At 35.0% G+C, this 57,671-nt stretch carries 35 protein-coding genes, 1 pseudogene and 1 riboswitch (1 of these 37 only partly in view); of the genes and pseudogenes, 15 read left to right on the forward strand and 21 right to left on the reverse strand.

The features are described 5' to 3' along the window. On the reverse strand, window positions 1-350 hold the 5' portion of the coding sequence (locus AC3Y25_RS19310; protein WP_489903863.1) for an AraC family transcriptional regulator. The gene continues 463 nt to the left of window position 1, outside the view; 350 of the gene's 813 nt are visible here — the first part of the coding sequence; it begins with the start codon at window positions 348-350; its stop codon lies beyond the left edge, outside the window. A gap of 136 nt (window positions 351-486) precedes the next feature. Next, window positions 487-1,041, reverse strand: a complete 555-nt coding sequence (locus tag AC3Y25_RS19315) for an NAD(P)-binding domain-containing protein (protein WP_489903864.1) — start codon at window positions 1,039-1,041, stop codon at window positions 487-489. 163 nt (window positions 1,042-1,204) lie between these two features. Between AC3Y25_RS19315 and AC3Y25_RS19320 the strand changes: the two genes are divergently transcribed. Beyond that, window positions 1,205-4,219, forward strand: a complete 3,015-nt coding sequence (locus AC3Y25_RS19320; protein WP_489903865.1) for a sensor histidine kinase — start codon at window positions 1,205-1,207, stop codon at window positions 4,217-4,219. On the opposite strand, the gene AC3Y25_RS19325 is transcribed toward AC3Y25_RS19320, so the two are convergent. The 6 genes from AC3Y25_RS19325 to AC3Y25_RS19350 form a co-directional block, all read right to left on the reverse strand. Continuing rightward, window positions 4,216-4,845 carry a response regulator gene (locus AC3Y25_RS19325; protein WP_489903866.1) on the reverse strand — a complete coding sequence of 210 codons (630 nt, stop codon included), beginning with the start codon at window positions 4,843-4,845 and terminating at the stop codon, window positions 4,216-4,218. The two genes, AC3Y25_RS19320 and AC3Y25_RS19325, sit on opposite strands and share 4 nt — an antisense overlap. Before the next feature lie 5 nt (window positions 4,846-4,850). Further along, window positions 4,851-6,281: a glycosyltransferase family 2 protein gene (locus AC3Y25_RS19330; RefSeq protein WP_489903867.1), complete on the reverse strand. Its 1,431-nt coding sequence runs from the start codon at window positions 6,279-6,281 to the stop codon at window positions 4,851-4,853. 12 nt (window positions 6,282-6,293) lie between these two features. Further along, the gene (locus tag AC3Y25_RS19335) at window positions 6,294-7,115 is read right to left on the reverse strand and encodes a hypothetical protein (protein ID WP_489903868.1); all 822 of its coding nucleotides are present in this window, start codon (window positions 7,113-7,115) and stop codon (window positions 6,294-6,296) included. Between the two features lie 2 nt (window positions 7,116-7,117). Beyond that, window positions 7,118-8,332: a tetratricopeptide repeat protein gene (locus tag AC3Y25_RS19340; RefSeq protein ID WP_489903869.1), complete on the reverse strand. Its 1,215-nt coding sequence runs from the start codon at window positions 8,330-8,332 to the stop codon at window positions 7,118-7,120. After that, window positions 8,332-8,697 (reverse strand): response regulator transcription factor, encoded by a 366-nt coding sequence (locus AC3Y25_RS19345; protein WP_095927525.1) that lies wholly within the window; start codon window positions 8,695-8,697, stop codon window positions 8,332-8,334. The genes AC3Y25_RS19340 and AC3Y25_RS19345 overlap by 1 nt, the downstream gene beginning before the upstream one ends. Before the next feature lie 74 nt (window positions 8,698-8,771). Continuing rightward, a complete protein-coding gene (locus AC3Y25_RS19350; RefSeq protein ID WP_427873430.1) occupies window positions 8,772-10,757 on the reverse strand; it encodes a GAF domain-containing hybrid sensor histidine kinase/response regulator in 1,986 nt (661 codons plus the stop codon). Window positions 10,758-11,057: 300 nt separating this feature from the next. Here AC3Y25_RS19350 and AC3Y25_RS19355 point away from each other — a divergent pair, with 300 nt between their 5' ends. Both AC3Y25_RS19355 and AC3Y25_RS19360 read left to right on the forward strand, forming a co-directional pair. Next, window positions 11,058-13,340: a cation:proton antiporter domain-containing protein gene (locus AC3Y25_RS19355; RefSeq protein WP_489903870.1), complete on the forward strand. Its 2,283-nt coding sequence runs from the start codon at window positions 11,058-11,060 to the stop codon at window positions 13,338-13,340. A gap of 134 nt (window positions 13,341-13,474) precedes the next feature. Beyond that, window positions 13,475-14,338, forward strand: coding sequence for a leucine-rich repeat domain-containing protein (locus AC3Y25_RS19360; protein WP_489903871.1), 864 nt, complete (start codon window positions 13,475-13,477; stop codon window positions 14,336-14,338). On the opposite strand, the gene AC3Y25_RS19365 is transcribed toward AC3Y25_RS19360, so the two are convergent. The 10 genes from AC3Y25_RS19365 to AC3Y25_RS19410 all read right to left on the reverse strand — a co-directional run bounded on the left by AC3Y25_RS19365 (window position 14,335) and on the right by AC3Y25_RS19410 (window position 33,863). Continuing rightward, entirely contained in the window at window positions 14,335-14,973 is a 639-nt protein-coding gene (locus tag AC3Y25_RS19365) for an NAD(P)H-binding protein (RefSeq protein WP_489903872.1), read from the reverse strand. The genes AC3Y25_RS19360 and AC3Y25_RS19365 overlap by 4 nt on opposite strands. A gap of 300 nt (window positions 14,974-15,273) precedes the next feature. After that, the gene (locus AC3Y25_RS19370) at window positions 15,274-17,553 is read right to left on the reverse strand and encodes a T9SS type A sorting domain-containing protein (protein WP_489903873.1); all 2,280 of its coding nucleotides are present in this window, start codon (window positions 17,551-17,553) and stop codon (window positions 15,274-15,276) included. A gap of 162 nt (window positions 17,554-17,715) precedes the next feature. Beyond that, window positions 17,716-18,912: a cell surface protein gene (locus tag AC3Y25_RS19375; RefSeq protein WP_489903874.1), complete on the reverse strand. Its 1,197-nt coding sequence runs from the start codon at window positions 18,910-18,912 to the stop codon at window positions 17,716-17,718. A gap of 3 nt (window positions 18,913-18,915) precedes the next feature. Beyond that, complete coding sequence (locus AC3Y25_RS19380) at window positions 18,916-20,061, reverse strand: YncE family protein (RefSeq protein WP_489903875.1); 1,146 nt, start codon at window positions 20,059-20,061, stop codon at window positions 18,916-18,918. Further along, window positions 20,058-22,106, reverse strand: a complete 2,049-nt coding sequence (locus tag AC3Y25_RS19385; protein ID WP_489903876.1) for a TonB-dependent receptor — start codon at window positions 22,104-22,106, stop codon at window positions 20,058-20,060. Before AC3Y25_RS19385 ends, AC3Y25_RS19380 begins: the two co-directional genes overlap by 4 nt. Before the next feature lie 115 nt (window positions 22,107-22,221). Beyond that, window positions 22,222-22,424, reverse strand: a riboswitch (cobalamin riboswitch). A 45-nt stretch (window positions 22,425-22,469) separates the two neighbouring features. Next, entirely contained in the window at window positions 22,470-23,666 is a 1,197-nt protein-coding gene (locus tag AC3Y25_RS19390; protein WP_489903877.1) for an alginate export family protein, read from the reverse strand. 322 nt (window positions 23,667-23,988) lie between these two features. After that, window positions 23,989-24,636: a porin family protein gene (locus AC3Y25_RS19395; protein ID WP_427873419.1), complete on the reverse strand. Its 648-nt coding sequence runs from the start codon at window positions 24,634-24,636 to the stop codon at window positions 23,989-23,991. A 65-nt stretch (window positions 24,637-24,701) separates the two neighbouring features. Then, the gene (locus AC3Y25_RS19400; RefSeq protein WP_489903878.1) at window positions 24,702-30,839 is read right to left on the reverse strand and encodes a M4 family metallopeptidase; all 6,138 of its coding nucleotides are present in this window, start codon (window positions 30,837-30,839) and stop codon (window positions 24,702-24,704) included. A gap of 386 nt (window positions 30,840-31,225) precedes the next feature. Then, window positions 31,226-32,851, reverse strand: a complete 1,626-nt coding sequence (locus AC3Y25_RS19405; RefSeq protein ID WP_489903879.1) for a tetratricopeptide repeat protein — start codon at window positions 32,849-32,851, stop codon at window positions 31,226-31,228. A 100-nt stretch (window positions 32,852-32,951) separates the two neighbouring features. Continuing rightward, window positions 32,952-33,863 carry a YybH family protein gene (locus AC3Y25_RS19410; RefSeq protein ID WP_489903880.1) on the reverse strand — a complete coding sequence of 304 codons (912 nt, stop codon included), beginning with the start codon at window positions 33,861-33,863 and terminating at the stop codon, window positions 32,952-32,954. 323 nt (window positions 33,864-34,186) lie between these two features. Here AC3Y25_RS19410 and AC3Y25_RS19415 point away from each other — a divergent pair, with 323 nt between their 5' ends. From AC3Y25_RS19415 to AC3Y25_RS19425, 3 genes are all read left to right on the forward strand, one after another. Next, window positions 34,187-34,780 (forward strand): hypothetical protein, encoded by a 594-nt coding sequence (locus tag AC3Y25_RS19415; RefSeq protein WP_379800420.1) that lies wholly within the window; start codon window positions 34,187-34,189, stop codon window positions 34,778-34,780. 125 nt (window positions 34,781-34,905) lie between these two features. Then, the gene (locus AC3Y25_RS19420) at window positions 34,906-35,391 is read left to right on the forward strand and encodes a GNAT family N-acetyltransferase (protein ID WP_379800418.1); all 486 of its coding nucleotides are present in this window, start codon (window positions 34,906-34,908) and stop codon (window positions 35,389-35,391) included. Between the two features lie 3 nt (window positions 35,392-35,394). Further along, entirely contained in the window at window positions 35,395-35,868 is a 474-nt protein-coding gene (locus AC3Y25_RS19425) for a MarR family winged helix-turn-helix transcriptional regulator (RefSeq protein WP_489903881.1), read from the forward strand. A gap of 1 nt (window position 35,869) precedes the next feature. Here the strand turns inward: AC3Y25_RS19425 and AC3Y25_RS19430 are convergent, their stop codons facing one another. Further along, on the reverse strand, window positions 35,870-36,226 hold the full coding sequence (locus AC3Y25_RS19430; protein ID WP_427873402.1) for a winged helix-turn-helix transcriptional regulator: 357 nt from the start codon (window positions 36,224-36,226) through the stop codon (window positions 35,870-35,872). A gap of 107 nt (window positions 36,227-36,333) precedes the next feature. Here AC3Y25_RS19430 and AC3Y25_RS19435 point away from each other — a divergent pair, with 107 nt between their 5' ends. The 3 genes and pseudogenes from AC3Y25_RS19435 to AC3Y25_RS19445 all read left to right on the forward strand — a co-directional run. After that, window positions 36,334-36,966, forward strand: coding sequence for a nitroreductase family protein (locus AC3Y25_RS19435; RefSeq protein WP_250835827.1), 633 nt, complete (start codon window positions 36,334-36,336; stop codon window positions 36,964-36,966). A 258-nt stretch (window positions 36,967-37,224) separates the two neighbouring features. Continuing rightward, on the forward strand, window positions 37,225-37,602 hold the full coding sequence (locus AC3Y25_RS19440; RefSeq protein ID WP_095927542.1) for a hypothetical protein: 378 nt from the start codon (window positions 37,225-37,227) through the stop codon (window positions 37,600-37,602). Window positions 37,603-38,163: 561 nt separating this feature from the next. Further along, window positions 38,164-38,607 (forward strand): annotated as a pseudogene (locus tag AC3Y25_RS19445) (transposase); the annotation flags it as partial. A gap of 397 nt (window positions 38,608-39,004) precedes the next feature. On the opposite strand, the gene AC3Y25_RS19450 reads toward AC3Y25_RS19445, so the two are convergent. Beyond that, window positions 39,005-39,517 (reverse strand): hypothetical protein, encoded by a 513-nt coding sequence (locus AC3Y25_RS19450; protein WP_489903882.1) that lies wholly within the window; start codon window positions 39,515-39,517, stop codon window positions 39,005-39,007. A gap of 311 nt (window positions 39,518-39,828) precedes the next feature. Here AC3Y25_RS19450 and AC3Y25_RS19455 point away from each other — a divergent pair, with 311 nt between their 5' ends. The 6 genes from AC3Y25_RS19455 (at window position 39,829) to AC3Y25_RS19480 (ending at window position 56,620) form a co-directional block, all read left to right on the forward strand. Next, window positions 39,829-40,587, forward strand: a complete 759-nt coding sequence (locus tag AC3Y25_RS19455; RefSeq protein ID WP_427873398.1) for a helix-turn-helix domain-containing protein — start codon at window positions 39,829-39,831, stop codon at window positions 40,585-40,587. Window positions 40,588-40,616: 29 nt separating this feature from the next. Continuing rightward, window positions 40,617-41,819: an FAD-dependent oxidoreductase gene (locus tag AC3Y25_RS19460; RefSeq protein WP_489903883.1), complete on the forward strand. Its 1,203-nt coding sequence runs from the start codon at window positions 40,617-40,619 to the stop codon at window positions 41,817-41,819. 109 nt (window positions 41,820-41,928) lie between these two features. Beyond that, window positions 41,929-42,996: a BamA/TamA family outer membrane protein gene (locus AC3Y25_RS19465; protein WP_489903884.1), complete on the forward strand. Its 1,068-nt coding sequence runs from the start codon at window positions 41,929-41,931 to the stop codon at window positions 42,994-42,996. A gap of 264 nt (window positions 42,997-43,260) precedes the next feature. Further along, window positions 43,261-53,700: a PKD domain-containing protein gene (locus AC3Y25_RS19470; protein ID WP_489903885.1), complete on the forward strand. Its 10,440-nt coding sequence runs from the start codon at window positions 43,261-43,263 to the stop codon at window positions 53,698-53,700. A gap of 13 nt (window positions 53,701-53,713) precedes the next feature. Further along, window positions 53,714-54,679 carry a PorP/SprF family type IX secretion system membrane protein gene (locus tag AC3Y25_RS19475; RefSeq protein ID WP_427873380.1) on the forward strand — a complete coding sequence of 322 codons (966 nt, stop codon included), beginning with the start codon at window positions 53,714-53,716 and terminating at the stop codon, window positions 54,677-54,679. Window positions 54,680-54,691: 12 nt separating this feature from the next. Beyond that, window positions 54,692-56,620 (forward strand): OmpA family protein, encoded by a 1,929-nt coding sequence (locus AC3Y25_RS19480; protein WP_489903886.1) that lies wholly within the window; start codon window positions 54,692-54,694, stop codon window positions 56,618-56,620. A 285-nt stretch (window positions 56,621-56,905) separates the two neighbouring features. Here the strand turns inward: AC3Y25_RS19480 and AC3Y25_RS19485 are convergent, their stop codons facing one another. Further along, entirely contained in the window at window positions 56,906-57,319 is a 414-nt protein-coding gene (locus AC3Y25_RS19485) for a 3-hydroxyacyl-ACP dehydratase FabZ family protein (RefSeq protein ID WP_095927837.1), read from the reverse strand. Between the last annotated feature and the right edge of the window lie 352 nt (window positions 57,320-57,671).

The raw sequence follows: 57,671 nt of genomic DNA on the forward strand, positions 1-57,671 counted from the left end.
TTCATTCTTTCCATAATGCTCGCGATTTCTTCGTAAATAAAATCGGAAACCGTCACAAAAGGTTCGCTATAAATATCATTGAATAAAATTCCGTTGCAGGCCACTTCTTTTTTATGGTATTCAATACAATAAAAATCGCCATGAAAACTGAGAACATTTATGAAAGATGCAGTTGAACTTTTCCATTGCAATAACTGATATGGCGTTAAAAACAAAAGACATTTCCCTTGGCATTCGTAATCGGTTAAATCAACAGAAAAAGCCGCTTCTCCATCAAACATTAAAATGTTGTAATACGGCTCGTTGATTCCCTTTTCAAGAAAAGAAGATTGTTTCAGTTCGATTTTCATTTTACTAAATTAACGCAAAGCCAACTATTGCGCAATTTAAACCAAAAAAAATGTCCCAGAAAGTTAGCTTTTCTGGGAACATTTGAGGTTGAACAATTCTAATTTATTCAAAGCTGGTTTCGTAATATATTCCTCTTTAATTCAGGAAACAAGAATGCACTGGAAGTTGGTACAATTCTTCAAAATCTACTCCTACGAGATTTAGGCTTTTAAAAAATGGTTTTGCTTTATTTTTTGCCTGTTTATTCAATCCTGTATAAAATATTTCATCGCCATTCAGCTTTTGGCTTATTATAGAAAATACTTCTGGATTAACTATATTAAGCACCTTTATAACATGAGCTTCCGGCAAAAGAGAAGCAATAATTTCAGATGATGATTTTGAATTTGGCTTCAAGCATTCTAAACTAAAAATCGGATTGCTCTCGTATATAATTACTTTTTCGCTCATATCTGGCAAGTCAGTAAGGAATAATCCAACATCTTCACGCGGAATAAACACTATTAAAATACTGGCTTTTGCAGCTTCGTCTTTGCTAACCAATTTTACATTCTCTCCCAAAGTCTCCGCCATATCTTTAAACTGACGATTTTCGCGTGTAGAACTTAATAATACCTGATACCCAGCCTTGACCGCACGGTTCACAAAATCCATTGTAAAACTACATAAACCAATTACCCCAACCTTCATACGTTTTGCATTTTGCTTTTAACCTTATAACGCAAATATAGCGGTACAAAGTACTACACGACTTATTTTTGCTGTGCCAATAAATCTACAACGTTGTAGATTTAAAACTACAAACGGCAAATTGTGATTTATGTTTGCTAAGTTTGTTCTATAATTTAGTCAGATGCCAAAAATAGCGGTTCATATTTTGCGTTACTGTTGTTTTCTGCTTTTGCTCATTACAACCCAAATGGTCTGTCAAGAGAACTACACAGCCAGATGGTACACTGCGGATAATAACGAGCTGCAGCAGAATAGCGTAAAGGCAATTGTTCAGGGCAAACACAATTTTATATGGATGACGACTGAAAATGGCATTGTTCGCTATGACGGAAATAATTTTCTTACTTTCAATTCTTCCAATACCACTTTAGAACATACCCGCTTTACCGATATTTTCGGAAGCATCGAAAAAGACAGCCTAACCAGTTTCAACGAAAGCAAAAAAGAGCTTGTCTTTATCCGAAATGGAAAAGTCCAGATACTCAAAAAAAACGCTCTCAATTCTAGTTTAGTGCGAAACGGCAGACGTTTCTTTTTTCATGATGGTCTTCCTTCCAACTATACGATCAATAAGCATGAACCTTATTATATTAAATTAGCTACTGGAAATATATTTTTTATAGATAACCAAACTGTTGAATTATGTGATTCTAAAATGAAAAGTATTTCTAAAACTGCCTTTAAAAACGATAATGTCTTTAATTTTTTTGCAATCGACAATTCTCTTTTCTATCTCGCAGATAATGGCAATTACCACTGTTTTTCTAAAAAGGGCAAATCTTCTGGAAAGCTAAATGCATTACTTTCAAAAAACAATCGTAAACTATATTGGAATATCACAACAGGACAGGTTTTTCTTTCTATAAAAAACAAAATCTATCAGCTAAAAAATCAAAATGACCAATTAACAGCCCAATTAATTGTCGAATACAGAGATTTTGAAACCAGTAATATTATCGCTGTTTATTTTGACCAGAAAAACCAAAAACTGTATTTAGGAAGCGGCACAAACGGATTGTGTATTATTTCTTTTCCTGCGTTTAAAACAATAACGAAGAACAAAGGAAAAGCTGAAGTTTACTATGCTGCACAAGCTTTTAGCGACAGTACCGTCATCACTTCTGAAGGGCTGATTATTAGCAATAAGGGAGTTCTTAACAGTATTCCTTTTCCTAAGAGCGTTTATCTGGATGAAAGAATAAACATCGCTCTCGATGACGAAAAAAATATCTGGATCAGCCGGGGAATGAAAATGCTTTGTTATCTGAAAAAATCAGCATACAAAGAATCCCTAACCTACCCTTTTGATCAAAACCCGAAAACAATATTTAAAGATAACAGCAATACCATCTGGGTTGCTTTGAGTCTGGACGAGTTTCACAAGCCCAAATTATATTCCATAAAAAATGGAGTTGCGAAGCTTGAAGCCGTTTTGAAAAACAACATAAATTATATTGTCCAGCAAAACAATATTCTGTACTTGGCTGGAGATAACGGCTTGTTTCTTTATAATCTAAAAACCAAAAAGTTAGATTTTGCAAAAAATACCGGAAAAATAAATATTCGAAGTGTCTTTATAGACAGTCAACAAAAAATTTGGCTGACTACATATGAAAAAGGCTTTTTTCTGTATGAAAACCAAATGCTGCATTCTTTTCCAACAGACGAAGAGCATTATCTTAACACGACACACTGCATCATTGAAGATAAAAATAATTTTTTCTGGATATCTACCAACAAAGGACTTTTTCAAGTTTCTAGAAAAGCGCTGCTTCAATATATTAAAAATAAAAATACGGTTATTTACTACCATCAATACACTAAATCGGATGGTTTCCTGATTAACGAATTTAACGGCGGATGCCAGCCCTGCGGGAATTTTCTAAAAAATAATGATATCGTTTTTCCGTCTATGAATGGTATCGTATTTTTCAATCCTTATAAAGTTGCTCCTTTACTGCCTGGCAAAGAACTTTTTATTGACAGAATTGTTCTGGACCAAAAAACAATTGATCCAAAAGACACCATTGTTTTAAAAAACAACTTTCAAAGGGTTAGTTTTTTGCTTTCTTATCCTTATTATGGCAATCCTAAAAATCTGTCTATAGAGGCAAAAATGGACAAAATTGGCAGTGATCGCTGGGAAAGATTAAAAGCCGACAAATCGATATCTTTTACCACGCTTCCTCCTGGAACTTATAAACTTACCTTTAGAAGTTTATCTGGTTTTAACGCCAATTATGCCTACAAAACTGTAATTCTTGTTGTTCCTGCCAAATTTTACCAGACGATCTGGTTTGCCATTCTCTGCGGTATTCTGGCCATTGGTTTTGTAATTTCGATCTGGCATATCAGATTGTATTATCAAAGAATGAAAAGACGACAACTGGAAGAAGTAATTGCGAAAAAAACCAAAAAATTAGCGTCTACCGTTAAAAAACTTGAAAGAACAGAAAACAATTTAAAACAAGAAATTAAACAACACGAAATGCTGGTTAAAAGTGTCAGCCATGACATAAAAAGTCCGTTAAAATTCCTGTCTTCTTCTATAAAACATCTTTCAGAAAACAGCAGTATTCAAGACGACCAACGCCTCAAACAGCAATTAACGACATTACAGACTTCGACATCTCAGCTTTATGAATATGTAGAAAATCTAATAAAATATTCTTCTATTTTTATTGAAGGAAAAAAACTGGAAGACGAAAGTTATTCTTTGCATGAATTGATCGAAGAACGAATACAGATTTTTGAAAAGATTGCAGAAGCAGAAAACGTATCGATTGTCAATAATGTAGAAAAAGGTTTTTGTGTGAGAACCAACAAGAAAGCGCTTTCTATTATCATTCATAATCTGATTGATAATGCCATAAAAAATACCAAAAACGGAAGAATTGAGCTTTTATGCACGACTCAAGAAAATATTATGACTTTAAAAATTATAGATAATGGTAAAGGAATGAGCAAAGAGCTTATTGATTATTACCATAATTTTTATAAAAACCCGATTTCAAAAAATTACCATCTGGGACTTCATATGATTATCGAACTTCTTATTCTTATTGAAGGGAATATTAACATTATTAGTGACCTTGATAAAGGCACTACAATCGAAATTATGGTAGAATACAACTAACTCTGAAACGTATTATATAAATTAATGAGTTCTACCAGATTATTGACTTTTAATTTTTCAAAAACCCTCGCTTTGTAAGTACTCACGGTCGACATGTGAATATTGAGTTTGTTGGAGATTTCTAAATTACCATTTCCTTGAACCAGCAAATCTGTAATTTGAAGTTCTCTTTTAGACAAACCTTCCAACGGATTTAAAGTCTTTTTGCTCGTCTGAATATTCACTAGTTTACTAACTAATTCAGATGAAATATACGTTCCCGATTCGAAAATTGAAGTAATGGCAAACATGATTTTTTCTTCGCTGCACAGTTTGTCTACATAACCGTTGGCACCAGAAGAAAGATATTTTAAAGCATATTGTTCTTCTTCGTGCGCTGAGAAAATCAATATTTTCACCTCAGGCTGAATGACTCTGATATCGGTTATCATATCAGTATTTTTTCCTCCTGGAATATTGATATCTAAAATCACTAAGTCAAAAGGAAGATTTTTTAAAAGTGTAATCGCTTCAAAGAAATTTTCGGCATTCGAAATGGCAACATCATCAAATTGTCGCTCCAAAATCATGGCCACTCCGTTTCGCACTACCAAATGATCATCTACTATTAAAATCCTCTTTTTCATTTTCATTATTTCTTGGTAAATCCTTTTCTGGTCATTTCTCCCCAGCCTTTGGTTCCCATCATTTTTTCTTTATAACCAATTAAAGCTGCATAAACTGTAAGTGGATGAAAGTAAAACGGCTCGATAAAAGCGGCCATTAATAATTTAAAAAAATCGGCTTGTTTTGGGTATTTATGATAGGTTTTCTCTTCGCTGTACAAAGCAATCACCGAAAAGAACACCGCAAAGGTATACACAAAAAGCAGCAGTAAAAAGAAAAAATGCCAGTTTAGCAAACCGAACACTATAAATACAGCGGTTATGACCAAACCGATGAATTCTATTGCAGGAGCCAGAAATTCAAATAAAGTCCAATATGGCACACTCAGCATTCCGAGTAATTTATATTTTGGATTTAAGAACATTCCGCGGTGAATGCTTAATGTTTCTATGGTTCCTCTCATCCAGCGAGAGCGCTGTTTTTTGAATATGTTGAAATCCTCAGGCGCTTCGGTCCAACAAAGTGGATCTGGAATATAACTCACGGAATAAGGCAGTTTATTATCGAGCATGTAACGGCGCATTCTAACAATGAGTTCCATGTCTTCTCCAACCGTTTTGGTGCTGTAACCACCCGAAAGTATGGCAATTTCTTTGTCAAAAGCTCCAAAAGCACCGCTTATAAGTAATAAACCATCTAGTTTTCCCCATGCCATTCTTCCTAAAAGAAAAGCTCTTAGATATTCTAAAACCTGAATTCTCGACAACATTACATCTGGAACATTTACTTCGACCAAGCGTCCGTTTTTAATTACACATTGATTGGCTATTCGTACTACGCCTCCTGTTGCGATAATTCGTTTTCCGTACGATTCTAAAAATGGTTTTGCGAGTTTTAAAAGCGAATCTTTATCTAAGATGCAATCAACATCAATACAAACTACGTAAGGATTTTGAGCAATATTAAGTCCGACATTTAAGGCATCGGCTTTACCACCATTTTCTTTGTCAACGACAATCAGTTTTTTGAAAGCGGCATTTTTGGAAGTGTAAATTCCTCTAATTTTTTTGGTTTCAATCTGCGGATGAAAATCCAAATCAGTCAAAACCAAATCGTAGGTTTTGGTTAAGATTTCCATCGAATTGTCTTTACTTCCGTCGTTTACCACAATAACCTGATAATTATTGTAATTCAGCGAAAGCAGCGATTTTACATTTTCTTCAATAGTCAAACCTTCGTTATAAGCAGGCGCAATAAGCGAAAGTTTTGGTGCAAACTCGCTGGTTAACAAAACATCATAATCTACAAAACTGTTTCTTTTAAGATATTTTCTAAGTTCTTTTGTAGAAAGATAAGCCAACATTAAATAAGAAGACATGATTAGTATGGCGTAACCTAATATAAGGAGTATATATACATCCAAAAACCACGTTATTTCAGTATTAAAAAAAGTCATTTTCTTATAATATTATGGTGTTAAGGTCTGTAAAAGACTCTGTGCTTTGTATTTAATTATAGTATTTGATGTATTGTCTGCCAAATGAACAACATAAGGAAGCTTTTGTGTTAGTTTAAGTTCTTTTATCAGTTTTAAACCAAGTGCAATTACAGTCGTATTTTGCGATTCTAACAAATGTTCAATTCCTTCTCTATCACCAATATCGTGTTTTTTAAAAGCACCAATGATATTCAACTGCATCCAATCGTCAATAGGATCTGAATGTTCTACAAGATATTTTATGCTTTCAGTCCCTTCAAGTTTAATAGCTGCATTGAGTGCTACAATTTTTAATGTTTTCTTTCTGGCTTTAGAATAAACAATAATCTGATCAAAAGCTTCATTGATATTAAACTCTGCCAGTTCGGTGATTCCTTTACATTTTACCTCCCATTTCAGGCTTTTCATTTTTTTGAATGAATCTTTTATCAGTCCAGAATCTTTATAAAAATGTTCTAATTTTTGAGCATAAACACCTTCATAGTTTTTATGCAGATTGATAAGAGATTCTGTCAAAACTTCTCTGAAAAAAGAAGTGTCAAAAAGAACTAGGAAATTTTTGTCCTTCTTTACTTCGGCAAACGGAATATCTTCAAAAATAACAGCCGACATTATTTTATCTATTATTGTACTGTATTCTTTACTAAGGCGTTCTCGTTTTATTTTACCGTTTCTGCTGGCAACAATAACAAGATATAGAATAAGTGAAGCCGCTATGAACAGATAAATGGAGAAAGTAAGAAAAGGCACTTCCCACTGACCTTGTTTATATAGTTCCCAGATTTCAGTCATTATTAAAAACGTTTTGTTACAATTAACTGCACATTAAACTTGTTTCTATATTCGCCAGGTACATATTCCTCATCTTCATAAAGGAAAATCGGGCGTACAAAGAACGAATCACCAAAACGATGCTGATACTGAATTCCAATTCTATACGCTTTTAAAGGTTGCGTAAAATTATTGTATAGATACAAATAAGGAACGTTTCCGTATTGCAATTCCAGTCTGATAAGGCGCTCTTTTTCTTCATTTACGCGCTGAACGCTTAAAACATGAGAAAACAATTCGTTCGAAGTATCATAATAAGGTCTGTAAGCAAAACTATAAATTCCGGCATTATAGGCCACTTGTCCGGTAATCAGCGTAATATCGTCTGTATCAAAATGCATAAATCTTGCGCCAAGCGAAAAATCAAAATGTTTCTGTGGCTTAAAATAATATTCTAAACCTGCTTTGGCTACAGGAAATATAGTTTCTCCTGTTGATACCCCAGCATTTGCATACAAATAGCTTTTGTTTGAAAAGGTCTGATAGAAATCGGTTTCAAATAAGATTTGGGTTTCATTGCTGACATTTCCAATATTTGCCCTTCCTACAATCGCCGATTTGCTGAATTTATGCGAATACTCTGCATATCCATAATGAAATGGAGATTGTCCAGGATCTGAGGTTGAAATATTAAGATAAGAAAACGAAACGGCATTTTTTGCTTTGCGCCCAATAAGCGTACGGATTCCTCTAAAAGCCTGCGTACTATTATCAATATAAGATGCCTTTTCTATTAAATCTAAAGCTTCTTGATCACGGTTTAATTTCTCCAGACAAGTGGCCTTAATCTTCAATACATCAACCGATTTTGGATCAATGGCCAGATATTTATCGCAATACGAAATGCATTTTTCATAATCTTCTGTCCAAAAATATACATTTACAAGTGCCTGTAATGCTTCTGGATTTGGATTATTTCGGTCTGCCATTGGAGACAAAATTTTTATAGCAGTTTTATATTCTTTTTTCCAGCTGTAAATGCGTCCCGTGTAGATTTGTATATCTTCATTTTCAGGATATTTGGCGCGTAGAGGTTCTATAATCGATAAAGCTTTATCGTAATTTTCTTTTTCGACTTCGCGCTTCACATTGGCCAAAGCCTCGTCTATATTGATTTCTTGTCCAATTGCAACAGAAGAAATAAAAAGCAGGAAAATAGAATAATATATAAACTTCATCAGATTCGGGTTTTTAGTAGTTTATTAATCCTCACTAAAAGTACAGCTGGACTTACTGGTTTTGCAATAAATTCGTTTGCTCCAATATCAAAAGAGTCAAGCTCGGTCTGCTCAACACCCGAAGAAGTCAATATAATAACAGGAGTATCAGATTTAAGGTTCTCTCTGACGTGCTGCGTAATTTCCATTCCGCTAACACCCGGCATGTTTATATCAGTCAATATTAAGTCATAGTTTTCTTTTTCGATCGCGTCTAACGCTTCTTTACCATCAGAAAACTGGTCAACATTAAATCCTTTTGACTCTAAGAAAAAAGATAACGATTTGCGTAGGATATCATTATCTTCTGCTACAATAATTCTCATTTTTTATTTTTTTATCTGGGGATATTCAAAATTATAACTTCTTATTTATAAAGCTACTGCATATTTCTTTTATATCATAGCTCTTTTAAAATTTTAACGACTTCTTCAATTCCGCAGTGAAAAATATTCACTTTATCTAATGTTTCCGAAGTAAATTCGCCAGATGACGCTTCTACTTCGATAATGGACAGACAATTGCTCAAATCTTGCAGCATAAATATATCCATGCTTGATTTCATATTATGCGCCAGTTTTTTTACATTTTCATAATCCGTATTCTTAAATGCTTCTTCTAACTGTGCCACCTGACTTGGAATTTTTTCTATAAAAAGATCTATCATATCTTTTCTAAATTCAGAATCTCCTCCAGACATTTCATCCAAAAAAGACATATCAATAATTCTCTTATGATGCGTATTGTTATCTGGCGTCATTACTGTTTTTATCGCTTTTAAAAGAACAGACTGTTTAAACGGTTTTGGCACGTAAGCATTCATTCCTACTTTGTAGCATCGCTCCTGCTCACCTACCAGAGAATGTGCCGTCATGGCAATAATTGGAATACTGGAATTCATCTCGTTTCGAATATATTCTGTGGTTTGATAGCCGTCTTTAACAGGCATCTGCAAATCCATTAAAACCAAATCATATTCGTTTTGAGACAAAAGCTCGATGCCTTCTTCGCCATTTTGCGCAATATCCAAATCAAAACCAAAATTATTAATGACGCTTTTTGCAAGCTTTTGGTTTAAAACATTGTCTTCGCAAAGCAATATTTTAAGATTTCCTAAATCATTTTTAGAAACCGTTTTTACTGCGGTCTCTTCAAAATTTGACTTTTTGTACGAAAGGGTAAAGAAAAACTCAGAACCGCGGTTTAAAGTACTTTTTACGTGAACTTCTCCTTTCTGCAATTCAACCAGCTGTTTTACAATATTCAATCCAAGTCCGGTACCGCCAAATGTTCGCGTTGTACTTTCTTCGCCTTGTGTAAAGCGTTCAAAAATAGTTGCAAGTTTATCTTTCGGGATTCCGATTCCGGTGTCTTTTACAGAAAATTTAAGCGAATAACTGTCTTCTGTTTCCTCTATTTTCTTTACCGAAACGGTTACTTCTCCTTCATTTGTAAATTTCAGAGCGTTTCCGATAAGATTTACCAATATCTGATTAAGTCTTCCTTGATCTCCAATAACCAAATCTGGCATTTCGGCATCCAAGAAAAGATTAAACTCCACCTCTTTCTGCACTTTTACTTTCAGTAAATTATAGACGTGTTTGAGCGTTTTCTTTAAATTAAATGGTTCGGCTTCGATTGGTAAATTTCCCGATTCAATTTTAGAAAGATCCAAAATATCATTTACAATCAGAAGTAAATTTTCACCAGCAATCTGCACACTTTCAATATAATCGCGCTGTGTATCATCGAGTTCTGTCTGTGCAAGCAAATCTGTAAAACCAATAATCGCGTTTAAAGGCGTTCTGATTTCGTGGCTCATATTGGCCAAAAAACTGTCTCTTGCCAGAACAGCGCGTTCGGCAATTTTTCGCTGCGTATATAATTGATGGTTTTTTGTGCCTAATTCGAGCTGAGCGATAACATGTTTCGCTATAATAGAAAGTGCATTACGCTGATTTTCATTCAGTTCTTTTACGACATGATCTACTGCGCACAAAGTCCCGATATTATAGCCATCGGGCGTTGTAAGCGGTACACCTGCATAAAAACGAACATTAAATCCGCCTGTTACATTGGGATCGTCTTTGAATGTTTCGTTAACATGCGTATCGTTGATTTCTAGAATTTTTGTATCTAAAAGAGTGTAATTGCAAAAAGTGATTTCGCGAGGAACTTCAGAAACTCCTATTCCAATTTCAGATTTGAACCATTGTCTATTTTCATCAATAAAAGAAATATGGGCAATTGGCACACCGCAGATATAAGCAACAAGCTTTGTCGCATCGTCAAAAGCATCATCTGGAAGCGAGTCGAGTATATTATAACGTTTTAGAGCAGCTAAACGTTGAAGTTCGTTATCTGGAATTGGATAATCTTTATTCATTTTATTCAAGTGGTAAAGGTATAAAGGTAAGGCAATTTAGTCTAAGCCCCTTGCATTATCTCGACTTTTCTATCAAAACGACTTTCAGCACAATAATTTTTATCATTCAAATCTTCCTTTTTTTATTTCATTACAAATTTTTTCTTGGTCATTACAAAATTGAATATCCCCTATTGGGCGAATGCTGATTTTGTTATAAAATTGCCCTGATTTTATCAACTAATCTCTTCAAAAAAGTCCTTTTTTCTATCTTTTTTAAAAGAAAATCAAGTCGTTTCGAAGAGCAAAAAATTAAAATAAATGAAAAATTTAAGAAACAGTATTTTTTACATTGGAGTTATTGGAGGATTCTCTGTTCTAATGTATTGGATTATTTTGTTAGGCGTAAAACTGGAAACAGGCCGAAATCTTAAAATCCCCACTTCTGACAAAAGCCAATGGAGCGAATTTCTCGATTCTCTTATAAAAAACCTGCATCATCCTTTAGCGCTTTTATTGGCACAGATTGTTACCATTATCTTTGTTGCCCGTATTTTTGGATGGATTTGCATTAAAATAAAACAGCCTGCCGTAATCGGAGAAATGATTGCGGGAATTGTGATGGGGCCTTCTTTAATCGGAATGTATCTACCTGAGTTTTCTGCGGCTTTATTTCCCGCGGAATCACTTGGAAACCTACAGTTCTTAAGCCAGATTGGTTTAATCCTTTTCATGTATATCGTGGGAATGGAGATCGATATGAAGATTTTGAGAAACAAAGCCCATGATGCTGTAGTGATAAGTCACGCAAGTATTATCATTCCGTTTGTTTTAGGAATGGGACTGGCGTATTTTATATATGACGAGTTTGCCCCCGCAGATGTACAATTCACATCTTTTGGTTTGTTTGCCGGAATCGCGATGAGTATCACTGCTTTTCCGGTGCTTGCCAGAATTGTGCAGGAACGCGGTATTCATAAAACAAAATTAGGGACGATCGTAATTACCTGTGCCGCTGCCGATGATATTACAGCTTGGTGTATTCTTGCGGTTGTAATTGCAATTGTAAAAGCAGGTTCTTTTGGAAGTGCTTTATACACAGTTGTTTTGGCTTTAGGATATGTTTTCTTAATGATAAAAGTGGTTCGTCCGTTCCTTAAAAGAATTGGAGATTTGTATGCGACAAGCGAAAAATTAAGCAAACCCATTGTTGCTATTTTCTTTTTAACGCTTGTGGTTTCTTCTTATTTAACAGAAGTGATCGGAATTCATGCTTTATTTGGAGCTTTTATTGCTGGAGCAATTATGCCTGAAAATATTAGATTCAGAAATCTATTTATCGAAAAAGTCGAAGACGTTGCACTTGTACTTTTATTGCCGTTATTCTTTGTATTTACTGGTTTAAGAACGCAAATTGGTTTGTTGAACGAACCGTATTTATGGAAAATTGCAGGATTAATTTTTGCAGTAGCTGTTATAGGCAAATTTGTAAGCAGTGCGCTTGCAGCAAAATTTGTGGGACAAAACTGGAAAGACAGTTTATCGATTGGAGCTTTGATGAATACAAGAGGTTTAACAGAGTTAGTGGCTTTAAATATTGGTTATGATCTTGGCGTATTGAGTCCAGAATTGTTCTCTATGTTTGTAATTATGGCGCTGGCTACCACGTTTATGACGGGGCCAACATTAGATTTAATCAATTGGCTTTTTAGATCTAGCAAACCAGAAACTGAAGAAGATATTGCTCTAAAAAACAAATACCGAATTTTATTGTCTTTTGACAGACCAGAATCTGGAAGAGCTTTACTTAAAGTTGCTGATGGATTAACCAATAAACGTTCTGAAAGCGCTGAAATTACCGCCATGCACTTTCTTCCGACAGAAGAATTACATCACTACAACACTGACGTTTATGAAAACGAAAAGTTTAAAGATATTGTAGAAGAATCTGTTGCTTTAAACCGAAATATCACAACTATGTTTAAGGCATCTTCTGATATTGATAACGAAATTGTAAATGTGGCCAACAAAAGCAAACATGATTTATTATTGGTTGGAATTGGGCAATCTATCTATCAAGGAAGTTTATTAGGAAGAGTGCTTGGATTTACAACTCGAATTATCAATCCTGAAAACATATTAAATACCGTAACTGGAAAGGAAAACATTTTAGAATCTGCTCCTTTTGATGATGGCACAAGACAAATTATTGCAAAATCTCATATTCCTGTTGGAGTTTTAATTGACAAGGATTTGGCCGACATCAACACGATTTTTATTCCGCTTTTTAGTTTAAAAGATTGGAGTTTTATTCAGAACTACGTTCAAAAGTTTATTCAGAATATTGAAGCTTCCATTGTGATTTTGGATGTGGAAGGAAAAATAATGGCTGATTTAGATACAAAAGAAAAAATCAGATTAATGGAACAAGCGGCGCCAAGTTTGCTTTCGTTAAGAAAAGAACAAAATGTTGAAAGAGAATTTCTAGAACAGCAAGATTTAATGCTGATTTCAATTGACGGCTGGAAACATTTAATGGACAGTAAAAGTCCGTGGCTGACACATATTCCTTCAACATTAATTATTTCTGAAGATAAAAAATAAAGTTTGTTTTGGAAATATACACAGAAAGCGCCCTTTTAAAATAAAAGGCGCTTTTTTGATTTAAATAATGTTCATTGTGTAAAAAATATTTAATATTGTAAGAAAAAACTTTTAGTTAAAATGTATTAGACGTTATGAAAAAACATATTTATAATAGTAGTATAAACATGTATGAAATAGATCCAAGATTTTTAGAAGAAGGAATATCCGAGGCAAAAAAAAAATCTTTTGATTCGATTCGTATCAGAGCTTTTGTAGATGATTGTGATTTTAAATGTCATTTAGACTTATTGCCTTTACAAGATAAAACATTTATAAAAAAATTATCGATTGATAACTCTTTTAAACTTCAAAGTGTTAAAAACACTGAATCCATTTATTCTCTACAAAAACTAATTGATTTTACAATTGCTTTACCAATAAATATTGATTTTAAAGAATTAACTCAATTAGAAAAATTATATCTTAATAATGAAAGTTATAAAAACTTAAACTCTTTGATAAATTTAAAGGAGCTATATTTTTCCAGATATTCTAAAGAAAATTGTGGTGAGTTATCTCAATTAAAAGAATTAACTTTCTTAAGACTAGATAACTCTAAAAATTTAGTTTCACTTGATGGAATTAAAGAATTAGGAAATTTAAAAAGGATTTGGTTAATGAATAATTCTAATTTATATAATGCCGATAGTCTCGCAGAATTAAAAAAATTAGAAAGATTAGATATTGAAGGAAGTAAGAAATTAATCGATTATTCTTTTTTGAATAATAATCAGAGTATAAAAAAATTATTAATCTCTGAATTAGACTCTTTAGATTTTGTTCGAAATATGAATAAATTAGAAAGTATTAATTTTTGGAATTGTAAAAGTGGGGATTTATCACCATTGTTAGAGTGTCCAACTTTAAAAGAGGTTTCTTTTCATCCCCAAAAAAAATACTATTCACATAAGAAAGATGAGATCAATAATATATTAATCGAAAGGAATAAAATTTAAATCTTCAAAATATTATATAACTCCAAAGTAAATTTTCCTGTAGAAAATTCTTTTGGCGCTTTTAATAATTTCGTTGCTAAAAATGCTGTTGAAATGGGTTTCAAATTTTTTAAAAGACCTATTACATTCAGCGTTTTAATTAATTTAATCGAAATCTTTTCTCCCCAACGATCTGAACCTTCACGAATAAGCGGTCCAGGTCTGAAAATAATGTATTGCGGAAAATGAAGACTTTCAATATACTCTTCCAGTTTTCCTTTCATCATCGAATAAAAAACACTGCTTTTTGATGAAGCGCCGTAAGACGAAACCAAAACGACCGAATTGACGTGATTTTCTTTCGCGGCAGCGGCAAATTGAGCAGGAATATCATAGTCAATTTTCCATTGTTTTTCTTTAGAACCCGCATCTTTTAAAGTTGTTCCAATGCAAGAAAAAAGAACATCGCCCGTAATTAATTCTCGAAACGAATTTACTTCTGAAAAATCAACAACGTGTTCTGTTAATTTTGAATGTGATTTTCCTGTTGGACGTCGCACAAAAATGGAGACTTCTGAATAATCACTACTTTCTAAAAGAAGATTAACCAATTCTTTTCCCGTCGCGCCTGTAGCTCCAATTACCAATGCTTTCATAATATTCGCAAATTTTGTATCGTAAATATAATGATCTTTTTATTGAAAAAAACGTCTACCAATATGTCGTCTACCAATATTTCGCTCCTACGGAGCGTTTTCTTTGGTTATTCTATTTGCTATAAATATTATGCTTCTCCGAAGCATTAAAAAACATATTGTGCTTGGTTTTTCTTTGCCTTTAAACGGTCGAAAACATTGGTTACACTTCTTTGCTGTAAATATATTTTTGCTCAGGAGCATTTATAAAAAAAAGGCTGTCACTTTGGTGACAGCCTCAAATTATTGCAATTCTAAATTTTATCTTTTAATAAATTTCTGTGTATACTTTGCTTTGTCTGTCGCAATATTGATAATGTAAAAACCTTTAGCAAAATTACTTACATCAATTTGATTGTTGTTAATTCTAGTATTAAGGGTTCTTCCATTAACATCATAAATTACAACATCAATAACTTCCTCTTCACTACTGATATTCAGATAATCTGAAACTGGATTTGGATAAATAGACAAGTGCACTTTTGTGAATTCATCTCTTCCTAATGTCGATGTGTTAACTGAAATCGATTTTTCGACCACTTTCCCGTTAGAATTAAAACTAACTACAACAGTTGCTGTTCCTGCATTCTTTGGCGTTAAAACCAATTCTTCGTTAGCATTAATTTCTGCTAAAACAATATTTTCATCACTATTTGATTTTATCGTTTTTACAATCGCTAGCGAAATATTATCTTCATCTGAAACTACCGTTTTCAAATCAATAATTGTTGGACTTAACACTGAAACTTGTGAAGGTAAAATTGCATTGACAACTGGCGCTGCATTATCAGGAAATACCGTCATAGCAGGAAACCAATAATAATCGTTTAGAGTTTTAGTATCAATCAATTGCCCTGTAGTATCGTAAGTATGAACCCAGTTTTTTTGATAATGCGCTCCAAATCCGCTTTCGGTTGTGTTTACAATTAAGTTACCAGAAACTGGATCAATACGCAATCCAGCACCGTAAACAATCTGTTTGTACGTTCCTGTTTGTCCAGGAATTGTAGCAAAATTTTCATTGAATGTTTTCGTTGCAATATCAAACTTTACAATTTTAATTCCACTAACATAACTGCTTACACCATTGTTCCAATACAATGCATTTTCTTTATTGCTATAAGTAAAACTTCCTGCATTCCAAGCTCCCCAAGAGCCTAAATATTGAGTGGTTGGTATAGCATATTCGGTAGTTGCAAAAGTTAAGGGGTCAATAGCAATTATTTTCTTATTTTGAATTCCCCAAACACTTCCATCTTTAGCCTGCGTAACCGAATGGAAAGCTCCAGAAATGGTTTTTACTACAGTATTTGTTTTAGGATCAATAACTAAAATTCCTGCGCTCTGTTTTACAGCAAAAACATATTGCGAAGTACGAATCATATTCCCGATTTGCCCCAAGTACTGACTTCCGCCGCCCGTTCCTGCAATCAAGCTTCCAACTTTCATATTGGCAATATCAAAAAGAAAAACTCCGTTTGAAGCACCTATATATCCTGTTTTTTCATCAACACCAACGAAAGAACGACCGTCTCCTCCTCCAATGTTATCAAATCCAGCAATTTTTTTCATGGTTAAAGCATCGGCAACAACCAATCTTCCACCTGGCGTATAGTGTGTATCTCCTCCATCTGCCGCTTGTTTAGAAACAAAATAAAACTTATCTCCGTAAATCGTTCCGTACTGTGTAGTTGCGCCAAAAGCTTTATTTTCATTTACATCGCTATAAACTCTATAATTAATTTTTCCGTCATTGCTGACAAAATTTACAGATCCATTAGTGTGGCCAAACCATTCTTCGTTTACCATGAAATAGCCTTTAGTAAAATCTATTGTTTTAGAATAAGGAGCAACTGGAGTAAAAGTTGTGGCAATATCAAAGCTTTCCATATTTGGATTAAAATTCCAGACATCCCAAGAGCCATTTTGCAATTCACGAGTAGAAGCTCCAACACCAGAATAATTATAATCGGCATCTGTTGGATCTTTAACCCAATAAGACCAATATCCTACCATCCATCCTGACTGCCAATGATCATTTGGATCTATGCCTGTATAAGAATCAAAATCGTATTCGCTAGTATTAATAAGACCATCAAAAGGATAATAGGGATACTTTATATCTCCATCTTTATAAAGTCCGTTTGTACCTGTTCCATTCAAATCGAAACCTAAACCGCCAATTGCAGATCCATACTGAGTTCCTTGTCTGAGTAAGGCAAAGAAACGCGGATCAGCCTTTGCAACGGCTTTAACCATATCTTCTCCTGTTGCAGTTCCATTCCATTTAAAACCCCAAACCAAAGCGTCAGCAGTTTTACCGTCATTCCATTGCACCACAAATGCAGCCTGATTAGATCCACTTCCAACCCAAAACTGAATATCTGCCAAAGTGGTTGCATTGGCGCTTTTTGCCGTTACTTGTTTTTGCGTTACCGTTTTTGATTTAATATCATTTCTAGGAACGCCTTGTACTGTTATCTGTGCATTGGTTAGAAATGCAAAAAATAACAGGATGACTATAAAGTAATTTTTCCTCATAATGTATTGATTTTAAAATGTTGTGTTAATCTGTTGTTTGTTTAACACATAGAAAAATCGGGAATGTCTTGTTTGCCGTAAACTTTGTCAAAGTTTAAAACTTTGACAAAGTTCTAGTAAGAAATCACAAGACTAAATCTATGTTTCTATGTGTTTAAAAATTTAGTTAAGATGTAAGTCGTAAGCCCCAGAAACTTCTGTAGAAACCTCTCCAAGCCAGCCTGCTTCCTGATTAATTGCGGTGTAAACTTTTACGAAATCAATTCCTGGAAGTTTGACATATTTTCCGTTTTTATCTACTGCCCAAGAAATGTCAATATTCGAAGCTTCATCGTTATTGGGTGCATTATCGGCATAGCCAAATTCAAACGATTTGCCTACCCAATACGAGCCTTCGCCACTTTGATCGTAGAAATTATCTGCGATTTTGGTTCCTTTCAAAGTATAAGAAGCGTCGGCAATCCAAAGCGGATAATAACTTTGATTATGAAATACATTTTGCACTTTATAACCTGATTGCCCAGCATTATCCTGCCATTTAATATATTCTGTATCAAATTGCCAAAATTCATTTCCTGTCAAAGGTTCCTTATTGGCATCTGGTTTAAAATAAGTGATCTCGTAGTTTTTTACTGTAGTGCTCTTAAAATATTCGCTTCCAGCAATTTCGTACCATTCGTCTTCATCGGGTTTTCCATTTTTATTCTTGTCATAAGCCACCATAATAATTCCGGGTTCACACGATCCTGCGCGCGCTTCATTGGCTTCATTTCCCCAAAAAGCATTTCCTAAAATCTTAAAATCGCGACCGCCCATATTCGGAATCGTATGGTCGAAACCAAAAACTACATAACCGCCAAAACCACCAAGGGAAATCATAGACGTATTTGAACCCACGATTGCTTTTTTCGCAGCTGTAATGATATTGGCTTCTGTATTTCCTGTTACATATTGCGGAATTTCATTAGTAAACTGCCCAACTGCTGGACGAAAATCAAGTACATTAGAAATATATTTACTGTAAGTTCCCGTTTCTTTGATCACATTAATTGAAGAAGTGTAGACTTTTGACTCTCCATTAATTTCTACTTTTAAAGTCAGCGGATAATTTTTTTGAAAAGGACTAATAAAATCTAAATCTGCATTTTCTGAAATTATAGAATCATTAATGCTCCAAGTCAGTTTTGCAGTGCTCGGAAGAGCTGTAGCAATATTCAGCACTTTAAAACGGTCAATTGTATACAATTCTTTCAGCACTTCTGCAGGAAGCAAATCTTCTTCGTTGTCTTTATCGCAGGCAACAAATCCCAAAAAGAGAATTGAAAACAAAGCGATTTTGAAAAGGTTTTTGTTTGACATTTTTTAATTTTTAGTTATAAAAGCAATATGAGCGGGAATATTTCCTGCGGTTGTTTTCCATTTTAATTTTCCATCGGTTGTAAAGCAGTAGATATAACCTATTACTACATAGTTTTGAGCGTCGGTAATGTAGATTTCTTTGGTTTCTGGATTGACTTGAAGACCGTACGGAATCATGATTTGTTTGTCGGTTCCGTCTGTGATAATTTGGTCTGCAATTACTTTTTTTGTTTTGGTGTCTAAAATTCCGTAACTCACTTTATTGGTTCCCGTTAGATAGCTCCAAGAAACACTATAGTAATACAATAAATCGTTAACGAGACAAGTTCCAGAAACCGGAATATCGAGTTGCATTTTCTTTTCATCTGTTTGTGTATCAATTACAAAAAGATTAGATGGCGTGTTGTAATAATCGCCTCGTGAACTCACATAAATATCGCCTCGACTGTCAATCTGCATGCTGTATAAATTTATTCCAACATCGATTTTTTTAATCTCTGTAAACGTTTCTAAATCAATTACAGAAACCGTTCTGTCATAATTTGGAACTCTGTAACCGCCAGAATTGGCTACATATAATTTTCCGTTATGAACGACCATTTGTTCGGGCTGATAACCAACCGTAACTTTTCTTTTTATTTCTAATGAAGTCGTATCAATTTCGGCAACAAAACCAATTTCAGCATTCGGATTTATGGCAACAGGTCCAGAATACGAACTCACATACGCTTTCTCTTTATAAAAAGCCACATAACGGCAATTTGGAATATCTATTTTCTTAATTCGTTTTGCTGTCCATTTTTCTAAAACTTCTACTTTGTTAGAACAATTAATGACCGCATAAACCTTATTTCCGTAGATTTTAATGTCGTTTCCAACATCTCCCAATTCTTTTACCACACTCGGATTTCGTTCTGAATATACATCTGTAGTGTAATTTCCTGTTCTGTAATTGAAAACATCCAAACTCGCACGGTTCATTCCCATATTGCCTTCGTTTAGAAGATAAAAACCCTCAATCTTTCCATCGCTTCTTGGTGCTGCAACACTCACATCTGAAGAAAGAAATATCGTTTCGTCTTCTCTGCAGGAAACTAAAAAAATGGCAATACTTAAACTGAATACTATTTTTAAAATGCTCTTTTTCATAACTCAAAACTGATTATAAATTTGAATGTTCTTCCCGGCATCGGATAATTGTAAATCACTTCATATTGCTGATTAAAAGCGTTGTTGACTTCAATCGTTCCGTTCAGTTTGTAATTTTTGAATGTGAAAGATTTTTGAACCGCCAAATCGTGCGTATACCAAGGCTGAACTTCATTTACTTTAATATTATTGACATTTCCGTTGTAGCGTTTTCCAACATAAATGAAGCTGTAATTGAAATTCCAAGATTCATAACCCGCATTCAAAATTCCAGATCCGCTGTGCCAAGGCGTGTAGGGAATCTGATCTCCATAAGAAGACATTTCTAAACCTACAAACTTTGTAAAATCTTGACTTTGAGAATACGTATAGGTTAAATTGGCATCTAGTTTTAGCTTATTAAAATGCGTTGCCATATTCAAAACCGTTTCGATTCCTTTTCCTTTTACTTGCCCTATATTGGTCATCATCCAGCGAAATAAATTTCCTGTTGGAGCAGCAATAATTTTATCTTTTGTATTGGTATAATAAGCATCTGCCTGAAAAGAAAATTTATCAAAAAAGCTTTCCCTTACGGGGAAATTATACGTAAAACCAACATCGTATTGATTCATGTATTCTGGCTTCAAAGTGCTCGAACCGATCATGGTATAATACAAATCGTTGAAAGTGGGCATTCTGAAAATTCGTTTAGCGAAAGCTCTTAAATTGAAATCGTATTTCTTAAACGGCGTATAACCAAGAAATATAGCGGGAGTAAATTCGGTTTTATTGGGTGCTTTGGCATTGTACTTCACTTCTTCGATAACGCGAGTTGCGAGTACATTTCCTAAAACTTTAAAACCTTCATATCGATAGGAACTTGCCAGAGAAACAAGTGCAGTATAACGCTGCGGAAAAGAAAACTGTGTCTGAATGCCTCTTCTAGTTGCATTTAGTTTATTGTATTGAAAATCGGTTGAGAGCGAAACATCCCAAGTGGGTAAAATGCTGTACATATTGACTGCAGAAAAATAGGCTTCCTGCTGATAATAACTATCATCAGATTGCACGCCTTCTGTTACGGTTTCTCCTAAAACATTGGTTGCATCTCGTGCAATATAATGGGTGTAATCGTAAGCAAATTTTCCTTTTAGCTGAAATTTATATTTCTCTGAAACGTCTTTTGTTAAAGAAGACTGTCCGAAAAAATTCTTGTCAAATTGACGGAAACCATCTCGAAACTTATTTTCTACAATGGCACCTGGAGCGCCTCTTTCAGAATCGTAGTAATACACTTTGGCATCCCAAGTTCCTTTATTTATTTTTCCGAACAAGCCCGATTCCAATCGGAATGCCTCAATATCGCTATTCCATCGCGTTGCTGTGGTATCGTAGGCAATGCTTCCGTCTTGATTTTTTCTTTTGTATCTAAATTTATACTGTCCGTTTGATTTGATGTATTCTGAGCTTACACTCAAACTGACTTTGTCGCTTAGTTTTTGTTCCCATCTAAAAGAAGGATCATGATAATCAATAGACATTGTTTTGTAACGAACCAGCAGATTTGTTTTCTTATTGCCCGAAAAAGCAGGTCGTTTGGTTCGCAAATAAATCGCAGAAGCAGAAGCAAAATCTTTAGCCGATTGAAAAATTTCACTTTTCTGACCGTTATACATCGTCAAAGATTCCATGTCGTCAAGCGAATACTTTCCTAGATCGGTTACGCCATTTTGCGCATTTCCAAGCTGAATTCCGTCATAAAAAACACCAACATGATGCGTTCCCATATTACGAACATCAACCGTTTTGAGTCCGCCCACTCCACCATAATCTTTAATTTGAGTTCCAGCAAAATAACGCAGCGCATCTGCGACATTGTGAGTCGCCAAATTCTCGAGTAGAACACCCGAAAGACTTTGTACGGGAATCACTTCCTGATACGGTTTTCCTTTTAAAATAACTTCTTTTAAAACCCGCGAACTATCAGTCACTGCTTGAGAATGAAGCAAAAAAGGAACAAGTACTAAAAAAACAGAAAATAAAGTTTTACTCAAATTATACATCACGATTTTATTAAATAAACTTTACGTGATGCAACAATTATAAAAACATAGAAATAGGCCAACTATCCTAAATAGCAGGTCATTATCTTGTCATCAACTTCATACCACGAAAGTTTTAAACTATGTGATCGTGGCAGGTCTCCTGACTTATTCCATCTTTAAACGGCCTTCTCATCCGAAACAACGAACAATGGCATTAGTAATGTTTAAAGACTTAAATAGAACTTACAGTAGCGGGTCTGTTCAGGATTTGCACCTGATTCCCTTTTAACTATTTCTTCTGAATTGAAAAAATAGACCAAAATCAGCCGCAAAGATATAATTATCTTTTACAAATGTAAATGCGAAAGATTTTAAAGCCTATTATTTTTTGTTTCTTCTAAAATTGATCGCATTAAAAGAATACGAAACCATCAAATAACTCCAAAACGACAGTTTTTCTACATCTTGTATTTTGGGAAGGTTTGTCATTGAATCTGTAGATTTATAAAATGAAAATGCACCATTAATTTCTAACTCTTTAATAGGAACATATTTTATAGAAATATCATTTTCAAATCCTAAAAATTTTGACATTGCCTGATTTAAATTATGCTGCAAAGAATATTGTGTATAAAAAAGATGAAAATCTGAACGAAATGTCAGTTTTGAATTTATTGGAAACAAAGCAAACAAATACGGATTCACAAGACCTTTTCCTCCAACATCAGCAGGAAAACGCGTAAAAACATTCATATTTCCATTAAACTTCCAAGTAACGCCATATAAAACATCAAAGTCTCCTGAATTTTCTTTCCCTGTCTGTAAACTGTTTCCGCTAATTATCTCCGCTCCTAATCGTAAAGTAGTTTTTGGCAATGATAATTTCACTTCTGGCTGGAAATAGTATGCAAACAAATGTTGCCCTTTTTGATTTCTACCAAATTGCAAATAGCTGTTTAAAGTATAATACCATTGCTTCTTTTTAAACTCAATTCTTCCTCCTGTAGTGGCGCGAGTGTATAGTGTTTCTGAATTTGTTTTCTCTAAAAAATCAACTGTATTTATAGAATTAAAAGAAAGATTTTTATTCGAATTATAACTAAAGTTGTACACCAGCATGTACTTGTATTTATTGGAAGCAACTGGAGAATAAGCACTTTCAAAACTTGTATTGTATTTTCTCGTAAACACAAAGAAAAAATCATGGGCAAAATGTGGCGTATATTTCATAATTCTAATTCCTTCATGGGCTCTACCCTGCTGAGCCCAAGGCGCATCCGAAAATAATCTGCCGTTATCTAATAAAATATTTTGTCTTCCTACACGAAAGTTTATGTCCTTAAATTTCGTTTCCAAAAACAACTGATAAAAATTTATGCTTCCGACTTTAGAATTTGAATTTGCTTCATCCCACAAATGAATTTCTTGTAAATCGGATTTTATAAACCATTTTTCACGCAAGTATTGCATTGAAACTCTATTTCTCTGCGTTATGTAAAAATAGGGATCTATCGAGTCATTTGGAGGAAGTATATAATTTGAAGTATATTCTGCTCTTGGACGTATTTGTATATTCATCAAAAACTGCTGCGACAAACTATCGCTTTTTTGTGCATTTAAATATCCACTAACTACTAAAAACAGTAAAAAGACAATTAATTTAAATGAGTTTGCCCGAATCATATATACAAATCCTATAGAATTACTATACAAATGTAATAATATAAGTAGTGTTATTTATTCTCGCAAAAAGACTTATTTGTGATATCGCTTCAAAGAAATAGCTAATAGGTTCAAAATTAAGCTCTATAATCCGTCTGAAATTAATATTGCTAAAGCAAAAAAACCACTCCTAAAAAAGAGTGGTTTAAAAAAGATATGAAGAAGAATGTTACTAACTCTACTTAAAAAAATAACCTACTGTTATTTGAAAAATTCGGTTCTTCATATCACTATTAATACTATAATTCGTGTTTGCGGTTACATCTTTAAAGACATTAGTATAAGAAACATTATATCTTGCATCTGCATAAAATTTGTCTTTAAACTGATAACCCAATCCGAAATTTACAGAAGCATCTACTCCATTTGAATACTCTTTTAAATTCATTTCTTCATGGTTATCATAACCTAAAAAGTTGTCTTGATATTTATTATTTGCTTTTAAAAGTATTCCTACTTGAGGCCCAGCTTGTAAACTCAACCCTTTAACAACATAATATTTCAGCATTACTGGAATGTTTAAATAATTTATGGCAATGGTGCTTTTGTAATGTGAGTTTTGAACTTCTGGATCTGAATAAGACAATTTCATTCCCTGCTGACTGTATAATAACTCCGGCTGTACCGAGAAGTTTTTTGCCAACGGAATTTCAGCCATTAAACCGGCTGTAAATCCTGTCTTATCAGAGGAGTTCAATTCGTTATCATCAAATGTTAGGCTCGAAATATTCAAACCCGCTTTTACTCCCAGTTTCACCTTTTCGGTTTGGGCCATTACACCTGCACACATCAGTAGTGCACAGATTATTAGCTTTGATTTTTTCATCTTTTTCGTTTATTTTTTAGAAGAGCAGTTCTACACGAGAACTGCCATTTCTATCTGTATTTTTGTTACTTTTTAATGATCTTAGCCGTGTACTTTTTACCTTGAACTGTACAGTCTAAAATATAAACTCCAGTTGCAAGCTGACTTACATTTACACTTGATGGAACAGCAGAATAGGTTTTACTCCAAACGGCATTGCCTTCCATAGAGTAAATTTTCATTTCAGCTTCACCTTCTGCTTTTTCAGCCAAGAAGATATTTACATTATCTGCCACTGGATTTGGGAAAACTCGGAATGAATTTGTCAATTTTCCGATAAGCAACCCTTTAGAATCAATTGGAGCAGACATATTTGTACAGCCGTGTGCATTGGTTACTTGAAGACTATAACTTCCTTCCCAAATTGTAGCAACTGTTTTTTCGGTTGCATTTGGCAAAGGCCTACCGTTTAAATACCATTGGTAGCCAGCAGCATCATTAGAAGCTGTAATTTTATTTCCTTCTAATGCCTGGATCTCTGGAACTGTGTTTTCAAGAACATTAATCGTTGTAGTGAAAATTTTTCCTAATCCGTGTTCGTTGTAAACCGTTACATAGTAATCTCCGCTTTCTGTTGTAGTGAAAATTGGATCTGTAGAACCATCAAACCACTCGTAAGCAGCATAATTTCCAGGATTTAAAACTACTTCAGGACCACAAACATCTCCGCTTGGAAGCTCAGATTCGAATGTATCAAATACCACCGTTACTTTTTCAGTAAGGCTGCATCCGTTTTCTAATGTTGCTGTTACGGTATAATCTCCTGCTTTATCAACATTTATAGAATTGGTAGTTTCACCTGAACTCCATTTGTATGAAGTCGCTTCTAATTCTTTAGCAGAAAAGTTTCTCTCTGCATCCAGAAATACACTTTTGCCTGCATAAGCATGGATAACTGACACATCAAACATTTTAAAATCTGACGGTACACCTTGGTATACATAATTCTTGATACTATTGTTTTGTTCGATAGCATCGTTTTCCATTTTTGCATTTATGGCAAATACATGAGAATCTCCAGAGTCATCTAATTTAGGCTGTTTGATAAAAGTATAATCAATACTTTCGCCAACTGGAATTCCTGATGCAACGGCTTCTGAGATTTTTTCTGATGTATTACTATACTCCAAATCTAACTGGATAGAATTTTCTTTAATAGCAACTTGCCCTTCGTTTGTCAGTCTAACTTTTACTTCGCTATTACCGCAAATATCTTTTGGAGACAAAATTTGAACAGAAACATCTAAAACAGCCTCGCTAATCACTTTAAGATCATCTAAAACCATATAAGAATACCCATCTGATTTTGCATGTCTAAAACGGAACAATACTGATTTTCCAGCATATTTGGTAATGTTTAAGACTGCTTTTTGCCATTCGGTATCTACATAAGTTCCTTGATTTGTTGCTCTCCAAGCTTCAGTCCATTCTCCGCCAACTGGCTTAATATCTACAATTAAAGCATCATTGACATTACTTTGCATAGCGTAATAAAACTCTAAAGCTGTAGCACTTGCAGATAGTTTATAAAGTGGAGAAATTAATTCGCTATAGTAATAATAACCTTCTAATTGACTGTATAAAAGTTTACCGTTAGCGTCTCCTGTTCGGTTTTCTAGTGGAACCGTCAAATAGGTATTATCTGGAGTTGTAAGAGCTCTCCAAGGATAATTTTCATCACTTTGATTAGAAATAAACCCTTTTGATCCAAATATTGAACCTTGCGTCAGGTTAGAGAAATCCTCTGTGTTTAGTTCCAATGCTTTTTCAACAACTTGAAAAGATGCAGTAAGACTTTTAACATCTGTATTTGCCTCTCCATCGGCAGTTGCCTGCACTTTAATTTCGTAATTTCCAGCAGCTAATTTAGGAAGACCGTCTATTTTATAAACAAGAGTTTCACCTTGTCGTATCGTTTTAGTTCTTTCTAATGAAACTGGTTCACCAATGGCGTTTCCGTTCTGAAGAATTTGATATTTGATCGTAACTTTCTCCAATGTTTTATAAGCTACATTTCTTGCATCAATATAAAACTCATGCGAAGGTACATCTTCATAAACCGTTTCACCCACAACTAAATTCGATAGCTGTAAATTACTTTTAGTTGATGTAATTTCAATATTATCTACTGCAAAACCATTACCAAAAAAGCCGTTGTCATTTTGCTGAAAGGCAACCATAACACAAGAATTTCCAGCATAAGCACTTAAATCAACGTTATATCCAAACCAAGCACCATAATAAGGCATTTTAAACACCTCTTTCCAAGTTGTTCCACCATCTGTGCTTACTTTTACAAAACCGTCTGACCATTGTTGCGGATCTCCAAAACCATCAAATGCTAAGTGTGCTTCTTTGTAATTGGTTAAATCAAATACTGGTGAAACCAGCATATCGTTTGAAGCATCACAATTACATTTGTCATCATTACTTGCCATAAACTTGGTGTGATCTTCAAGAAACCATCCTGGAGAGCCTAAATCTGCTCGCACTCCATGTTTCCATCCTGCAGAACCTTTATTTTCAGAAGTTCTCCATCCTTTATATTTAGAATCGTCTTCAAAATCCATTTTGTACGGAAGTACAGAAACTTTCATGTCTTCATTATTCCAATTATCGTATGTTAATGTTACGGCATTGTTTCCTTGTTTAAGGTCTTTTGCCATGTCTTCAGGAAAAACAGAAACCGAAATCGTATGCTCTCCGATGTTTTTTAGATTAATATTAGGAACCGAATAGTTTATCGTGTCTTTAAACTTAGCGAAGTTTAAAGTTGTTTTTTCTGATTTTGAAAAAACTTCGACTTTTGCTGCATCCAGAATTTTAGTTGTAATAATAACTTCCTGACTTGCAGTCGCAAAATTGTTTGTTATTTTAGCAATTACTGCCGCATTATTATTGTTGATATCACATTTACCAGCGTCTAATTTTGCAGATACCAATTCTAAATCGTAAGGCGCATCGCTCACTAAAATGTTATCTATAAATCCACCTAAGAATCCGTCATAATAGTCATCCGATTTTACGTGGAAACGAATAGCGGCTTTTTTTCCTGCTAATTCATTTAAACGAATTTGATACGGATCTTTTCTAAGTTGGGTATTTACACCTGTAAACCAAGCGCCATCAAATAAATCATTGCCATGTTCTATTTCTGGATAATTTACTGTATTTATTTTTTTCCAGCTTTTACCTTTATCTTCCGAATATTCAACAATTAAACCATCGTAAGTTCTATGCAGTAAATAATACAAATCGAATTCAACATATGGAGAAACTACATTAGTAAAATCGAAGATTGGGGATTCTAAAACGAAATCAGAATTAAGTCCCATTCTGTCAGTTCCTTTAAAGTCTACCATTCCCCACATATATTGTGATTTAACAGTTCTAAAAGATGCAGGATAATTTTGAAATACAAACTTCTGATTTCCGCTTAATACTTTTGTGTTCCATCCTCCAGGCGTTCTTTCAAATCCTTCACTATAAGGAAATTGTGTAATAACATCGCTGTAAGCAGCATTTATGATACTATTATTTGTAGTAACTGGATCTTTATCATAGGTTACATAAGCTTCGTAAGTGTGTAATCCCGCCGCTGATAAATCGACAGCAGTATCAAAAGATATTTTCATTTCTGAATTTCCTTTAAAAGCAGTCTGCAATGTCACATCTTTCCAAATTGTTGTGCTTCCAGCTTTTGTATCGGCATATCCAATTTTTAAAACAGTTCCCGCTGGAATATCTTGACAGCCTAAATTAAAAATCGTAATAGACGGAGTATAACTTGTAGTCAGTAAATCTCCTGTATACATTGGAAGATCTAAAGCTGTAGCTTTAATATCAAAATCTTTTTGTGCAGTGGCAACATATAAACCTGTAACAAAAGAATATCCTTCTTTAACCCCAAAATCTACAATCGGATTAAGATCTACTTTTACTTCTACATAGGTCGTCGCATTTATTTGATACGGTATTGTGCTTTTTACTTCGATAGTTGTTTCTTCTCCAATTCCTAAATCTTTAGTAAAAGGAACTTTCCCATCATTGGTATAAAAAGTAATAAGTCTGCCAAGTGCGCTTGCCATGGCTCTTAATTTGAAATTTAAAACTTCATCCGCTTTAATAACAGAAGTTCCTGTATTTCTTAGTGTAATATAAAAAGGCTCGTCACCTTTTAATGGCCCGCAAGAAGTTGAAGGATTTTCTACCGAAACAATAGTTATTTGTCGATCTGCATAAGCTGTACCTACCCCAATGGCATACCAAGCATTAGTAACTTGTTTAAACTCTTCAGAACCTAAACCATACAAATCTTCTGTTGCCATCAAAGTTGCCTGACGCATGTCGCTAAAATTTGAAGACGGCGATAAATATTCTGTTAATGCTATGTAGGCAATCTTTTCCGCTTTAGCTAAACCAATTGGTTTAACTGTATAACTGTTATTAAGGTCATTAACTCCTTCTCCACCTTCAGCCAAAAGATAAAACCAATAATTGGTAATACCGCTGTTAATGTGCACACCTCCATTATCATACGATGTGTTGGCTGGATTTACCCAATTTGTACCTCCATAGGTATCAGGCTGACCTTGGGCTTTTGGATTAGCCATACTTCTTAAACTTCCGTGAGAATACAATTCGTCTCCCAAAAGCCAAATATCATTTTTAGTATCTCTTCCAGCGTAAAATTCAATAGAAACACCGAAAATATCACTAAAAGATTCGTTCATTGCACCCGATTCTCCTTGGTAAATTAATCCGGCAGAAAATTGTGTTACTGCATGCGTTAATTCATGTCCAGTAATGGCCAAACTTACAAAAGGCTGATTTTTACCATCTCCAAACTGCGCCCATCCTCCTGTCCAAGAGGCATTTTCTACATTGGTTCCTAAGTGAGCAAGACCAAAAATGGTCATTCCTTTGTCATCAACACTATTTCGGCTAAATTTTTCTTCGTAATAGTTTAAAGTCTTTTGCAATCCCCAATGAATATCGATTGCCACTTCATCATGATCTTTGTTGTATAAATCATTCCAGTTATTATCTTCATCGATATATTCTGTTAGCACTTCATCAGATGCATGTTCTGCATGATTCATATTCAAAGTATAAATGGGCACTTTGTATTTTCCTTCCAAAGTTTCTAATCTATAACCATCTGTATATTGAGTTGTACCAAAAGTAACATCTCCAGAGAATCTTGCTTTTCCTTTACCAATTGTACTTCTGCCATCAATAATAGGCGAAGAAGAAGAATGAAGATCTCTACTTAAATCAATTTTTAAAATGACTTTTCCTGTATTAGCATCAACATAAATCGTCTGACTTGACTGCGGATTTGTAGCGAAAATATCGTACTTCCATGCCAAATGATATTCTGTTAATTCAGAAGAAAAATTAGGTCCCACATAAACCAATTCTCCTTGCGGTTTTGTACTGATTTTTTTATGGACTAAAGCCGATAATTTTTTGCTTTGCCAAACATATTCTTTAGCATTTACTGTATTTAATGCATTTTGTAAAGCTGCCGACGCGTTTACTTTATAATTACTGTTTGCAGGCAATTTTTTACTGATATGCCCAAAAGCTTCAATTTTGCTCTTATTATCTCTCACTTTATAAATCGCTCCTTCAACAGGAACAGCATTATGCATTTGCTGATAAGTAGCAAGACTTCTGCCGTGTTTATCTGAAACCGATCTCAGTTGCATCTTATCTGCACTCGAAAGTTCAAAATCTGCTCTTTTAACTTCAAACACATTGCGAATTGTCAGATTAGACGATTTTGCAAAAGATCTCACTTTTGTACTGTCTGCGCTTTGAACATTTTTTGCCGTTGAAGCACTTTGACTTTTGTCAAAAAGTTTCTGACTAGCTTTTAATCTCTTATTTACATCATCACTTTCTTGTTGCGAAAGTGCTGTTCCATTGACACTTTTTTGAGGTGAAAGAATGTTAGAATCATAATCCTGATTAGCATTCTGATCGGTCTTTTTTTGAGAAAGCTGCTCTTTTTTCTGATTAGCGGCTGGCGATTGTACGGCCGTCTGCGCATTAGATGTTTTGTTTTTTGGAAAAGGAGACTGAGCCATTCCAGCGGAACAGACCAAAAAACCTAACAAAAGAAACAAATACCTGGGTTTAGAGTAAATCTGGTTCATTTTTTTTAAATTTAAAATTAGTATTAAGGCTGCGAGTTAATAGATATGATGGTTCGCAGAAAACCACAAAAGCAAGTTCTTAGAATCAATTCGGCGGTTGATTCTTAGAACTTGCTTTCGTTATTTTTTGTAGAATTTTTAAGAGCGCACTCTTTTTTGTTTTTGTTTCTTCTAGAAGTTCTTCCAGACTTTTAGAGGGTTCTTCTTTTTTTGTGGTATTCATCCAAACTTGTTTTTGATAATCGTTTGGTAAAAATAGAAGGACGCTATAAGGCTCGAAAAAAAAGGACTAATGCAAAAACACTCGCAGGCAGAAATAGAGCACTCAGAAAACACTCTTTTTAAAATAAAAACAACTATATCAAACAGTTACACTTAAAATTATTTTACAATAAATCGACTTTAAAACTGTTCAGATAAGTGGAAAGATTTACTTTTTCGTTGGTTAAATCGAACTTTTTGCGCAATCTGGTTCTCGCATTTTCTATCGATTTAAAGGATTGTCCTGTAATTTGGGAAATTTCTTTTGTAGTTAAGTCTAAATAAAGCAGCGCACAAAGTCGGCGTTCTTTTGGAGTAAGTGTCGGATAATCTATAGTCAATTTATCGAAGAAAGATTTATGAACCTGTTCAAAACTAATTTCAAATTCTTTCCAGATATCGGCATTCAAATCTTTTTCCAGTCGTTTCAAAACAATATCAATTGCCTGCTGTAATTCTTTGTTGGCAGTTTTGAGTTTGATTTTTTTAAGATCCGTCAGGATTTCGTTGATATTATCGGTACGATGAATTTCGGCCATAGCCTTACCTACCAAAACCATATTTTTGGCTTCGAGACTTTGATTCAATTCCTGCTGTTTGGCTTTTAATTTCTCTTTTTCCAGCTGATTGGTAATATTTCGGTTTCGATAACGAATTAATAAAAGGATTAAAGTCAATATTCCAATAACCAATATTAACCCAACCACATAATACTTAAATCTGGTTTTCTCTTCCACTAAAGTTCGAATCTGGCTTCGGACTTTATAATCTTGTTCGAGTTTTATTCTTTCTAGATTTACGGCCTTTTGTTCGATATTAATACTGTCACTAATTTTATTGAACTGCTGAAAATAAAAAACAGCATTTTTATAATCACCCATTTGTAAATAGGCTTCATAAAGCATTTTGTTCAAACGCATGCTAGAAAAACCAAATAGATTTCCTTGAGAATATTCCAAAGACTTTTTCGCATTTAAAATGACTTTATCCAGTTTTTTTTCTTGTAAATTATATTCGGAAAACGATTCAAAAACAAAGGCTTTTAGTGAATCATCGATAGGAGTATCTATTAATAAAAAAGCTTTTTCAAAATACAAATCAGCATTTTTTTTATCTCTTTTTAAACTATAAGCCCTAGCCAAATTGGTGTACACATAAACTGTTAAGGTATTGTTTTTTAGTTTTTTTGCAATTGCATCGGCTTTATGATAATAATGCAAGGATGAATCTAAGCTTTTACCAAGATAAGTTGTACCAATGTTGTTTAATATTTTTAGCAGTTTTTCTGGCTGGTTCTTAGATTTTTGATAACGATATACATTTAGGAAATACTTGAGCGCTTTTTCTTGGTTATTGGTTTTTCCATAAGTAATGGCTAGATTATTTTCTACCTGAACAATTTCATCTTCAATGTTATTGCTTTTATAAATTTCATAAGCCTTTAAATAATATTGCAAGGTAATATCCAGTACGTCTTTTGAACTGTAAATTCCTCCAGCAGATAAATAAACTTTAGCTAAAGCTAAATCGGCTTTGTCTGTTTTTTTTGCCTCTGTTTCAGCCAGCTCTACATATTTTATCGCTCTATCCCAATCAGAATCTTGAAGTTGGGAAGCAATTTTTAGGGCTAAATCCACTTTTTTTTCGTGATTATCAATAGTATTTAAACTATCAATCCATTCTTTTGTTGAAGGTTGCGGATAAATATAAAAAGTAGTAAAAATAAAAAATATGCAAAGTAATCGACCCATCGTGTGTAAAAATGATAAAGATGGATTCAAAATTATACAAAATTATTAGTATTCAACAACAAACAGAAGAAATAAATGATATCTAAAAAAGACCAAAAAGTTAATCATGATTTACGATTTGGCGAAAAAGCAGCAACTCTCCATTACTGTCTTTTTTCCAGACATTGATGCTTTTCCCTTTTACATTTCCGTGATTGTCACAATCGCGCCAATCAACGCTGTAGAAACCAAATTCTACAATCGCTTTTTGTGCATAAATAATATTTGAAGTTTCAATCGAAATTTGTTCGATACGCAGTGTACCCGGTTTTTCATGTTCTGTAAAATAATCCGTAATTTCCTTTTCACCCGAAAGAATTGGAGTATAATAAGTTAAATACATTGCATCTGGCATAAACATTTTGGCATGCTCTGCTCCTTGTCTATTTTGAACCATCTCTTTAATGGTATTATTTCTTTCTTTTACCTCTAAAGTTAATTTGTCTGTCGGAATATATTTTTTAGTCTTTGGAATTTCGATATCGTTTATATCTGGAATATTTTTATCATCAAAATAACTTGAAGAACCCCAGATTTCCGCAGCAATTGTTGGAGGCACGCCCTTTTTTGAAGGCTTTTTCCATAAAACAGCATATTTTCCAATATAAGAAAACGCTTTCTGTTCGTTTAGATTTAAGTCTTCATTAAAAGTTCCTATTTCCAAAACATAGTTTCCAAAATCCTGTAATTCTAAAATTGTTTTTTGATAGGAAGTAATTTTTGCCTGTTTCAACCATTGTTTATAAAAATCGCGAATCGTTTTTCTACCCACTCGCTGTCTGCTATGCTCAGGCATAAAGATGGTTTGATCTGTATACGCTTTTACTAAATCGTCTTGATTTCCTTTTGTAAAAGCGATTGCAAATGAGGCATTATAATCTTCAATCTGCTTTTTAATACTCGAATTTGTGCTGTTTTCCTGAGCAAAACTACCGAATGCAAAAAGGAAAAAGATAAAACTTAACCTATTCATACCAGAAATTATTTTATTGAATAATAAATATACAAAATATTAATATTCAATATCTTACAATAAAACAAATATAAAAAGAAGGAATTTAAAACATTTTCCCTTTCCATATATAAAAGAAAGAATCTTCAAAACTTCACAAGAATATAGAGATAATTCAGTTTCAGCAGAAAACATTTAAATTTTGCTTATAAAGAAGTTAATTCTTCGACAAATAATTCCTAACAAGACAATATTTGGTTTCATAAAATGTTTATATATAAAAGAGTATGATGCATCTATTTTTTTTTAAAATCAATACCACACAAGATTAATAGTATAAAAACATGAAAAAAATATTTTTGATAATTGCCTTTGCTTCCTTTTCATTGCACAGTTTTGCTCAGGAACTTGATAATAAATTCAAATCGATTCCGGCAAAAAAATCTCCTGTAAAAGAAGTGATTCCGCCCAAAGAAGAAGCTCCAAAAGAAAACCCGCCGGCGCCTATTGAGAAACCTGCACCGCTTCAGGTTAACCCAGACGAGTTATTTAAAAACACTAATCTTTATAAGCCAGAAGCAAATGTTGAGGGAATCTTTTATAGAAGAAATCAGTTTTTAGGCAATTTCAATACAACAGCCGTTACTTCGACCATTATGTATCGCGATGCTGCTTTTGTAGACGGCGATAAAGTAAAAGTATATTTAAACGATCAAGTAATTGAGCCTGAAGTTTTCCTAACTGGAGATTTTAAAAGTGTGAAAATAAACTTAGTAAAAGGAATCAATAAAATTGACATTGAAGCCTTAAACGAAGGTTTTGCTTCTCCAAATACAGCCGAATTTAAAGTTTATGACGACAAAGGTCAGGTTATTTCGTCAAGCGAATGGAATGTTGGTACGGGCTACAAAGCTGTTATTGTATTAGTTAAAGAATAAAACTTTCTAACAGAAATCGTTTGAAATCATAAAAAACACTTAAAACTGCTGGTTTCAGCAGTTTTTTTGTTGTATATATGTAGTTAACTACGTAGTTTTGTACACATATTTAATTTACAAGACAAATGCACATTCAGCCTATACAAAATAAGTACGAAAATGAAATCGTAGATTTGATTTTACACATTCAGCAAAAAGAATTTAATGTTCCTGTTACATTAGAAGATCAGCCTGATTTATTGGATATTGAGAACTTTTACTATAAGCCAGGCGGGATTTTTCTTGGTGCTTTTATAGACGAAAAATTGGTTGGCACAATTGCTTTGGTAAAATTCAATTCTGAAGCTGCAGCAATCAGAAAAATGTTTGTTAAAAAAGAATACAGAGGTAAAGAATTCCAAATTGCTCAACAATTATTAGAACAGCTAATTGCATACAGCAAAGAAAAAGGAATTAAAGACTTATATTTAGGAACGGTTTCTTTACTGCAGGCGGCTTTGCGTTTTTACGAAAAGAATAATTTTGTAACGATCGAAAAAGAAGCGCTTCCAACTGATTTTCCGTTAATGAAACCCGATAATGTTTTTTGTCATTTAAACCTAAAGCAATAAAAAATGAATATAATTGACGAGATTGGAATATTAGCCATATCAACGCGGTTGCAGCGTCTGAGCGAACAGTTGCGCAAAGACGGTGCCTTAATCTACAAATCGTTCGATATTGATTTTGAACCGAAATGGTTTCCTGTAATCTATACGCTTCACATCAAAGAAATGCTTAGCGTTGTAGAAATTGCGAGCGAAATTGGCTATAGCCATCCGTCAACTATAAGTTTATTGAGGGAATTAGAAAAACAAAAACTGATCAGTTCTAAAAAAGACAAGTTAGACGAACGCAAGAGATTAATTGTGCTTACCGCCAAAGGAAAAGAACTGGTCGTAAAAATGCAGCCAGTTTGGACAGTGATGAAAAATGCTTTAAACGAGATCACCGATAATCAGAACAATCTTTTGAGAGCTATTGAAGAAACGGAGCAAAAACTGGCTACACAAGGATTTTTTCAGCGAATTTCAGAATTCAAAAGCTGATTTACTCTTTACCCGTAATCTTTTTTCTGTGATTATGTCCCCATTTTGCCAAAGAATCAATTACCTCTTTTAAAGTATGTCCATATTCTGTTAACTGATATTCGACCGTTATGGGCTGCGTATTCAAAACAGTTCTGGTAACCAATTGGTTTTCTTCAAGGTTCTTTAATTCTCTGCTTAACATTTTTCCCGAAATACCTTCTACTTCCCTCAATAAATCGGTAAATCTTAAGGTATTAAAGCACAGTGATGCAATTATAGAAATTTTCCATCTTCCGTTTAAGATATACATAGCATCATGCACCGCCATAATGTGTTGGTTGCATGATTTTTTATCGTGTATTGGTTCTTTTATCATGTTCTATTAGTAGGTTACCTCGATGTTACAGTTACTTTTGGTAATCGGATGACAAAAATACACTTAAAGTTTTTACATTTGAATACAATTTTAATCAATTAAAAAAAATGGCCTTAATAGATGCACTAAAGTGGCGTTATGCTACAAAAAAAATGAACGGACAAGCTGTTCCGCAAGAAAAAGTAGATTATATTCTTGAAGCTGCAAAACTTGCACCATCTTCTTCTGGATTACAGCCTTATAAGATTTTTGTTATCACAAACAAAGAATTAAAAGACAAACTTAGAACGGTTAGTTTTGACCAAAGTCAAGTTACAGATGCTTCTCACGTTTTGGTATGGGCTGCTTGGGACGGTTATAGTTTAGAAAAAATCTCTGCTGTTTTTGACAGAACAATTGCCGAAAGAGGAATTCCTGCTGATGCAATGGATGAATACAAACAAAGACTTTGGGGAATGTACGAGCCACTTGGACAAGAATGGCATGCTAACCACGCTGCAAAACAAGCTTACATTTCGTTTGGTGTTGCAATCGCTGCAGCTGCAGAACAGGAAGTAGATGCAACTCCAATGGAAGGTTTTATTCCTGCTGAAGTAGACAAACTTTTAGGTTTAAACGAACTTGGATTAAAGAGTGTTTTAGTTTTACCTCTAGGATATAGAGATCATGAAAATGATTGGTTGGTAAACATGAAAAAAGTAAGAACTCCGCAAGAAGATTTTATAACAGAAATCAAGTAAAAAATTAATTTTTGTTTAAACGAAAATGCTTTTGAAATAGTGCAGCAGCACTTTTTCAGAAGCATTTTTAGTTTAATTATTTCATTTTCAAATTGAAACAAAATTCAATTAAAGAAATCAGAAAAGCTCATTTTTAGAACTTATGTTAATTTTATTATTTGCCTAAAAATAGGTACGCATTACGGATAATTAAATAATATTGTATAATTAATTTTGCCTCATCCAAAACGATTCAATCTAATTAAATCCTAAAAACCTATGTCTGATTTCTTAACGCAATTTGGGGAAGACCTAAAAAAGAACGTCCCAGGTTTCATCGCAGTATCTGTTGCTGAAATCGCAAGCGGTATGTCATATTATTCACACTCTGCAGTTGCAGATTTTGATCCAGAATTGGCATCTGCATACAACCTTGAAGTAGTAAAAGCCAAAATGAATGCTATTAAAGCTTTGAATTTAAACGGTCAAGTTATTGACAATGTAATGATTACATTAAGCTCTCAAATTCACATTATCGACGTTTCTGATAATCAAGATTATTTTATTTATTTGGCTGTAGATTCTACAAAAGCTAATTTAGGTATGACAAAATCTATCCTTAATAAGTATAAAAAAGAAATTGCAGGTAAATTGTAACAAAGTTTTGCCCCCCCTTGATAAAAAGGAATAGTCGTTCGCGAGTATTCCTTTTTATTTTTTAAACCTATTTTATGTCGCTCCTCCGGAGCTTTATATCTTTTGTGCTGTTTCTTTCTATAAATATTGCGCTCCTCCGGAGCTCTGCTGTACAGCTCAAAATCGACGAAATATTTGTAGAAATAAAATCCCAATCATAGAAAAGCCTCGGAGAGGCGAAATATCTATAGAACTACATTTCCAACAATAGAAAAGCCCCAGCGGGGCGAAATATTTGTAGACGAAATATTTATAGAAATGCAATCCCAATCATAGGAAAAGCCTCGGAGAGGTGAAATATTTATAGAACTACATTTCCAATAATAGAAAAGCCCCAGCGGGGCGAAATATTTATAGAAATGCAATCCCAATCATAAAAGAGCCCCAGCGGGGCGAAATATATCGGCACAATCAAATCCTATTCAGAAAACGCAAAAAAAAAAAATTTATTTTTTATTCCAACTTGATCTTCATTTCTTCAAAATATTTTATATTTCGAAACCTAAATAAGGAATTATATAAATGGAATTACGTGCTTATTTTGAAAAATATTCTGATGAAGCAACTTGTATTGAAGAGCTCAAAAACAAACGTCTAGAAAATGGACTTTTGTGCCGAAAATGTGGGCATGACATACATTCTTTTCGTCAGAATGATTTAAAATTTCAGTGCAGAAAATGCGGCAGCAGAACCAGTCTAAGATCGGGAACTGTAATGGAAAACTCCAATCTCCCTATTCGTTACTGGATGATTTGCATAGAATTGATGACACTTTCCCACCGAAAAATGTCAATTCTTAAAATTCAATATTTGCTCGGTCATAAAAGATATGAACCAATTTGGCTGATGGTACAGAAGATTCGTATCGTAATGAAAATTAGAGACGAAAAATATAGATTACGTGCTTACTCCGAATTTGATCCCGAATTTCTTCAGAAAATTGACAAACTTGCGATAGAGAAAAAAACTCGAAAATTGTGAATTGCGAAATGTAAAAACTGCAATAATAACAGCCACAGATTACAGGATTGAAATGATTTTTTAAAATCTGTGTTAATCTTGTAATCTGTGGCTTTGTAATTTTATTGGAATAGATGAATCTTTGCGCGGGCTTCGACTTCGCTCAGCCTAACAAACCTTAAACTGTCAAAATTTATTAAAAAAAATAGCCACAGATTACAGGATTAAAATGATTTTTTAAAATCTGTATCAATCTTGTAATCTGTGGCTTTATACTTTTATTGAGATGGATGAATCTTGCTCGGCTTCGACTACGCTCAGCCTGACAATGTCAGAAAGTTATAGCTATCCTACATAACCTTCAACAATTAACAATTCACCATTTACAATTAATCATTAACCATTATTTTTTCTTATTCTTCTTTGCTTTAGATCTTTTTGCTTTCTTTTTAGCGATTTTTTTCGCTTTTGCTTTGTCTTTCGCTTTTTGAGCTTTTGCTTTCTTTTTAGCTTTAGCTTTTAGTTTTGCTTTTTTAGCTTTCTCTTTCTTTTTATCTTTTGCTTTTTCTTTTTTCTTAGCAACAGCTTTTTTCTTTTTCTCTTTTTTCTCTTTGTCTTTTTCTTTCATTTTTTTATTCTTTTTAGATTTTGGCTGATTGTTGTTTTCTTCAGATGTTTCTTCTTCAGCCTCAGACGAAATTTCTTCTATTTGTGTTGGTTCTTGCACAGCTTCTTCTACTGTACTCGCCTCTTTTTCTGCCACTTTTTTGGGAGCTCTTTTAGGTTTTGGTTTTGCTTCTGGAGTTTCAGCAGATTCTAGAACTGGAGTCTCTTTTTGTTCGATTTTGTCATTAGAGATAACCGAAACAGCTTCTGCCTCCTGATTGATTTCATCAACAAGTATTTCTTTTGCCATTATTCTGTTAATTTTAAGAAATTGATTAAATTTATTTTTAATTAAACTAATTTTCAATGTTATTAAATCATTAAATTAACATCAAAAAATAATAAACAAAGATAGATTGAAAAAGACATTCGCCAATGTTAAGTTTTTCATTGCCCCTAAAAAACAAACACAAACAACTAATATACAACAACTTATCCAATGTTAAGTTTTTTCATAGCACTTTTTATCGAATTAGAAAGTCTCTTATAAGCTTTCTATAAGTGATTCTTTTCTTAGAAATAAAATACATTTTGTTTACTTTCACTTTAAAATTTGATAAAATGTTCAACGATTTAGCATACAAATCCATAAAACCTAGCAAAAAACTCTTAGATTTTGTAGAGAGCTTTTGGTGCATGCAAAATAAATCGGATCAAACATTGGAAACTATCGGCCTTCCTGATGGACGAATTGATTTGTCCTTGATGAAAACCGCTGAAACTTCTTTTCAAATTAGACTTTTAGGTTTAGGAACGCAACAATATGAAAAAGGGATAATTCCAGCCAATAGCTTGACCTTTGTCATTAGCTTTAAACTTCCTGCTGTTGAGTATATCTTCCGCGAAAGCATTACTGAAATTTTAAACTCAGGAAAACTGCTTGAAAACAACTTTTGGGATTTTAACGAAAATGATTTAGATGATTTTGAATTGTTTTGCGAAAAAGCTTCTTCAAAAATCGAGTCTTTATTAGTAAAGGAAATAGATACTCGAAAACAAAAACTATTTAGACTCATTTATGAAACCAACGGAAATCTGACGGTAAAAGAATTATCCGAACAATCTAATTGGAGCAGCCGTCAAATTAATCGGTATTTTAATCAATATTTTGGCATTTCTTTAAAAGCCTATTGTTCTATTCTTCGTTTTCGTGCTTCCTTAGAACATATTGCTAAAGGGAAACTTTTTCCCGAGGAGAATTTTACAGATCAAACGCATTTTATTAAAGAAATCAAGAAAATTTCGGGATCACTGCCAAAAGAGCTTTTTCAAAACAAAAACGACCGATTTATACTATTATCTGCTCTTTCCTCTAAATAATTTTGCAACATAGATTTTAATTACAAACTATGTTACTACAAAATAAACAGGTTGCCATTGTTGGCGGCGGAATGGGCGGTTTAGTATTAGCCAGTCTTTTACAGTTACAAAATATAAATGTAAAGGTTTACGAAAGAGACCTCAACTCAAAAGTTCGTGTACAAGGTTCTCCATTAGATTTACACGAAGATTCAGGTTTAATAGCCATGGAAAAAGCAAATTTACTAGATGAGTTTTACAAAAAGATTCGCCCAAATGCCAGTAAAGCTCGAATTGTAAATCAGAATTTTGAATTGAAATTTGATGAGCATGCTGATCAGAAAAGCATTTCTCAGATAAATTCAGAAAACAATCATGATTCACTTCAGGATATATCAAAACCACGTCCAGAAATAGATCGCTCAGAACTTCGAGCTGTTTTATTGCATTCGCTTTTGCCAGAAACTATTGTTTGGGACAGTCAATTTCTTTCTATGGAAAAAGAAAATAATGGCTGGAGATTGTTCTTTAAAGATGGAAAAACCGTTTATGGCGATTTGGTAATTGGCGCAGATGGAGCAAATTCTAAGATTCGTTCTTATATAAGCACACAAAAGCCTATTTATTCTGGTATAACGATGATTGAAGGTACAATTTATAATGCCCAAGAAAATGCTCCCAAGCTTTTTGAATTTTCAAAAGGCGGAAAAGTGCTGGCTTTAGGAAATGAACAGACGATCATGTACGGCACAAAAGGAGACGGTTCTTTAATGTTTCTTCTGGGCAGTAAAATTCCTGAAAACTGGATTACTGAAAATGATTTGGATTTTAAAAACAATCAGATGATTTTTGATTGGTTTGAAGAGGTTTACAAAGATTGGAGTTCTGAGTGGCATGAATTTTTTAGAAGTGAAGAATTGCACTTTATATTTCGTCCACAGTATTATTTTCCGCAAAACCAATCTTGGGAAACACAAGAAAACCTGACCATTCTTGGCGATGCAGCACATAGAATGCCTCCTTTTGCGGGAAAAGGTGCTAATCTGGCTATGCTGGACGGTCTCGAACTGGCAGAATTTTTAACCAATAATTCGTTTTCTGATTTAAAAACTGCTATTTCTTATTTTGAAAAACGAATGTTGAAAAGAGCTGCAGAAGCTTTAAATGATACTTTGAGTAATGGTAAACAATTGCATTCTGAAAATGCTTTAGAAAAGCTTGTCGCTATTTTTAATCCAACAACTCAATCTTAATTATTTTTATTTCAAACACTTACATTTTTTATTTAAATTTACATATACCCGAAAAGCGTAATTTTAAGTAATTATAGCCAATATAAGTTTCACTAAACAAATTTATACAATGAGGCATTTTCTACTCCTATTCTTTTTTACTGCTTTTATCTCTTCTTCTTTCGGTCAAAAAATTAAAGATTCTGTTCCGGAAAAACCTAAAGAAAAGAAAATTGAATTAAGAGTAATGCCGTATTTGAGTTACAATAGAAATCTAGATTTTATGTTTGGTGTTATTCCGATGGCTATGTACAAAGTCAACCACAGCGATACTATTTCTCCTAAATCACTGTCTGGAATGTCGGCCATTTATACTACCAATAAATCATACGCTTTGGCATTTTTTAATAAATGGTATTTAAATGAAGACAAATGGCGTTTGAAATTTTTCTTTTTTACTGGAAATCAGAATTCACAGTTTTATGTGGATGATATTGACCAGCCCGATTTTTACGATTATGGAACCAAAACAACTGTTTTAGGTATAGGTGGACAGAGGAAAATTGTCGGCAAGTTTTATGGCGGACTTTCTTATACGTATGCACATTACAATACCGTTTATGAAGATGATATTTCTCCTTCTTCTATTTCTCACAGTAATGCAGTTGTCTTTAATTTATTGTATGATACGAGAGATGCCGTTTACTATCCGACAACGGGTTACAAAATTAGAATGGATTGGTCTACTTATCCGAAATTTTTAGATAACGAACTGGCATCCAATCGAATTTCTTTTCAAGCCAATAAATATATCCCTAACCGCGAAGGCAAAGATGTTATCGCGGCACGCTTTTATGGCAAGTTCGGACTTGGAAATGTTGCATTTGAACAGCAAAGTACTATTGGCGGAACAGATATTCGCGGTTATTCTGAAGGAAAATACAGGGGTTCAGGATTAATGGATATTCAAGGCGAATACCGATACAACTTTGGAAAGAAAATGGGATTGGTTGGCTTTTTTGGTATTGCGACCATTTACGGTTCTGATACTCCCAGTTTTGACTGGAAAATGTATCCAGGAGGTGGCGTTGGTTACCGATATAATCCTTTCAAAAAATCAAAATTCAATGTCGGTCTGGACGGTGCAGTCGGTAAAGGAGACTGGGGAATTTATTTCAGAATCGGTGAAGCATTTTAATTGAATAAAAAAATCTCTAAATCAAATATTTAGAGATTTTTTTATTGTTTTTAAATAATGAGTTTTTAGTGTTTCAAAATGTGTTTCTTGTTTCATTTTATAATATGCAACATACAAAAAAACATTTCATGGCTATCTTTCTTTAAATTTGAGTGACCCCAAAATATATTCGAAATCTTAACTACAATCAAATGCTCAAAATCAATTTATTAATTTCGAGGTAGTTGTAAATTTGCTGTGCTGCCTTTTCATTCCTGATTGCTTATGGCACAATTTTATTTTTCTTGGAAAATCTGCATTTTATCAAAAAAACTAGTTTTCGCTGCATTTATACTGTTTCTGGTCACTTTTAAAACAAATGCGCAAAACTGTACTGTAAACGCTGGAGTTTTAAATGTTACCATTTGTGTGACGGATGCATTGGTTTTAACTGGGAATAATCCTAGCCCTATTATCGGCACAGTCAAATGGACTCAGATCTCCGGGCCAGCTGTAACTATTAATTCCCCAACAAGTCCAAGCACCACTATTTCTGGTTATACAGGAGGAAATACTTATATTTTTAGATATAGCGCAACTTGCGGTGACGGAATTACAGCCTATCAGGATAAAGTTGTAAATGTGCAGCCTATTACGACTGCAAGCGCTGGAGCTAATATCACTAGCTGTCCTAATAGTACAGGAAATTTATCTATTACAGCAAATGCTCCTCAAAATACTGGAGAAACAGGACATTGGGAAATTGTTGGCTCTAATAATGCAGGTGTAGTAATTAATTTTCCGAATCTGCCTACCTCAACTATAACTTTGCCTGCGACAAGTTGTGGCGTTACAACTCTTCAGTGGGTTATTGAAGGACCTGAATATGCCCCTGGACAGCGTTGCAGAACTACTTCTCAAATAACAGTAACCAATTACGGAGGTGTTAAACCCGTTTCTGCAGGACCTGATCAAACACTTAGTAATTGTTACACCACAACACAAAGCACTAATCTTAATGCAACTTATGGCGGCTGCGGTCTTAATGGGCAAAATGGACAATGGACATTTGTGAGCGGACCAAATACGCCAACAATAAGCAATCCTAGCGCCAATAATACTGGAATTTCAAATCTTGTTCAAGGAACTTATACTTTTCGATGGACTGTAACTGGTCCTTGTGCTTCGGGTAATGATTTAGTTGCAATTAATGTTCCTGCTGCGACACAAGATGTTACTACTCTTCCTGGTGGAGACGAAAATATTTTCTTTTGCGACAATACTATTAATCAAGTAACCTTAGTAGCGCAAACACCTTTGTATGCAGGTGAAACTGTTCAATGGACACAAATATCTGGAGACAGTGGCGCTATAATAGTTTCTCCAACAAACCCAACAACATTAGTTACAAATATATCTGATGCGGGTGATCCGTACACGTTTAGATATACGCTTACCAACAGCAATACGGGTTGCGTTTTTACTAAAGATTACCATGTTCAATATAACGGAGCAACCAGAAGCATTGTCGCCAATAATGGTAATGACATGGTAGGAAGCTGTAATGCAACGGTATTTACTATTCCGCTTACAGTTACAGGATCTGGAGTAAATCAGTACAGAATTGTATCTGGGCCAGACACCTCGCCTCTCGCTCCCTTTCCTACTGCATTGCAAGATGTTGGAGACTCTCTAACCTTAACACTTACAACATCTGGAGAGTATACGGTTGAATTTATCAGAAGTCAAAATGGTTCACTCACTTCTGGCTGTGATTACGGTTTTGACACTTTAAATATTCTTGTTTCTGGTGACCCAACACCTTCTAATGCAGGATCTGACGTAAGTTTACCTTGCGGTGATACAAGCACAATGCTTTCTGGAGTCGTAACAGGAGAAGGTATGCATTTTTGGAGCCAGCTTAGCGGGCCCAATCAAGCCGTAATTGCTGATAATTTTGCCATTGACACTCAGGTTACAGGGCTTATACCGGGAACTTATGTTTTTCAATATATAACAAAAGGAGGTGGTGCAACTTGTGGTTTTTCTGTTTCAACAGTAACTATTCATGTATCTGATACTTCATTGGCTACTCCAGATGCTGGTCCTAACCAAGTTGTTTGTGCCAATGCTCAAGTGCGTCTTGCAGCTGTGCCAGTACAAGCTGGAGAAATCGGCACATGGAGCCAAGTTTCTGGGCCAAATACAATTACATTTTCTAATGTTAATGATCCAAACGCTGTCGCGACAGGTTTTACATCAATCGTATCAGTATACGAATTACAATGGACAGTATCTTACCTTCATCCTGGCCCATCTTGTAGTTCATCTGTTTCTGATACCGTAACAATTGGGACAAATAATTCTACAGCCGCCTCTACTTCTGATGCTGGTCCAGATGCTTGTTATCCTTCGGGAACCACTTCTTTTAACCTTAGCGGTAATACCCCTGCTTTTCTAGAAATAGGAATTTGGTCAGTGACACCATCGACAGGAGTTGTTTTTGCCGATGCTAGCGATCCTAATACACTAGTTACTGTTCCTGGAAACGGAACCTATGTTTTTACTTGGTCTATAGAAACTATAACAAGACTTTGTGCATCAAACCAGAGCAGTGTTTCAGTAACAATTGCAGATATACCTCCAGCTGCAAATGCGGGTCCAGATCAAGAAATATGCGGATCGACAATTACAATGGCCGCTACAACAAGCAGTGGTGCAGTTGGAACATGGACAAGAATTTCTGGTGTTGGAAACTATACCATAAGCGATATACATGACCCAAATGCTGTTTTTACTTTTACCTACAGCGGTTATTATATTTTTAGATGGACGGTAGATGCCTCAGTCTGTGGTCAGGCATTTGATGACATCAATTTAACAATCGGTATTCCGCCTCATCAAGCTGTTGCAGGACCAGATCAAAATGTCTGTGCCAGTACAAGCGTTACGATGGCAGGAAGTACGTATGACAGTTTTTTTGAAACTGGACAGTGGTCTGTACTAACTGGCGCACCAAATCAGCCCACTATAGTCGATCCGACAAATCCAAATACTGTCATCAACGGACTTGTAGCGGGGACATACACTTTTAGATGGACTATAACCGCAAAAAGTATTTTCTTGTGTCAAGGTACTTTTGACGATATGGTTGTAGTAGTTACTCCAGCTGCAAATGCAGGTGCTGATCAAACTTATTGTGATGTCACGAGTATTCAGCTTAAAGGAAATGAAAATTCAACTGGAACATGGACACTTACTAGTACATCTGGTAATATAGCAGATGTTCATATATCACAATCTCCCCCTAATAGTTATATTGCAAATGCTACAGTGGTTCCTGGAAATAGTTATGTTTTTGCCTATACCACTTCTAATGCAACTTTCCCTGATGGATCAACTTGTCCAGGATCATCTGATTCTGTAAATGTCGAAATTTTCAGTGGAGCAAGTATTCCTCCTGATGCCGGTGCAGACCAAACGTTATGTATATCTGATGTCAGCGGAACTGCGACTTTGCAAGGAAATGTTCCGCCACCTGATGTTACTACTTTTGAATGGCGTTTTGTATTCCAACCTTCAGGAAGCGTGGCCAATATTACAACCCCTACTGCACCACTCACAACAGTTACAGGTCTAACAGTACCAGGTTTGTATATTTTAGAATGGGTTTTTGAAAGTCCGTCTTGTCGAACTTTGTCTGACATTGTAAGAATCGTAATGAATGCCCCTCCAAGTGGAGCAAATGCTGGTCCTGACGACACAGTAGCTTGTCAGACAACTTATAAAACAGCAGCCGTACCTCCAACTGTTGGTATTGGAACATGGACATTTGCTTCTCAACCGCCCGGAGGAAATGCAGTTATTGACAATCCTAATAGCCCTGTTACAACATTATCTAATATCAATGTTTTGGGTACTTATGTCCTAACTTGGACGGTTACTAATGGTCCTTTTACCAATCCATCTTTATGTCAGCCAACCTCAGATCAAGTTTCCATAACATTCAATGATATCCCTCCATCTATTGCTAACGCAGGACCTGATCAGGAATTGTGTGCTGCTACCACTGCTACCATGGCTGCCACGCCTGTAATTTCTGGTGTTGGGGAATGGACACAAGTTTCTGGACCAAATTTTGCTAATATTGCAGCTCCAAACCTTCCTAATTCCTTAATGCTCGGTCTTGTTCCTGGTACTTACGAATTCCGCTGGACGACCACAACTGTAAATGTAAATGGCTGTACTTCTGAAGATACTGTTTTAGTTACCATATATGCAAATCCATCAACAGCAGAAGCTGGTCCAAATCAAATAGTTCCCCAATTTACAGCTGTAAATTTAAATGCAACCGTTCCTACAGTCGGCACTGGTCAATGGAGCCAGGTTTCTGGACCAAGCGTTATAGGCTTTATGGATGTAAGCTCTCCTACTACAGCAGTAACCGGAACTGTACCTGGAATATATACTTTACAATGGACAGTAAGCAATGGTAATTGTGCTGTTTCATCAGACACTATGAACCTAACCATTTTATCGATTGCCGATCTTGAATTAACTAAAACAGTAACACCAACAACAGGAAGTATTGGTGATGTGGTTACTTTCAATATTAACGTTTTCAATAATAACGCACTAGGTGGCTCCGCTACTGCAACTAATGTTTCCATACGTGATTTCATTCCGTTCGGTTTTGCACTTGTTGCTGGAACGGTTACTTCGGGCGGAATATATAATGTTGGTGATAATACCATTACTTGGAGCGGCATAACAATTCCGAGTGGCAGTATTTTAAGTTTATCTTTTAAAGCCACAATTCTAGGCGGTGGATCTTATGTAAATACGGCAGAAGTTATAAAATCAGATCAATTCGACCCTGATAGTACACCTAATAACCAGAATCCTGCAGAAGATGATCAGGATAGTGCAACAGTAACTCTAGATGTAGCCGATTTATCATTACAGAAAACAGTTTCACCTGCAACGGTAAGTATCAACGACAATGTTGTATTTACCATTAGAGTTACCAACAGCGGTCCTAATAATGCAAGTGGAATTACAGTATCAGACCATCTGCCTCCTGGATACACTTATGTAAGCGATAATGGAGGCGGAAAATATAATAATGCAACAGGAATTTGGAACGTTGGCAATCTAAACAATGGAAACTCTCTTACCTTGCAAATTACAGCCAAAGTAAACGTCGTTTCATCACCAAGTGATTACATTAATACTGCTGAAATACAAACAGCTCATCAGTTTGATCCAGACAGTACTCCCGGAAATGGATTGCCAGAAGATGATATGGCAAGTGCCAATATTACCTTAAAACAAGCCGATTTAGAGCTTACTAAATCTGTAACTCCAACTTCTGCTGCAGCTGGAGAACAGGTAGCTTTTACCATCAATGTCGTTAACAATGGTCCCGGAAACGCAACTGGAGTTGCTGTAAAAGATGTTATTCCTGTCGGATATACACTTATACCAGGGTCAGTATCTAATGGCGGAACCTATCAGATTGCGACGGCGACACTCGAATGGACAAATTTAACGATAGCGGCAAACTCTAATGTCGATCTCACCTTTAATGCATTTGTTAATCCTTTAGGAAATTATCTCAATATTGCAGAGATAACAGCTAGTGATTTACCAGATCCTGACAGTACACCAAACAATAATGTTGCTTCTGAAGATGATCAGGATGATGCAGAAATTATTTTCCTTGGTCCTTCTGCCGACTTATCTTTAACCAAAAATGTAGTTACAGGCAATACAAGTCCTGTAGTTGGAAGCCAAGTTTCTTTTGAACTTAAGATAACCAATGATGGTCCAAATAATGCAACTGGAGTACAGGTAACCGATTTATTGCCTACCGGTTTTCAATACGTAAATTACAGTTCGTCTGCTGGAACATACAACAGCACTACTGGAATATGGAATGTTGGAACTGTCGATGTTGGCGTTACAGAAGCTCTTATTCTGGATGCAAAAGTATTGCCAACAGGAGATTACAAAAATATAACACAAGTTACTGCCAGTAACCTTCCTGATCCAGATAGCACCCCTAACAATGACGATGGAGATCAGAGTGAAGATGATGAAGATAATGTTGTACTCACTCCTATACCTCCAGCTGCCGATTTATCATTAACAAAATCGGTAAGCAATACAACTCCTTTGGTTGGGTCTATTGTAACATTTAGCATTATCACCACAAACCACGGACCACAAGATGCGGCTCTAGTTCAGGTAACCGACTTATTACCTTCTGGTTATACATTCAGCAGTTTTAATGCAACAAGTGGAACTTATGATAGTACAACAGGTTTATGGACACTAGATATATTAGAGAGCAGTGAGTCTGAAACCTTACAGATTAATGCAATAGTTAATCCAACAGGTGATTATACAAATATTGCCGAAGTTACCAATAGTGACACTCCAGACCCTAACTCAACGCCAAATAATGGAGTGCCAACAGAAAACGATTATGGAACCGCGACTACGACTCCTATTTTACAATCTTCAGATTTGTCTTTGGTTAAAACCGTTAATAATGCGACACCATTGGTAGGTTCGCTTGTTACCTTTGAAGTAGTAATAACCAATAATGGGCCACAGGATAATTTTGGTGTACAGGTAAGAGATGTACTTCCGTCTGGATATACTTTTACTGGATTTACCATTTCTACAGGAACTTACGATACCGCTACAGGAGTATGGACAGTAGGCAATTTAGTTGCTGGTGATGCAGAAACACTTCAGATTGTGGCGCGGGTAAATCCAAGTGGCGATTATACAAATAAAGCCGAGGTCTCAGCTGCTAATCTTCCTGATCCTGACTCCACTCCAAACAACGGAGTTACTACAGAAGACGATTACGCAGAAGCCACAACAACTCCAGTTCCGACATCAGCAGATTTGTCATTGACAAAAGCAGTAAACAATGCCACTCCACTTGTGGGTTCACAGGTAACTTTCAGTATTCAGGTAACCAATTCTGGTCCGCAAGAAGCAAATTCCGTGGCTGTTACCGATTTACTTCCTTCTGGATACACCTACGTATCCTATAGTGCCACTACAGGAGCTTACGATCCTGCAACAGGTGTTTGGACTGTCGGAAATATGCCTGTCTCAGATTCTTATACTTTACAAATAACAGCTGTTGTTAATGCTACAGGAAATTACACCAATACTGCCGAAATTACAGCAAGCAGTCAACCCGATCCTGATTCTACACCAAATAATGGAGTTACAACAGAAGATGATTATGCAGAAGCGGCCACTACTCCAACAGTTCAATATTCCGATCTATCTTTAACCAAAACAGTTAGTGATTCGTCCCCAATTCTGGATACAGAAATCACATTTGAATTAATTGTTACCAATAACGGTCCGCAAGATAATACAGGTGTTCAGGTAACCGATTTACTGCCTGCAGCATTTACTTTTACAGCCTATACTGTTTCAACAGGAACCTATAATCCTGCAACAGGGATATGGAATATTGGAAACTTACCAAAAAATCAATCGGAAACATTGCAGATTAAAGCAATTGCAAATTCGATTGGAAATTTTGCAAATACAGCAGAAGTAACCGCGGCCGATCTTGCAGATCCTGATTCCACTCCAAATAACGGAGCACTTTTGGAGGATGATTATGCATTTGCTCTAGTCGGAACAAGGGCAGATACACCGCCTCCACCACCAGTTTCTGACTTGTCATTAACTAAAACTGTAAATAATGCTACGCCATTAGTCGGTTCTCAAGTTACTTTTGAGGTTGTAATTACCAACAGCGGAAAAGACGACAATAAAGGTGTTCAAGTTACAGATTTGCTTCCTTCTGGATATACACTTACTGGATATACTATTTCTACAGGAACCTATACGCCAGCGACAGGTTTATGGAACGTTGGCAATATCATAAACGGAAAATCTGAAACTCTTCAAATTATAGCAACTGTAAACGCCTCTGGAAATTATACTAATATCGCAGAAGTAACGGCAGCTGATTATGAAGATCCTGACTCAACTCCAAACAACGGAGTTACAACAGAAGATGATTATGCATCAGTAACAACTACTCCAAACCCATTAGCGGCCGATTTATCTTTAACTAAAACAGTAAATAATGCGACGCCACTTATAGGTACGCAGGTCATTTTTGAAGTAATTGCAACCAATAATGGTCCTCAAAATACTACAGGAGTGGAAGTGACAGATGTACTCCCTTCTGGATATACTTTTACTAACTACAACACCACAAAAGGAACTTACAATCCAACAACTGGAAAATGGGCAATTGGTTCATTCTTAAACGGAGATTCGCAAGTATTACGCATAACCGCTGTTGTAAATCCGACAGGAAATTATGTAAATATTGCCGAAGTTACTGCTAGTAATCTACCAGACCCTAATTCGACTCCAAATAACGGAATCCCAACAGAAAATGATTATGCTGAAATTGCAACAACTCCTGTTGTTCCTATGGCCGATTTATCACTTACAAAAGCCGTAGTCGGCGGTAATATTAGTCCAATATTTGGTGCGACTGTTACTTTTGAAATAACTGTAAAAAACAGTGGACCTCAAAATGCAACTGGAGTAAAAGTAATCGATATGCTACCGAGCGGTTACGAATATGTGGTATACAGCTCAACAGCTGGGCAATATTTTAATACCACCGGAATATGGGAAATTGGAACTATACCAAACGGCGGTTCAGAATCATTATTAATTGGAGCTAAAGTAAATACTACAGGTGTTTACCAAAATATTGCAGAAGTATACGCTTCTAATGAACTGGATCCAGATTCGACACCAAATAACAATGTCAGCGGCGAGGACGACATTAGTTCTGTATTACTGACTCCTGTTCCTGCTGTAGCCGATTTATCCATTGAGAAAAAAGTAATCAATAACATACTTAATCCTGCTGTAGGATCGCAGATTTCATTCTCCATAACATTAACCAACTCAGGTCCAAGCAATGCCACTGGAGTTATTGTCAAAGATGTACTGCCTTCTGGATATGATTATATTTTCTATAATTCGACTTCGGGAGCTTATAATCCGGCAACAGGAGAATGGACTCCTGGAATTATACTTGCTGGCAATAGTCATACTTTAATTTTAAATGTTTTTGTAAAAGCTCCGACAGGTACTGCAGATGAATATTTAAATATAGCAGAAATTATGACTGCAGATCAGCATGATCCGGACAGTACACCAGGCAACGGAATTGCGACAGAAGATGATTACGACAGTATTTCTGTTACACCTGTAATTGTAATGGCAGATTTATCTATTAAGAAAACGGCTCTTAATCAGGACGCAATTCATGAAGTAGGTTCAACGGTTATTTTTACCGTTACCGTTACCAATGATGGTCCTGCAGATGCATCTGGTGTAAGAGTAAAAGATTTGCTGCCTCCTGGATTTACCTATCAAACAAGTAGTCCTACAAGTGGTTTGTACAATTATGTCACAGGTATTTGGAATGTCGGAAATATTCCAATGGGAACTGATCAATCATTAGATATTTATACCACAGTAAATAAGCCATCGGGTATAGCAGGCGAATATACAAATACCACCGAAGTCATTGCCAGTAACCTGCCCGATCCCGATTCTACTCCAAACAACGGGGTAACCACAGAAGATGATTATGACAGTTTACAAATCAAAGTCGCCGTTGCCGATTTAAGTTTGGAGAAAACAGCCAGCAATAAAAACGCAAATGTAAACGAAGTGTTGACATTTACCATTCAGCTTAACAATGATGGGCCAAGCACCGCTACCGGAGTTGCTGTTGAAGACTTGATACCGCTTGGATTCAAAAATATTTCGAACATCAATAATGGCGGTATTTTCAGCAAAAACATTATCAAATGGGTTGATTTGACCGTTCCTGTAGGAGGCATCACACTAACCTATGAGGCAACAGTGGTCAATCCGTTTGGACTGGAAAGCGCTGAATATGTTAATATAGCTCAGGTAACCGCCAGCAATCAATTTGATCCAGACTCGACTCCAAATAACGACAACGGAGATCAAAGCGAAGATGATGAAGATTCCGAATCTATCAATATCCCTTCTACTGATATAGCTATCAATAAAGAAGTCGATAAAACAGATGTTCCTATGGATACTCAGGTAATCTTTACTATCACTGCTGAAAACTTAGGCAATTTAACTGCCACAAATGTAGAAGTTCAAGATGCGTTGCCTAAAGGATATTCATTAGTAAACTCAGCGGTAACTTCAGGAACTTATGATCCTAAAACCGGTATTTGGAGCATTCCATCAATCAATACAGGAGCTTTACAAACGCTAAATTTAACAGTTAAAGTGGTCGATTTTAATGATTATTTAAACAATGCTCATTTGGTTAAACTAGATCAGATAGACACCAATTCGGCCAACAATCAGGATACTGCGACTGTTTCGCCAAACTGTCTGAAAATCTATAACGAATTTTCGCCAAATGACGATGGCCAGAACGATTTCTTCTATATCGATTGTATCGAAAGATATCCAGATAATCAGCTGGAAATCTTTAACCGCTGGGGTAATTTGGTTTACTACCAAAAAGGCTATAAAAATACTTGGGACGGAAAAGAGGAAGGTTCTGCCAAAACGCTTCCTGAAGGCACCTATTTCTATATTTTGGATTTAGGAGACGGATCTAAAAAAACCTCTGGATGGCTTTACCTAAAATAAAACCACCCAGAAAATGAAAAGTTTAAGAATAGGATTAACCAAAATAAAATTGGCTATGATTAAAAATATAAAAAAGGTTTTCGCGATAATAACTCTATTCTCGGCATATGGAGCCTTTGCACAGCAAGACCCGCAATACACGCAGTATATGTACAATACACTCACCGTAAACTCGGCTTATGCCGGTTCGCTAGGACATTTAGCCATAACAGGAATTTACAGAACACAATGGGTTGGTATTGAAGGAGCTCCAGACACGCAAAGTTTTTCTTTGGATACGCCAGTCGGAAAAAATGTTGGTCTTGGAATTTCGATCGTAAACGAGGAAATCGGACCAACAGAAGAACAATATCTAGATGCCAATTTCTCTTACACCATTAAATCTGGAGAAACACACAAACTTTCTTTTGGAGTAAAAGGTGGTGGTCGCGTCATCAATATCGACTGGTCTAAGGGAAGTTATAAAGATCCAGATGTGCAATTTCGCGAAAACATCACCAACAAATTCCTTCCAGTTATTGGCGCGGGATTGTATTGGCACGGAGAAAGAGATTATGTGGGGCTTTCAATTCCGAATTTTATGACCCGAGAACGTTATACGTATGATGATATTAGCGAAGATTTGGTCAATCAGAGAATACACGTCTATCTTATTGGAGGTTATGTTTTTGACCTTTCGGCACATACTAAATTCAAACCTGCTCTTTTAGCAAAATATGTCGCTGGAGCTCCAATTATTGCCGATATATCAGCCAATTTTATGTTTAATAACGCTCTAACACTTGGTGTTGCCTATCGTACATCGGACTCTGTAAGCGGTCTTGTCGGAATCCAGATCACGCCAATGATAATGGCTGGATATGCGTACGATTACACCACAACTGCTTTGCAGAATTACAACAGCGGTACACACGAAATTATGCTTCGTTTTGAACTGGTTTCACGCAAAAAAGGACTAAAATCACCAAGATTCTTTTAATACGGATAGTCTATGAAAAGAACAATTACTATACTCGCATTATTGGTTATACAGCTGATTTATTCACAAACCAAAAACAAAACTGCCGATGCTCTTTTTGATAAGATGTATTATGTGGAAGCCGCAAAATCGTATGAGCTTTCCATAAATAATGGTGATGCTTCCAAAGAAACGCTTCAGCGACTTGGAGATGCTTATTATTTTAATACTAGAATGTCAAGCGCATCAAAATGGTATGGAAAGCTAATTGCTGACTATCCGAATGAAGTTTCAGCAGAATATTTATTTCGTTATGCTCAGTCATTGCAAGGGATTCAGAATTATGATCTGGCTAAAAAATGGATGAAAATTTTCTCCGAAAAGCAAAAATCGACAGATCCTAGAGCGAAGAATTTTTCTCTTAAAAATGTCACTTTAGAAGATATTGAAAATATAAAACCTTCTTTTCTATTAGAAAATTTAGACATAAATACTGCTAATTCAGATTTTGGCCCCATGTATTACAAAGGCGACTTAGTTTATTCTACTACTGCCGATTCTTCCTATTGGAAAACAGATAAATACGGATGGAATGATCAGCCTTATCTGAATATGCAACTGGGGAAAATTAGCGAAACGCAATCTAGCGTCACTTTCAAAGAACGTTTCGGAAAGGACATTACAACAAAGTATCACGAAGCCTGTATCGCCTTTTCTCCTGATGAAAAAACGATTTATTTTACCCGAAACAATTATAACGGAAAACTGAAACGTGACAGCAAAGGCATTAATAACCTAAAAATCTACTCTGCAAGCGCTGTAGAAAACGAAAATGGCAGTACTAAATGGACCAATATTCAGGAATTACCCTTTAACAGCGATGGTTATTCAGTTGGACAGCCTTCAGTAAGTAAAGACGGCAAAAAGCTTTATTTTGTATCGGATATGCCTGGAACAATTGGTTCTACAGATATTTTTATGGTTGATATTTTAGGCAATAATCAATTCTCTCAACCAAAAAATTTGGGCGAAAAAATAAACACGACGGGACGTGAAATGTTTCCGTACATCACCGATCAAGCATTGTATTTTTCTTCTGACGGATTTTTAGGTTTAGGAGGTCTAGACGTATTCGAAAGCAGAATAAACGATGGCGCTTTTGACACACCAGCCAACCTCGGAGCGCCTTTAAACAGCAATAGAGACGATTTTGGTTATATCGTTAACGAAGCGACCAATAAAGGTTTTGTCTGTTCGAATAGAAAAACAGGAAAAGGCGATGATGATATTTACTCTTTTGAAAGATCGTGTAATCAAGCCATAAGCGGTTATGTTTTTGATGCCATTTCAAACAACAGAATTGCTGGCGCAATGGTAACTCTTAAAAATAATAACGGAATAAAAGTAGCAGAAACTGTTTCTCAGCTTGACGGAAAATACGATTTCAATAACAACGTAAATTGCAATACTCCTTACACGATTGAAGTTAGAAAAGAGAATTATAACGCCAATACTAAAGCAATCGTAACGGCAAACAGTTCTGGAAAAACAGAAGCTCTTGTAGGCTTAGATCCTGCTTTAATTGTTCGTAAAAATGGCGTTCTAACAATAAAAATCGGAATTATTTTCTTTGATTTAGATAAATCTGATATTCGTTATGATGCTGCAATAGAACTTAATAAAGTAGTTCTCTTAATGCATCAGTATAAAACGGTTGTGATCAAAATCGAATCGCATACCGACTCCCGTGCCAATGATCAATACAATCTCGAATTGTCTGACCGAAGAGCAAAAGCGACAAGAGATTATCTAATTTCTCAAGGAGTTGCCCCCGAAAGAATAGAAAGCGCAATAGGGTACGGAGAAACCCAATTAATCAACAACTGCTCTAACGGAGTTCCCTGCACAGATGCCCAACACCAAATCAACCGCCGAAGCGAATTCATCATCACAAAAATGTGATAAAAATATTTGCAAAACCCCAGCGAGGTTAAATATTTATAGAATTACAAATAGAAAAAGCTCCAGAGGAGCGACATATCCAGCTAAGGAATATGTCGCTCCTCCGGAGCTTTTGCTCTAAAATTTTATTCTTTTCTATAAATATTGCGCTTCTCCGAAGCTAAAAAAAAGCTGTTTTTCTTTTAAAATCTCTTTCTATACATCAATTCTATTCTCTATTCTCTATTCTCTATTCTCTATTCTCTATTCTCTATTCTCTATTCTCTATTCTCTATTCTCTATTCTCTACTGCAACTTCACACACATCCATTCCCCTTTCATAATCAATCTATCCTCATCAAAGGCTTCTCCAGATTGTTTTATGATTTTTTCGCTTGTACGAATGTTTTTTACAACAAATTTAACGAGTTTATTGAACTCAACGCCCGCAAAAAATTCAACATTATCCATACTAACCAATCCAAAAACGCCATCTGCAATTCCTAAAAGCTTTATACCTGCACCGCCACATTGCGCCATAGCTTCTATCAAAATAGTTCCCGGAACAAAATTAAAATCGGGAAAACTGCCCTGAAGCCAGGCATCTTTATCTGTAAATGTCTTTAAACCAACGATTGTGTCTGTTGTATAAGAAATAATTTCATCTACAAAGAGAAATGGAGCACGATGCGGAATTAAATCTTCTATTTTTTTAGTCATGTCTGTAATTTTTAACAATGTACGAATCTGAACTGAAATAGACAATATTAAAATTAATTCTATGTTAAAAGCAGGCTAAAACGTTAAAAAAATAACCTTTATTTCGTTTCTTAAAAATTCATTTATAGCGTAAAAATTGAATTTTCAAACGACACGCTGGTCAGCTGAATCTATTTTTAAAAATGACCTGCTAAGACAAAAAAACACCCCAATTTGACAGCAAAATAAATTGGTCTTTTTAAAGCTTTTTTTAGCTCTTTTTCTCCTAAAAAAATAGCAGTAAAAAACACAAAGCAAACTCAAAAGCAAAAAAACACACCCCAATTTAAGTTGTTAAACTTTTCATTTAACT

It is taken from the genome of Flavobacterium sp. LK-23 (assembly GCF_058135255.1).

Coding starts and splice junctions, on each gene's coding strand:
- AC3Y25_RS19315 (WP_489903864.1), bottom strand. CDS start 1,041: ATGAAGGTTGGGGTAATTGGTTTATGTAGTTTTACAATGGATTTTGTG.
- AC3Y25_RS19320 (WP_489903865.1), top strand. CDS start 1,205: ATGCCAAAAATAGCGGTTCATATTTTGCGTTACTGTTGTTTTCTGCTT.
- AC3Y25_RS19325 (WP_489903866.1), bottom strand. CDS start 4,845: ATGAAAAAGAGGATTTTAATAGTAGATGATCATTTGGTAGTGCGAAAC.
- AC3Y25_RS19330 (WP_489903867.1), bottom strand. CDS start 6,281: ATGACTTTTTTTAATACTGAAATAACGTGGTTTTTGGATGTATATATA.
- AC3Y25_RS19335 (WP_489903868.1), bottom strand. CDS start 7,115: ATGACTGAAATCTGGGAACTATATAAACAAGGTCAGTGGGAAGTGCCT.
- AC3Y25_RS19340 (WP_489903869.1), bottom strand. CDS start 8,332: ATGAAGTTTATATATTATTCTATTTTCCTGCTTTTTATTTCTTCTGTT.
- AC3Y25_RS19345 (WP_095927525.1), bottom strand. CDS start 8,697: ATGAGAATTATTGTAGCAGAAGATAATGATATCCTACGCAAATCGTTA.
- AC3Y25_RS19350 (WP_427873430.1), bottom strand. CDS start 10,757: ATGAATAAAGATTATCCAATTCCAGATAACGAACTTCAACGTTTAGCT.
- AC3Y25_RS19355 (WP_489903870.1), top strand. CDS start 11,058: ATGAAAAATTTAAGAAACAGTATTTTTTACATTGGAGTTATTGGAGGA.
- AC3Y25_RS19360 (WP_489903871.1), top strand. CDS start 13,475: ATGAAAAAACATATTTATAATAGTAGTATAAACATGTATGAAATAGAT.
- AC3Y25_RS19365 (WP_489903872.1), bottom strand. CDS start 14,973: ATGAAAGCATTGGTAATTGGAGCTACAGGCGCGACGGGAAAAGAATTG.
- AC3Y25_RS19370 (WP_489903873.1), bottom strand. CDS start 17,553: ATGAGGAAAAATTACTTTATAGTCATCCTGTTATTTTTTGCATTTCTA.
- AC3Y25_RS19375 (WP_489903874.1), bottom strand. CDS start 18,912: ATGTCAAACAAAAACCTTTTCAAAATCGCTTTGTTTTCAATTCTCTTT.
- AC3Y25_RS19380 (WP_489903875.1), bottom strand. CDS start 20,061: ATGAAAAAGAGCATTTTAAAAATAGTATTCAGTTTAAGTATTGCCATT.
- AC3Y25_RS19385 (WP_489903876.1), bottom strand. CDS start 22,106: ATGTATAATTTGAGTAAAACTTTATTTTCTGTTTTTTTAGTACTTGTT.
- AC3Y25_RS19390 (WP_489903877.1), bottom strand. CDS start 23,666: ATGAATATACAAATACGTCCAAGAGCAGAATATACTTCAAATTATATA.
- AC3Y25_RS19395 (WP_427873419.1), bottom strand. CDS start 24,636: ATGAAAAAATCAAAGCTAATAATCTGTGCACTACTGATGTGTGCAGGT.
- AC3Y25_RS19400 (WP_489903878.1), bottom strand. CDS start 30,839: ATGAACCAGATTTACTCTAAACCCAGGTATTTGTTTCTTTTGTTAGGT.
- AC3Y25_RS19405 (WP_489903879.1), bottom strand. CDS start 32,851: ATGGGTCGATTACTTTGCATATTTTTTATTTTTACTACTTTTTATATT.
- AC3Y25_RS19410 (WP_489903880.1), bottom strand. CDS start 33,863: ATGAATAGGTTAAGTTTTATCTTTTTCCTTTTTGCATTCGGTAGTTTT.
- AC3Y25_RS19415 (WP_379800420.1), top strand. CDS start 34,187: ATGAAAAAAATATTTTTGATAATTGCCTTTGCTTCCTTTTCATTGCAC.
- AC3Y25_RS19420 (WP_379800418.1), top strand. CDS start 34,906: ATGCACATTCAGCCTATACAAAATAAGTACGAAAATGAAATCGTAGAT.
- AC3Y25_RS19425 (WP_489903881.1), top strand. CDS start 35,395: ATGAATATAATTGACGAGATTGGAATATTAGCCATATCAACGCGGTTG.
- AC3Y25_RS19430 (WP_427873402.1), bottom strand. CDS start 36,226: ATGATAAAAGAACCAATACACGATAAAAAATCATGCAACCAACACATT.
- AC3Y25_RS19435 (WP_250835827.1), top strand. CDS start 36,334: ATGGCCTTAATAGATGCACTAAAGTGGCGTTATGCTACAAAAAAAATG.
- AC3Y25_RS19440 (WP_095927542.1), top strand. CDS start 37,225: ATGTCTGATTTCTTAACGCAATTTGGGGAAGACCTAAAAAAGAACGTC.
- AC3Y25_RS19450 (WP_489903882.1), bottom strand. CDS start 39,517: ATGGCAAAAGAAATACTTGTTGATGAAATCAATCAGGAGGCAGAAGCT.
- AC3Y25_RS19455 (WP_427873398.1), top strand. CDS start 39,829: ATGTTCAACGATTTAGCATACAAATCCATAAAACCTAGCAAAAAACTC.
- AC3Y25_RS19460 (WP_489903883.1), top strand. CDS start 40,617: ATGTTACTACAAAATAAACAGGTTGCCATTGTTGGCGGCGGAATGGGC.
- AC3Y25_RS19465 (WP_489903884.1), top strand. CDS start 41,929: ATGAGGCATTTTCTACTCCTATTCTTTTTTACTGCTTTTATCTCTTCT.
- AC3Y25_RS19470 (WP_489903885.1), top strand. CDS start 43,261: ATGGCACAATTTTATTTTTCTTGGAAAATCTGCATTTTATCAAAAAAA.
- AC3Y25_RS19475 (WP_427873380.1), top strand. CDS start 53,714: ATGAAAAGTTTAAGAATAGGATTAACCAAAATAAAATTGGCTATGATT.
- AC3Y25_RS19480 (WP_489903886.1), top strand. CDS start 54,692: ATGAAAAGAACAATTACTATACTCGCATTATTGGTTATACAGCTGATT.
- AC3Y25_RS19485 (WP_095927837.1), bottom strand. CDS start 57,319: ATGACTAAAAAAATAGAAGATTTAATTCCGCATCGTGCTCCATTTCTC.